This window comes from Ancylobacter lacus (genome assembly GCF_018390635.1).
GTDB lineage: Bacteria > Pseudomonadota > Alphaproteobacteria > Rhizobiales > Xanthobacteraceae > Ancylobacter > Ancylobacter lacus.
This window is the reverse complement of the sequence record NZ_JAHBGE010000013.1, coordinates 55,579-113,249: the sequence shown is the minus strand read 5'-3', so window position 1 is coordinate 113,249 and position 57,671 is coordinate 55,579. Positions and strand designations below refer to the sequence as shown.

Here is a 57,671-nt window from a genome sequence, read left to right as displayed (position 1 = left end):
TGCGTCGGCATGGGCGACGAGGCTGGCGAGCGGCTGTTTGATCTCGTGCGCCACGGACGTCGCGAAGCTGCCCATGGCGGTAAGCTGGTTGGCGCGCGCCAGATCGCTCCGCGCCTCGCGCAGCTCGAATTCCGCCCTGGCACGGCGCAGGTTCTCGTCCATCAGGTCGCCGTAAAGCCGGGCGGAATCCAGCGATATCGCCGCCTGGGGAGCAAGGATTTCCAGCATCGCCATCCGGCGGGGCGTGAAGACATCGGCGCTCAGGGCGTTTTCGAGATAGAGCATGCCGATCAGCTCCCCCCGCTTTATCAGCGGCAGGCAGGCCAGCGAGCGGATGCTGCGCCCTCCCATGGAGAGGCCGCGCTGCGCCGCCTCGATGGCGGCATCGGCCAGCGTGACGGGCTTCGCCGTGCGCAGGACCGTCTTCAGCACGGAGGCGGGCATGAGCTCTTCCGGCGGCGTGGCGGGTTGAAACGCGATCGTGAAGCCTTGTGCCGCGACGCGTGCCACCGCTTCCACCGACGGCTTGCCCCCGCGCAGAAGCAGCAGCAGGCCGAACTGGGCCCCCGCATGAACGACCATGCTTTTCATAAGCGTACGAACGACCTGTTCGAGACCGACCTCCTCCGCCAACGCTTGAGACGCCGCCGTCATGACGGTGAAGTCGAGCTGGTGCTGCGTCTTCTTCCGGGGTGCCGTCGCGGCGTCGGCATCCGCGTCGGCGTCGGCCGTCGGCGTCGGATGGCCGCCGAGCTGATCGGCCTTGCCATGCGCGCCCCACTCCCGGTAACAGGCGACAGCAACCGCCCGGCAGCCCTGCGCAGGCGCGGCAAGGTCCATGTCGCGATACAGCCGCGCCGCGAGTTCCTGTGCCAGCGCCCGATCCTGGATGAACCGGGCGGCCGCGGCCGCCTCTGCGGCGCGCTCGTAAAGCTCCATGGCACGGCGGCACTCACCCCCGAGCCGGGCCGCCTCCGCCTCGAGAATGAGATGCTTGGATGAAAACGTCTCGTGATTGAGCGCGGCCCATGACCTGAAGCGTTCGCGCGCCACCGCCATCTGTTCCAGGCGCTGCGCCGATGAACGTTGCGGGTCGGGCACATGCGCATGCGCCAGGGCCAGGAAAAAACAGTTATTGGCCGTGTCGATATGCGCTGGCGCCGCCCAAGCCAGCGCCTCCGCTTCCGCCAGATGGCCGATGGCAGCCTCCACGGCGTCCAGAAGGAAGGATTGCAGGCCGGTATAGTGCTTTACCCAGAATTGGGTGGCGACGGACGACTCCACGAGATCCGAATGCCGGACGGAAGTCTTCGCCTCCCCGGAGCGCAGGGAATCCACCATGTCCAGCTGCGCCGTGAGGATCATTTCGATATCGCTGTAGCCGATATCCCGCGTCAGCCGAATGCTGTCGACAAGTTCCGCGTGTATGCGGTCGAGCGGCACCCCGCTGACGAGCATATCGGAGGCGATGTGATTGCGGGCGTAGCACGTCATGCCGAGATCGCCCGCGGCCTGGCCGACCCGCGCGCCTTCGCGCGCATAGCCAAGCGCCGAGCGCATGGGGACCGTCCAGGCACTGACCTGGTCGAGGGCAATCAACGCCGCGGTCCGCTGCGCCTCGTAGCCGTCGCGCCTCGCCAACGTGCAGGCGGCCAAGGCGTAGTCCGCGCCTCTCTCATAGGCTCCGAAATCATGAGCACTGAGGACGCCGAGCCACGCGAGCCCATAGGCCGATTCCGGCGCGGCACCATGCTGGAGCGTCAGCTCCGTGATCCGGATGACATGCAGCAGCCGCAGCTCGCTCTTGACGAAGAAGGACGCGATGAGCGTCGACAAGAGCGACAATGCGGAGCGTGCCCGTCGATCGGTCATCTCCGGCAGCGAAAGGACGTGATCGAGACCGACCCTGTCGAGCTCACGCCGGCAGCTCACATAAGCCGCCTCCAGGGCATCGTCAGCCATGGCCGGATCGAGGTCGACATCGAGAAGCCGCAGGCCTTCGCGCGCCACCGCGATGGCATCGGCATAGGCGCCCTTGATCGTCAGTGCGGTGGCTTTCAGCCGGCAGGCATCCGCCACGCTGACGGGGTCGCGGCTGAGGTCGGAGAGGGCGTCCACCGCGGCAAGAGCCTCGTCGACCCGCCCCAGAGCCAGCAGGCAGTCGCCATACAGCCACTCGGCATCGAACATGAGCGCAGCGGCGCCGTCCGCCGGGGCGCCCAAAAGAATGCGGCGTATCAACTCGACGAAATGCAAGGCCCGGCCGGCCTCGCCGGCAGACCGGCAGGCCCGCGCCGCCAGCAGAAGCAGCCGGGCAAAATCCGGGCGCTCGCCGACGGAGAGCTGACCGAGGTCGCAATGCTCGATCTGGGCGGCGACGTCGAAGGCGATGTCCGGCTCGGACGACGGCCGCCACGTCACGAGATCACGGGCATTGCTCAGGTGATCGCGCATCCGCTGGGTCGGCGACATCGTCGCATAGGCGGCTTCCAGCACGCGGTCATGGGCTATCGCAAAAGCGGCTCCCGAGCGGCGGAGGAGACCGGCCGCAACCAGCGCGTTGGCCGCCCGGACAACGTCCTCGACACTCGCGCCGGAAAGCCGCGCCGCGAACAGCGGCGTGCAATGCCCTCCCAGACTGGCGCAGCGTTGCAGGAGAGCGCGCTGCAGCGGCGGCAGGGCATGGATGCGTTCCGACATGACATCGGCGATCTCGTGGGGATGCCCGCCCTGTGGCTCGCTCCAGCGCCATTCCTGTGTTTCGGCGTCGAACCGCAGGCCGCCCTCCTCCATCGACCTGCGCAAAAGCTGGCCGATATAGAAGGGATTGCCACGCGCCTCCCGATGAAGGCGGGCGGCGATCGGTGCGACCTCCTCCGGTTCGCTCTTCAACAGGAGGGCCACGAGCTCGCCGGTATCGCACTCCTTCAGGGGCTCGATCCGCACGTCCTCGGCGAAAGCAGGCGATGCCCTCGCCACATCGAGGAAATCCCGGACCGACCTTCGGTTCTGCGCGTCATCGCGGTAGCCGCAGACAAGGAAGACATGGGCCGGGGCTTCGCTGCAGAGCTGACGGGCAGCGTTCAGGCTTGCGTGGTCGAACCACTGGAGGTCGTCCAGAAACAGCACGAGCGGCGCACCTGCCGAAGCGATCGCGCCGAAGGTCTCGGCGATGATCCGGGCAGACCGGACTTGCGCGAGATGGGCGGGAACATCGGCGAGCACCGGCGCTTCAGGCGGCAGGAAGGCGAGGTCGGGAACCAGCTCTCCAAGGAGGCGGCGACAGCCGACCACCGCATCGAGCCGCGCCCGGGCCGCCTGCAGCACGGACTCGTCTCCCCCCATGAGGTGGGCCAGCGCGGTGCGCAGCGCCTGCGCGAGCGGGGCGAACGGCGTTCCCTGGCGCAGGTGCACGCCTTTGCCCGTGCAGCGGATGGCGCTCCCATCGGCCATATCTGCGAGAAACGTCTCGACCAGCGACGTCTTGCCCGCCCCGGGCTCCCCGCTCAGCAGCACGATGCGGCAGTGAGGAGACCGGCGAAACGCCTCATAGAGCGCCGAGAACATTGCGCGTTCGCGATGGCGCCCAACGAGATGAAGCGAAGGGTGCAGCGGCTCCGCAAGATCACCGCGGGCGAGGACGAACGCGTCGACATGGCCCGTGGCGGCGAGGGATCCGGCCACCCGCCGGAAATCGGCGTAGAGCGCCGCCGCCGTCTGGTAGCGCTGCCTGGGGTCCTTGCGGATCAGCTTGAACAGAATCTGGTCAATGATCGCCGGTACATCGGGCCGGATCTCCCGCACGGAAGGAGGCTCCATCGCGACATGGGCATGCAGCCAGCCGGAGAGATCGGACGCCGCAAACGGCAGGGTTCCTGTGAGGCGCTCATAGAGCAGCACCCCCATCGCATAGAGATCGGCACGGGCGTCGACGGGATGAGGATCGGTGCGTATCAGCTCCGGCGCCGCGTAGGCGAGATCGGCCTCTGAAACAGAGCGTTCGCCCGGCTCCCCTTCATCGGCCACCGAGTTCCAGGCGAAACCGGTAAAACGCACCTGCCCGTCCGGCTCGACCAGCAGCTTGGCCGACGAGAGGCCGCCATGGACCACGCCGGCGTCGTGCATGCGCATCAGCGTCGACGTCGCCGCGAGCGCAAAGTCCAGAAATGAGCGGATGCCGGGACCGGAGGAACGAAGATCGGCCAAGACCTGTCCCGAACGCCGGGCATAGACGAGCGAAAGCTTTTCGTCTTCTCCGACGGCTGTGGGAACCTCCGCAATGTCGCTTCCGAGTGTCAGAGCGAGCGCCGCGTCCCACTGCAGCCGGTACGCCTGCGGCGTATTCCAGTCGGCCGCACGGATCCACCACGCCTCACCGCCGGCATCGACGACATGCACATGCTCCACCCCCATCTCGCGGGTCTGGTGCAGGATGGTCAACCCGGACCACCAGTCCGAATTCTTGAGCTCCAGACGGCTCCGCAGATCGTTGCTCAAGAGATAGGACGCTCGTGGAGCCGCTGCGATGTCCTGAAGCGGGACGCCAGGAACGCGACTGCCGGAGTTCATGGGTGCCTCTCATTGAGCTTCGCTCGGCGCGTCGCCGGATCGTCCCACGGGGGTCGTGCGATGATCGGGCACCAGTCTGCCGCAGGCTCGCGCGGGCGTATGTGCCCGGATTGGCGTTGTGTTTGCCGGAATCGGCATACTTGATCGGGAACGCCTTCGGCCGCAAAATTACCAATCAGGCGAAATGCGCCCTGCGGATCGAGGAGCCGGATATGGCGGGCGTGCACGAGTTCGGCCGCAGGAAGTTTCCCAGAGGCGATGTGCTCCTGAGTTCCACGCAGCGGAACTGGAGAGGCATGGCCGCCGAAATCCGCAATCACCCTGCCGGGGAAATCCCGCCGCCCGTCCCTCAGCAGATGGAGATTACCCTCGCACTCGCGGGATCAGAGACAGGACACGTGGAACGGCGCGGAAACGGGGAGTTTCAGAGCACCGCGGCCCGGCCCGGCACGCTCTGGCTTTGCCCGATCGGCGTGGTGGAGGATTCCATCCGCATAACCCACGATCTCAGCCGCATCCTGCACATGTACATCGGACACGACGTCTTCAGTTCCATATCCGCGTCTCTGTCCCAAAACATTTCGCCCGGCAACATCGCGTATCGCGCCGGCATCGACGACGATTTTGTCCGGCAGATCGGCTACAGGCTGACGGCCGAGCTGGAGGAGGAATCCTCGGCGGGCCGGCTTCTGGCCGAGAGTTTGGCCAGCGCGATGGCGTCTCATCTGTTCATAAAGTATAGTGGGATTAACATCAGCGAAAAGAGCGATACTTCCTTCGACCATGGGAAGATTCGTCGTGCGATTGATTACATCAACGACAACATTCATTCCGACATCTCATTGGCTGATCTCGCAAATATCGCCTGTCTGAGCCGCCATCATTTTGTTCGCGCCTTTCGGTCGGCCGTTGGCGTCCCGCCGCACAAATTCATCAGCTCACTGCGGTTTCAGCGCGCCCAGGAAATGCTGCGGCACACGGAAACCAGCCTTGTGGAGATCGCCTATACCTGCCGTTTCTCGTCCCAGTCGACCTTCACGAGGGCGTTTCGCCGGCATCTCGGGGTTTCTCCCGGTGAATACAGGCGGAAAACCGGGATATAGGAACCGGAAAGTGCCGGCGAGGTGTCGAAAGGTCCCGAACGGCTCGGGAGCCATCGGAAGACGCCACCCGCAGGTTGCCACCGGATGAATGGCTTGCCCGCCCTGTATGCCGGCATGGGATATCGCGTCGTCGAGATGGACGGCACGATCTGGCGGAGCGCCGGCCGGCTGGCGCTGGTTTCCGAGCCCTCCGGTGCGGTCCACCGCGGCGCGGTGTCGGGCATCCGCGCCATGCTCCGGCGCGAGCGGCGCCTCGCCGCGATCTTCTGCACCGGCCAACCCTCCGGCAAGACCGTGGCGCATTTTTCGCTCACCGCCTCCCGGTCGGCGGCGGCGGTCGTGCAGCGGCAGTTCGCACAGAACCTGAAGCGCGCGGCCGCCCATGGCACCGTCCGGCCGCTGGACTGGCGGGAGTGGCACGCGCTGGCGCTCGGCTGCGACCGCGCCTCGCTGAGGCGGCACGGCACCATCGCCGCGCCGTGCCTCGAGGAGGAAGGACGCCGCCGGCTTGCCGAGAAGGCGGCCCGCGACCCCACCCTCGTGCTGTATGGCTATGTCACGAGAGGCGGCGAGATCGCCGCCTATCTGCTCTGCCGCATCAGCGATGGCCTCTGCCAGGGCCTGTTCATGCATTGGGACGACGCGCTGGCGGAGCTGAGGCCGACCCATCTTCTCTATCATGAAGCCCGCAAGGCGCTGCTGGCCCGGCCCGATGTCGCGCTTCTACGCATCGGCCGGCAGGCCCTTCCCGCCAATCCCGGGCTCGACCGCTTCAAGCGCCACGCCGGCTTCGAGACGACCCCCTGCCATGTCGGGGTTCTCGTCCACCCCCTCGCCGCGCCCTTGCTGGAGAGCCGCGCGACGGCATGGCTGCTGGGCCTCGTCCGCCGCCGGCTGGCGCCGCGCTTTCCCGCGCTGGCGGCGCTCGAGGTTCTGGAATGCGCGGCGCCGACCCGGCGGGCGCTGCGCAGCGCCGGGACGCTCAGGTCATGAGCTCCGCGGCCCTCTCGGCGATGAGCATGACCGCGCAACAGGTATTGGCCGCCGGCAGGCTCAGCATCACCGAGGCGTCGACGATTCTCAGGCGGGCGAGGCCGTTGACCCGCAGCCGGCCGTCGACCACGGCCGCATCGTCATCGCCCATCCGGCATGTGCCGACCGGATGGAAGGCGGTCGTGGCGGTCGCGCGCACATGTCGGGCCAGCGCCTCGCGGGAAACAGCGGCCGGACCCGGCAGCCTTTCTCCGCCGATGCCGAAGGCGGCAAGGGCAGGCCGGCGGGCGATCTCGCGCACCATGCCGATCCCCTCCACCAGCCGTTCGAGATCGGGCGGCGCGGAGAGATAGGCGGGATCGATCAAGGCACGGCCGTCCGGCGCCGCCGGGTCGATCGACACGCGGCCGCGGCTGAGCGGGCGCACCAGCGTAAGCTCGATATCGACCGCCGCCCCGTCGGCGACGGACTGGAAATGGGTGATGAGCTGCAGATCCGGCCGCCCCGCGCCTCCCGATGAGAGATAGGCCCCGGCCTCGCAGCAATTGGAGGCGAGCACGCTGGCTCGCCCCGCCATCCGCCGCAGCAGCGCCCCCGGCAGCCGCCACAGCCGCGCGGGCGACGTCTGGCCCGAATGGAAAAGAAGAGGAAGGCGGACGTGATCGGCGAGCCGCTCGCCGACATCCGGCAGGTCGCGGACAACGCCGATCCCGGCCCTGCGCAGCAGGTCCGCCGGGCCGATGCCGGAGGCCATCAGCACCCGGGGGCTCTCCAGCGCCCCGAGAGCCAGGATCACCTCTCGTTCCGCGGCGATGACGCGGCGCGTGCCGCCGTGGGCCACGACGACGCCGCGCGCTTCGCCCTGCGCCAGTGTCAGGCGGACGACCTTGCCCGTGATGACGGTCAGGCGGGGGTGGCCGCGCATCGGCGCGAGATAGGCCTGAAAGGCCGAGAAGCGGCGCCCGTTCCGCTGCAGCAGCGGATAATAGCCGCAGCGCACCGAATCCGGCCCGTCCAGCAGGCCCTCGTTCGGAAGGCCGCCCTCCCCGCAGGCGGCGAGGAAGGCCTCCGAGAAGGCCGAGCGGAAGGCAGGAGCCGCGAGGGGAAGCTGCGCAACGCCGGCCACTCCCGCCATGCCGAAGGCGCGGGCACGGGCGGGCGCGAGCGCCGCGGGCGACCAGCCCTCGACCGCCGCGCCCCATTCGGCGATATCGGCATCGAGGGCGGGCTGGGCGATCATGGCGTTGATCGAGGCGCTGCCGCCGAGCACGCGCCCCATCGGCAGCGCGATCCGGCGCCCGTGCAGGGCCTGCTGCGGCACGGTCTCGAACGGCCAGCTGTGCCACCAGCGGCCAAGGCGCACGCTGGTCAGCGGCGTGCCGAGCCAGCGGTTGGGCAGGGCGGAGCCCGCCTCGATCAGCGCAATACGCCCGTCGGTCCGCTCCAGCAGACGGCGCGCCAGCACGCACCCCGCGGCGCCGCCCCCGGCGATGACATAATCGAACGTATCATCGCCGCCCGGCATGGCAGGCATCCCGGATGCGCCGCAGCGCCACCTCCGCCGTGACATAGCCGAAGCCGATGGCACCGCTCGCCAGATGCACGGGCAGGAGCAGACTGCCCGCCGCGAGCAGCCGCCAGCCGCCGCAGCGCCGGAGCAGCGCCAGGAAAGACCGCTGCCAGAGGAGCAGCATCAGAAAGGCCGCCGCCGCCACCAGCCAGCAAAGCGGCCAGAGCAGGCCGAGGACGAGACATGCGCCCAGAACCGCGGTCAGCGCCAGCGCGACGCGGCCGCGCCTGTCCGCGTTCATCACCGCGACGCTGTCGCCATCGGCATAGATCAGCCGCGACCACGGGATCGCGCGATCGCGAATGTCCGTGACGATCATCGAACGCAGGGTCCAGCGCTTCAGATGCGTGCACAGCAGCGTCGGTTCGAGGCGGACCTCGCCGCCGGCCCGCGCGAGGCGGGCGCCCAGCTCGACATCCTCCATCGCCGGGCGATCATAGCGCACCGAGAAGCCGCCCAGCGCCTCGAACACGCTGCGCCGGATCGCGCCGCAGCCGGTCCAGAAGCTGCGCACCGGTCCGGCATGGCTCTGGTGCTGGAAATGGTGCAGCAGGTTGCGGAAGCGGGAGACCGCGCCCGGCGCGCTCGGTGCGTCGTCATAGGACCCGAAGACGGCGGAGATGGCGCTTTGGCTGAACTGCGCCCGCACGATCTCCACCGCATTTGCGGCCAGCAGGACATCGGCATCGACGAAGAAAAGCACATCGCCCCCGGCCACGCGCGCCCCGGCATTGCGCGCGACGGCCGGGCCGCCATGCGTGGCGAGGGGCACGAGGCGGCACGGCGCCGGCAGATCAGCGACCAGCGGAAAGCCATCCGGCACGAGGATGCATTCATCGCCGGGGCGAAGCAGCCGGCACATCCGCTCGACACAGCGCCGCGCCTCGTCATTCCAGGCCCTGAGCGGCACGACGATCGAGATCCGCAGCGCCATACTCGTTGCGGTCGACGCCGCTGCGACCCGGGCGGGACACTCCATCAGCATGGCTGCGGCGCCATGCTCTTGCCGGAGCCTTCGGCCACGACGAAGACGGCGGCTCCGATCCATGTGGCGAACAAGGTCAGCACGAGACCGGGTGGGGCCGGGTGCAGCCATCGTCCGGGAAGCTGCAGCGAGACGAGCGTCGCCAGCGCGACCGCCGCCGACGGCCAGCACGGGGCGGCAATCCAGCGCCGCAGGCAGGCAAGGGCGAGGAAGATGAGCAGCACGTCGTCATAGCCGCGATGATAGAAGCTGATCCGCGCCGCCAAACCCGCAAGGGCCAGAACGGCCAGCGGATCGCGCGGCGCGTCAAGGAAACGCAGCGCCGCGAACAGCCCGGTCAGCCCCGCCCCCGCGCACAGGAGGCTCGCGAACTGGGGCGGGATACCCGTCGCGGCGAGGAGGCTGACAAGGGAGTACCCCTGCCCGGTAAAGCGCATGCCGCCGACGGGATAGGTCGCCGCCACCAGCGCCAGCGGCCCATGCCCGCTCCACAGGCAGACGCCGGCAAGGCTCGCGGCCACCACCAGCCCGGCGACCGCGAGGCCGGCATAGCGACGCTCGCGAAGAAAGACCACCGACATGGTCGCGGCATAGGTGGGCTTGAAGAGGGCGATCCCCATGAGAAAACCCGCCTGGCACGCGCGGCCGCGAGAGAGCAGAAGCGTCGAGCCGAGCATCAGCGCCAGCAGGATCAGCCCATATTGGCCGGCCCTGAAGGTGGCGAAGACCGCCGGCATCGACAGCACGGCGGCAAGGCAGGCAACAGCCGCCGCGCCGGAGAAGGCGGCCCCCACCGCGAAGGCATAGCCCAGCACGACGCCCAGCGCCGCCAGCGACCACGCGCCATGCCAAAGCTGGTTCAGGCGGAACGACTCGAAGGGGGAGAGCAGCCAGAGCCACGGGAAGGCATTGGGGGGATAGACGGTGTTCGCCGTCGACCCGACACCCTCGGCGCGCAGGATATCGGCGCGGGGATAGTGACCGCCGGCGAGGAGCCGCACTTCTTCATGGCGCTCATACAGATCGGTCGACATCCTTTGGCCATCGGCGGGCGGGACCGCCACCAGCAGCGCGAGGCGAAGGCAGGCCAGAAGCAGGTTCGCGAGCGCGAAAAGCCACAAAAGCCGCTCCATAGCCGACCGGCCCCGCATCATGCCGGCAGAACCTGTTCCTCGTGGTAGGACCGCTCGATATCGACATCCCAGGCCGAAGCGTTCGGAACGCCGCCGAGGAAGTCCACGGCGGCCATGCCGGACAGCATCGCATGATCCTGGTTGTTGTAGCGGTGCAGCCCGCTGCGCCCGGCCGGACTGAGATTGCCGAACCGCTCGAGAAAGGTGCGGATGATGTCGAGATTGGCGCGGTAGGTTTCGTCATACACCGGATAGGCGTTGAGCTGGCGGATGACGTGGCCGTCGGTGATCTCATGGCGGGCGGCGAAACCGAGACCCTCCAGTTCGCCGCTGGCGAGCTGGATGAGCGCGTCGTCCGTCTGCGCCCAGAGCGGATCGCCGCGCGAGCAGAAATATTCCATCAGGATCAACGAGGTTCCCGCCTCACCCACCAGCTCGGGCGACCAGTTGCCGGCGTTCTGGACGCGGCCGACCTTGTAGCCCTCATCGTGGATGTAGAGCCAGTTGTCGCGGAAAAGCTGGTGCCGCGAAACGGCAAGCGCGACGACCAGGAAATCGCGATGACGCAGCGCCGCCGCCGCCGCCCCAACCGCGGGCGGCGCCGGCGGATCGAGGGCCGCAACCAGCGCGCCGAGCGGCATGGTGGAGACCAGCCGCCTCACCGGATAGAGGTGGCGGGTCCCGTCGGGCGCAACCGTCTCCACCTCCTCGATCGCGAAGTTGCGATGGGAGACGCGCACCACGTCTTCCTCGAACCGCAGCACCCCGCCATCGGCGACGACCTGCTCCGCCACCGTCTCCCACATGCTGCCGGGCCCGAGCGCGGGATAAAGGAACCGGTCGGCGAGACTGCGCGCGCCGCGACCGCGGCCGAGCGCGTTCATCACCGCGACCGGCAAGCTCATGCCCGAAATGCGCTGCGCCGCCCAGTCGGCGCGCAGCCTGTCGCAGGATATGCCCCAGACCTTCTCGGTGTAGGACTTGAAGAAGCAGCGGAACAGGAAGCGGCCGAACCGGTTCGAGACCCAGTCGGCAAAGCTCCGTTCCGGCCGGATCGGGCGAACGACGCTGAGGAGATAGCTGGCGGCGGCACGCACGAGGTCGGCCGGCTCGAAATTCCTCAGGACGTCGACGAGGTTCAGCGGATAAGCGTAGAATTTGCGCCGGTACAGGATGCGCGACAGACGCGACACCTCCGTCATCCGCCCGCCCATCCATTCCTGCCAACGCTGGACGACGCGGCTGTTGCTGCTCAGGAAGCGGTGGCCGCCAATATCGACATGGTTGCCCTTCCAGCGCACGGTGCGCGAGAGGCCGCCCACCTGCCGTCCCGCCTCGATCACCAGCGGGCGCCAGCCCCTCCGCTGTGCCTCCTCCGCGGCCGTCAGGCCGGCGGGCCCCGCCCCGATCACCAGCACATCGAAGGCCTCGCCGGATAGGTCGGTAGCAGTGGCGAACATCGGACTCCGGCGGTTGATCGGAAAGTTGAACCTTCTTACCGTGGCCCCGCGTCAGGACGGCCACCAAGCACATGCGGCGGGATGTCGCACCCCGTCTATGCGGCAGGAGGCCGCATCGGTCATGCCGGTGGCCGTGCAGGCCCCCTTGGGCGCCATGTCACCACCCGGCGAAGAGACGGAGGCACCGCCGCCCGCGGGAAGCTCCCTTGCTGCATGCCCTCGCATTGAAGACGAAAATGCGCGTGCGCAGAGGTATATCGTTAGGGAAATCGCAATAATCCTAAAATGATGGCCCTGCTTCGCAAGATTTCATCGGCGTCGTCCAGTGCCTCGGGCGACGCGCATACCTTGGTATTGCCCGAATAACCCAAACTGCGACGCGAGAAGCCCCCCGTAGAATGGAATCCGCTGCTCTCCGTCGCCATCGTTGGCGTGTGGCCGCCTCGACATCGCCGCTGCGGACCTCGGCATCGAGGCTGGCGCCACACCCGGCTCTTCCCGAGCCGGCCCTCGGTTGACCATCGTCGGAGAGCGCCAATGGGTATCGTGAAGACCGTTCGACCTTATCATGAGCCCGCCGGTGGCTGGCGCGCGCTCAGGGCCATGGGCACGGCACTGCTGGAACAGCACGTCGCCCTCGCGGGCATGGCAACGCTGTCCCGGATGAACCAGCCCGGCGGCTTTGACTGCCCGGGTTGCGGCTGGGCCGACCCGAAGCATCCCTCTCCGTTCGAGTATTGCGAGAATGGCGGCAAGGCCGTGGCGTGGGAGATGACCACGAAGCGCTGCACGCCCGACTTCTTCGCCAGCTTTTCCGTGAGCGAACTCGAGGCGTTCACCGATTTCGAGCTGGAGATGCGGGGTCGGCTCACCCACCCCATGCGCTATGAAGCGTTTTCCGACCGATATGTGCCGGTGAGCTGGGCGGACGCCTTTGCCCTGGTCGGGCACCATCTCAACGCCCTGCCCGATCCCGACAGGGCGGAATTCTACACCTCGGGCCGCGCCTCCAACGAGGCCGCGTTCCTCTACCAGCTCTTCGCCCGCGCCTTCGGCACCAACAATTTTCCCGATTGCTCGAACATGTGCCACGAGGCGACGAGCGTCGGGCTGCCGCAATCGATCGGCGTCGGCAAGGGAACGGTGCTGCTGGAGGATTTCGAGAAGGCCGACGCCATCCTGATCTTCGGCCAGAACCCCGGCACCAATTCGCCGCGCATGATGACCGAACTGCGCAACGCCTCGCGCCGGGGCGCAACCATCCTCTCCTTCAACCCGTTCCGCGAGCGCGCGCTGGAGCGGTTTCAGGCACCGCAGAACCCGGTGGAGATGGCGACGCTGACCTCGACGCCGATTTCCTCCCGGCTGTTCCAGGTGAAGGTCGGCGGCGACGTCGCCGTGCTCAAGGGCATGATGAAGCATCTCGTCGCCGCCGACCGCGCGGCACAGGCGGCGGGGCAGGCCCCGGTGCTCGACTGGGACTTCATCCGCGGCCACAGCGTCGGCATCGAGGCGCTGATCGCCGATCTCGATGCCACCTCATGGGACGACATCGTCCGCAGGAGCGGCCTTTCCCGCGACGACATCGAGGGCGCGGGCGCCGCCTATGCGCGGGCGGAGCGCGCCATCCTCGTCTACGGCATGGGCATCACCCAGCACCGCCACGGCACGCAGAACGTTCAGCAGATCGCCAACCTCGCCCTGCTGCGCGGGAATATCGGGCGGGAGGGCACCGGCATCTGCCCGGTGCGGGGCCATTCCAACGTGCAGGGAGACCGCACGGTCGGCATCACCGAAATCCCCACGACGGAATTCCTCGACCGGCTGGCGGCCCGCTACGGCTTCGCGCCGCCGCGCGCCCACGGCCACAACGTCGTCACCGCGCTGGAGGCGATGCTGCGGGGCGAGACGAAGGTGTTCATCGGCCTCGGCGGCAATTTCGCCGCCGCCATTCCCGATCTGGCCCGCACGCAGGAAGCGATGCGCCGGCTCGACCTCACCGTCCACATCGCGACCAAGCTGAACCGCAGCCACCTCGTGCACGGCCGGGACGCGCTGATCCTGCCGTGCCTGGGCCGCACCGAGACGGACGTGCAGGCGAGCGGCCCCCAGTCGGTGACGGTGGAGGATTCGATGTCGATGGTGCATGCCTCGACCGGCCACAACCCGCCCGCCTCCGAACATCTGATGAGCGAGCCGGCCATCATCGCCGGCATGGCGCGGGCGACGCTTGGCGCCGGCTCCCCGATCCCCTGGGAGAGGCTCGTCGGCGACTACGCCCTCATCCGCGAGGAGATCGAGGCGATCTTCCCGATCTTCCAGGGCTACAACGCCCGGATCGAGGTGCCCGGCGGCTTCCATCTCACCTCGCTGGCACGCGAGCGCATCTGGGCCACGCCGACCGGCAAGGCCAACCTGCTGGTCTGCGAAGGGCTCTGCGAAGACCCGGCCGTCACCGAGGCGGAGGCGCTGTGGCTGACGACGGTGCGCAGCCACGACCAGTACAACACCACGCTCTATTCGCTCTCCGACCGCTATCGCGGTGTCTATGGCCAGCGCGACGTGCTGTTTCTGAACCGCGACGAGATCGCCCGCCGTGGCCTCGCCGATGGCGAGCGCGTCGACATCACCACCATCACCGCGGACGGGGTGGAGCGCGCGGTGCGCGGCTTCCGCCTTGTTGCCTGTGATTTTCCCGCGGGTAGCTGCGCCGCTTACTACCCCGAGGCCAACGCCCTCGTGCCGCTCGACGCGCACGATCCCCAGAGCTTCACCCCGGCCTCCAAGGGCGTGCCCGTCCGGATCGTGAAATCCCCCCTTCAGCCGGGAGCCCGTTGATCCCATGGACGCCGTCGCCCTCGCCCGCCTCCAGTTCGCCTTCACCGTCGGATTCCACATTCTCTGGCCGACCATGACCATCGGGCTCGCCTGGTTCGTCACCTGGCTGAGCGTGCTCTGGTGGCGTACCGGCAACCCCGTCTATCGCCAGCTCATGCGCTTCTGGATGCGCATCTTCGCGCTCGGCTTCGGCATGGGTGTCGTGACCGGCATCGTGCTGAGCTACGAGATCGGCACCAACTGGGCCGGTTTCTCGCGCTCCGCCGCCCATGTGCTGGGCCCGCTGTTCCTTTACGAAACGCTGACCGCGTTTTTCCTCGAAGCCGGCTTCATCGGCATCATGCTGTTCGGCGAGGGACGCGTCTCCAGAGGCGCCCATGTCTTCGCCTGCGCCATGGTCTCGGTCGGCGCGCTGCTCAGCGCCACCTGGATCGTCGCCGCCAACAGCTGGATGCAGACCCCGGCCGGCGCGGTGGCCGATGCGCACGGCATCTATCACGTGGTGAGCTGGTGGGATGTGGTGTTCACCGCCTCCTTTCCCTACCGGCTGGCGCATATGGTCTGCGCGAGCTTCCTCACCGTCTCCTTCGTGGTCGCCGGCGTCTCGGCCTTCCACATCTGGCGCCAGCGCCACGTCGCCGCCTCCCGCACCGCCTTTTCGATGGCGCTGTGGATGGCGCTGATCCTCGCGCCGACCCAGATCGCGCTGGGCGACCTGCATGGCCGCAACACGCTGGAGCACCAGCCGACCAAGCTCGCCGCGATGGAGGGGCTGTGGGAGACCACCCGGGGACCGGCCATGACCGTGATCGCCTGGCCGGACATGGCGACGCAGAGCAACCTCTACGCGCTCGACATCCCCCATCTCGCGAGCCTCTACCTTACCCATAGCTGGAAGGGCGAGGTCGAGGGGCTGAAGGCGGTGTCCCCGGCCGACCAGCCCAATGTGCCCGTCGTCTTCTTCGCCTTCCGCATCATGGCGGGCATCGGCATGGTCCTGCTCGCCACCGCGATCACCGGGCTGGTACTGCGGCTGAGGCGGCGCCTGTTCGAGGCGCGCTGGTTCCTGTGGCTCGCCATGGCGACGACGCCGCTCGGCTTCATCGCCGTCATCGCCGGCTGGACCGTGACCGAAGCCGGCCGCCAGCCCTGGCTCATCTACGGGCAGCTCCGCACCGTGGACGCGGTCGCCCCGGTCGCCGCGGGCGCGGTCGGCGCCAGCCTCCTCGGCTTCTTCCTGCTCTACAACGTGCTGATGCTCGCCTTCGCCTGGTTCGCCGGCCGGCTCGCCCTTGCCGGACCCGCCGACCTGCCGGTGACGGCCCCGGAGCATCCCGGCCTCGACGGCACCAATCTCGGCCGCCGCAGCGCCTCCTCCCCCTCAACCTCTCTTGCGCCGGCCACGCCGCGCAACCCTCAAGCCGCGGGAGCCTGAGCCATGTTCACCCTGCTGAGCGAGCACGCCGCGCTCGTCTTCGCCGCCGTCGCCGTGTTCTGCGTCGTGGTCTATGTGCTGGCCGACGGCCTCGATCTCGGGGTCGGCATCCTCTTCCTCGCCGCCCCCCGCGATGCCGACCGCGACGTGATGATGGCCAGCATCGAGCCGGTGTGGGACGGCAACGAAACCTGGCTGGTGGCGGGCGGCACGCTGCTGTTCGCCGCCTTTCCCGCCGGCTACTACATCCTGCTGCCGGCCTTCTATCTGCCCATCGTGACCATGCTGTTCGCGCTGATCCTGCGCGGGGTGGCCTTCGGCTTCCGCCTGCAGGCGACCCGCTTCCGGCTGGTCTGGGACATCGCCTTCGCCGGCGGCTCCATGCTGGCGGCGCTGTGCCAGGGCCTGATCCTCGGCGGCCTGATCGACGGTGTTCCCGTCGCGGACGGCATGTTCGCCGGTGGCCCGTTCAGCTTCCTCAGCCTGCTCGGGCTGATGTGCGGGGTCGGCCTCATCGGCGGCTACGGGCTGATCGGGGCGGGCTGGCTGATCATGAAGACGCAGGGCGCCACCCAGATCTTCGCCCGCGAAATCGCCCGCGCCGCGCTCATCCTCGTGGCGGCGGCGATGCTGATCGTCAGCGTCTGGAGCGCCTGGAGCGTGCCGGAGGTGGCGGCACGCTGGTTCAGCCTGCCGAACCTCGTCCTCCTCGCCCCGGTGCCGCTGGTCACGGTCGCGGTCGTCGTGACGATGTGGCGGGGAATCTGGACGGGCCCGGAGAGCCGGACCTTCCTGCTCTCGCTCGGCCTTTTCGTCCTCGGTCTCATCGGCCTTGTCGTCAGCCTGTGGCCCTATGTGGTGCCTCGCAGCGTCACCGTCTGGCAGGGGCTCGCCGATCCGCAGTCCCTCGCCTTCATCGGCGTCGGTCTCGCCATCGTCCTGCCCATCGTGCTGGCCTATCAGGCGCACGCCTACTGGGTGTTCCGCGGCAAGACCGGCTCGGGACACGGCGCCTACGGAACCGATCCGACCCCTGCGGGCCGCCGCCGGAAGCTGCCATGAGCCCGGCCGCGGCGCGCCGCGGCTACCGAAACGGAAGGGGGCGCGGCGGGTCTCGTCGCGCCGCTCGCGATGTCGGGCTGCGGCCAGCGCCACGGCAAGGCCGGCGCCGCGGAGCGGCCCGCCGGCTCTCGCCGCCCCCCGATTTCCCGCTCTATCCTCCCGGCCGACGCCCGCCGCCCTCGTGGCGGCCACCGGCGTCCTGTTCCATGACCTCCCCAAGGGGTTCCTTCCGAAGGACACCGGGCTGATCGCCGGCTCGGCGGCTCGGCATGGACCCCTCGCCGCGGGCGAGCCCTCCCCTGGTCGCGGCAGCTCTCCTGGCGGTCCAGCCGTTCCCCGGCGTGCCGCATGACAGCCGTGTCCCTCCTCTCGCCGTGCCGGTCGCGCGCCAGAAGCTCGCCCTCCGAGGCATGCCGGCGATCTCCCTCCATCTCGACCGGCTGAGATGCGCGAGGCCCCGCCCCGCCGGCCCGCGCCGGGCTGCGGCTCGCATGGGTTCCGCCCGGCGATGCGCCGGCCGGAGAAACGTGCGACCCCTCGCCGGCGGCAGAGGCCGGCGAGGGGTGGCCGCTCGCTCCACGCCCCCTCCACCTTCCGCACGGAACGCGAGCGCCCGCCCCTGCCGGTAGGCACGGGTCGGGCGGCAGCTCCGGCGTGGCAGGATCGGGGGTGGCGGGATCGGGGGCGGCGGGATCGGGACTGGAGAGCCGCCGCGTTGTCCGATCGGGCGGCCCGGCGTTTCAGCGGGGCGCGGAGGTGTCGACCGGCGACGGGGCGGAACCGGGGACGATGGAAATGCTCGCCGTGAGGCCGGCCGACAGGACCACGGAGGGCGGGACATCGTCGAGAACGACCCGCACCGGCACGCGCTGCGCGAGGCGCACCCAGGTGAAGACGGGATTGACGGTCGCGAGGCCGGAACCGTCGGGCTCCGCGTTGGAAACCGCGATCCCGCGCCCGATGCCCGTCACATGGCCGGCCAGCCGCCCGGGATAGGCCATCAGCGACACCTCGGCGCGATCGCCGACGTGGATGTTGCTCAGCAGGTTTTCCTCGAAATAGCCGTCCACCCAGAAGCTGCCGCTGTCGACGACGGAGAGCGCCCGTTGGCCGGCGGTGGCGAAATCGCCGGCCTGGGTCAGCAGATTGGTGACATAGCCGCTCACGGGAGAGACGATCCGGGTACGGCTGAGATCGAGCTTCGCCTTGTCGCGCTCGGCGAGCGCCCGCTGATACGCCGCGGCCGCCATGTCCGCCGCCGCCGCGAAGCTCTGCTTCTCCTCGTCCGACACGGCAATGGAGCTGAGGCGGGAACGGCGCTCGGCCTCGGCCTGCTTGTTGTCGACATCCGCCCTGGCCTCGGCGACGGCGGCCTCGGCATTGGCCAGTGCGATCTGGAAGTCGTCGGGCTCGATCACCATCAGCAGGTCGCCCTTGTGGACGAACTGGTCGGCCTTGACCGGAAGGTCGACGATCCGCCCGGAGATCTGCGGCGCGACCGTGACGACATAGGCCCGCACGGTGCCGTCCCGGGTCCAGGGCGTCGTCATGTAGGCGAGCCACATGCGCCACCCCAGCGCCCCGGCAACGCACACCGCGGCGAGGGTGAGGAGCACGCGGATCGCGGGCATGAGGTCCGGCATCCGCCTGCCGGCAGGCGTATCGAGGCTGTTCATGAATGGGCTCCCATGGCGGGCAGGCGTGGGGGATGGACGGGTGTCGTGGCGGGCGCCGCCCGCCGGCGCGTCCGCGGCGGTGTCACGGCAGGGCTCCGCAGCCGAGCACGATGAGCGACAGGACGATGACGTAGACGCTGAGCTCGAACAGCCCGGCATGCCACACCCGGCGGGCGAGGCCGACGCGCTCGCCGATCATGCGCAGCGGCACCATCGCCACCGAAGCCGCGAGCAGCATCACCGCGAACGGAGCGACATAGACGCCGAGAATGTTGACCTCCGAAAACATGCCCTTCTCCTAGGATTCCGCAGGCTGGATCGGCTCGGGACCGAACAGGGCGGCGTGGGCCGCGACGGCATCCGCCAGCACCGCGACCTGCACCTCGACATGGGCGGAGCCGGACGGCTCGACGATCGCGCCGCCGGCGGCAAGGCGCCCCAGCGTCGCGAGATGCCCGAGGGCGACCGGCAGATCGCCGGCCGCCAGCGCGGCCAGCGCGTCGGCCAGCGGCTTCGCGCCGGGCCCGCCCTCCACCGCCGGGCGCAGGCGCGTGACGGCGAGGCCGACCGCCAGCAGGGCCAGCAGGGCGCCGTGCTGCTCGGGCGTGGCCTGCGGGGGAATGCTCTCCAGCCGCCGCGTGAGAAGGGCCGTCCATCGCGAACGGTCCCACCCTGCCCGCTTGCGCAGCAGGCGGCCAAGGTCGCGCACCGACAGGCGGATCAGGCGGCGGGCGCGCTGCTCCGGCCCGGGCCCCGGCAGGATCACGAAGAACAGCGCTCCCGCGGCGCTGCCCGCCGTGACGGCGAGCGCCACGTTGACATACCCCACGGGATCGTAGGCGATGGGATTGCCGATCCCGAGAAGCGGCAGGGCCGCGATCGACATGGCGAGAAAGGCGGCGCTGTGCCAGCTGCCCACCTGCATCGCGCCGAGCGGCACATAAAGCAGGAACAGCACCCCCATGAGCGCCGGGAAGCTCGACAGCGCCGGCAGAACCCAGAAATAAAGCCCGCCGCCCAGCGCCGCCATCACGGCGATGCCCGTGGTGTAATCCGCCGCGCGCTGGCGGGCCTCGTCGGCGAAGGACGCGAAGACCAGCGTCGAGATGGCGGTGAAGGCGATCGCATAAGCGCCGCTGGGCCACGCGGTCACGATCCAGAACAGGGTGACGGCGAGCACCGAGAGGACGGCGCGCACCCCCGCGATCCACGCCGGCCGGGCATCGGCCATGACGAAGGGCTGCCGGCCCGCCCGCAGGCGCGGGCCCTCGCGGCGGCGAAGCAGGATCACGGCGTCGATCAGGGCGGCGAGGCAGGTCGCCACGTCCCGGGCGGCATCGGCCGCGATGCGCCCGGACACCGCGTCGTCCGCCGTCGCGGCACGCAGGGCCTCGATGTCGGCGAGGGTCCGCTCGACCTCCGCCCTCACCCCCGGCGGGTCGCGCTCCGGCCCCACCGGGTCGATCCGGGCGAGGCGCCGCGCCAATTCCCGCTGGATCGGGCGTGCATCGCCCGCCATGCCGAAGGGATGGCGGCTGACCGTCCGCCACGCCACGAGCGCATCGACCAGGCGGGCGCAGGCGATGCGGAAATACGCCCGGCGGCTGTACAGAAAGGCGGTCTCGCCGATGGCGGCGTCGATGGCGGCGTTCAGCGGCGTGAGAGCCTTCACGACATTGCGCCGCGCCGCCTGCATGGAAGGGGTTTCGCTGTCGCCGGCGAGCGTCTCGAGAAAGCCGTCGCGAAGCTGCAGCGCGGTGCGCTCCATCAGGCCGGCGAGGGCAAGCCGGGCCGCACCGGGCTCGGTGAGCCGCATGACGACGGCCGCCGCCGCGATGCCGATGCAGATCTCGCTGACCCGGGTGAGGGCGAGGAAAAATGCGGCCGTCGGATCGGCGACGCTGTCGGCGAAGAGAATGGCCGCGGTGATGCCGGCCAGTCCGGCGGCATAGGCGCCGGAGTTCCGCAGCAGCACGACCGCCCACCCGCACAGACCGCACCACAGCGACAGGCTCAGGATCATGGCGACGCGCTGCTGGGGAAACAGCGACAACAGCGCCACCAGCACCAGCGCGCCAATGATGGTGCCCAGCGCGCGGAACCGGCCCTTCTGCAGCGAGGCGCCGAGATTCGGCTGGCAGACGATGGCCGCGGTGGTGGCGGCCCAGAACGGGTTTGGCAGCTCCAGATAATAGGTCGTGAACAGGGCGAGGCAGACCGAGGAAGCAAGGCGCAGCCCGAACAGCAGCCGGGGAAGAAAGGGGGTGCGGGCCGCCGCCATGATCCGGTCCACCCGGATCGCGGGGCCTCTTGCCGCTCTGTGCGTTTCGCCGTCCGGGCTCATCTGCTCGTCGCCAGTTCCACCGCTGGGAGAGCCCGAACATCAAGCACGCCGGGGACGGGGGAAATTATACGTCACATCGCCGGACCTGAACCTTGGTTTAGCCCCCCGCCGCAGCCCGCGCCGGTGGCCGCGGCGGCGGGCGGACCGCCGCCGGCGCGCGGGGCATATCCCCGGAGGATGCGGACATACCTTGATATGACAGCAACGCGCGATCCCGCCTGCCATAGTGCCGGGCAGAGGCGCGGTTCCGGCCGGTCGCCGGCAACCACGCCCCGCCACCGACGCAGAGCGGAGGACACCACCCGGAAGACGCGCTGGCGAAGGCCGAATCCGGCAGCGACCGGCTTCCCGGGGGGGCCTCCGCCGGGCGCCTCGGGCGACCGTCACACCGCAGAGGGACCAACGACATCATGCCCCGCCTCAGCGGCATCGCATCGGCAACGCAATCCCGGCCGGGTTGGCTCGGTCATGCTCTCGTGGCGACGCTGTGCCTGGCCATTTTTCTCGTCGACACCCTCTCGCCGCTCGATATGGCCATCGCGGTCCTCTATGGCGTCGTCGTCCTCGTCTCCTCCTCCTGGTTCGGGACAAGGGGGCTGATCGCCATCGGGGCGGGATGCGCCGGCCTCGCCGTCGGCAGTTTCCTCATCATCCACGCGCAGGACTACAACCTCGCCTCGGTGATGCGCTGCCTGGTCAGCATCGCCGCCATCGGGGTGACGACCCTGTTGTGCCTGCGCAACGAGGCCACGACCGCCTCGCTGCGCGACCAGGCCGCGCTGCTCGACCTGTCCCACGACGCGATCTTCGTCCGCGCCCCCTCGGACGCTATCGTCTACTGGAACGGCGGGGCGGAGCGGCTCTATGGCTGGTCGCGCGAGGAAGCGCTGGGGCATGCCGCCGGCACGCTGCTGCGAACCGTGCTGCCGGCGCCGCGCAGCCAGATCATGGCCAGCCTCCACGCCACCGGCTTCTGGGAAGGCGAGGTGCGGCACACCACGCGCGACGGCCGGGAGGTCACCTGCCTCAGCCGGTGGTCGGCGCAGCGCGATGCGCGGGGCCGCAGCCTTGGGACGCTGGAAACGAACCACGACATCACGGCCCGCAAGACGGCCGAGCACGACCTGCGGCAGGCAGAGGCCGCCCTGGCCGAGGTGACGCGCGTGAGCACGCTCGGCGCCCTCACCGCCTCCATCGCCCATGAGGTGAACCAGCCGCTGGCGGCCGTCATCACCAGCGGCGAGGCATGCCTGCGCTGGTTGCGCCGGCCGGTGCCGGACATCGCCGAAGCGGAGGAAACGGTGCAGCGGATGATCGCCAACGGACGCCGCGCGAGCGAGGTCATCGCGCGGCTGCGCGCCCTGGCCCGGCGCGACCCGCCCGATCACCGGCCGATCGACCTGAGCGAACTGGTGGAGGACAGCCTGCCGCTGCTGGAGTGGGAGCTCGCCAGCCATCGGGTTCGTCTCGCGCTCCGGCTCGCCCCCGCCCTCCCCCGCATCGGCGGGGACCGCGGCCAGCTTCAGCAGGTCCTCATCAATCTGGCGCTCAACGCCCTGCACGCGATGGATGCGGTGCCGGAGGCGGACCGCACGCTCACGATCCGCACCGCCCTCCGGCAGGCCGGCGCGGGGCCCGGGAACGGAGGCGAGGTCGCCGTGACGGTGGAAGATGCCGGTCCCGGCGCGCCGCCGGAGACGCTGGAGTCCCTGTTCGCGCCATTCTTCTCCACCCGGGACGACGGAATGGGGCTCGGCCTCTCGGTCGCCCGCTCCATTGTCGAGGCGCATGGCGGCCGGCTCGTCGCACAGCCCGGCGCGGCAGCGGGGCTGTGCCTCACCTTCACCCTTCCGGTCCTCAGCGAGCCCTCGCTGGCTCCTGCCGAGGGCGTCGGGCTGTGAACCGCACGGCAGGCGCGACCGCCCCCGCGCCCCGCCCTGCCCGCGCGCCGCTCCGCGGCCGGCAGCGCATCGACCGACCCGCCAGCCGGTCGAAGAGATCAAGCCGCATATCGAACCCGATGCCGATGGTGGTGCGGCAGCAGAGCCATCCGGTGAGGCGCCACAGGACGCTTTCCATCGCGATCAGGCCGAGAAAGCCGGCCACCGCGCAGGCGGCCGCGAGCGCCACCAGCGCGGTGAGCGCGACCACGGGGCCGCGCCAGCGCCGGAGATGGCGCCGGGGGAACGGCCCCGCCGACAGCAACTCCGTCGCCTGCGTCCGCGCGCGGTCCTTCGCGCCGGCGAGCGCTATGGCGCCGGCCTCGTCGCAGCGTGCGGTCATGGGGCCGCCAGCATCCCGGTGCCCGTGCGACTGCCGCAGGAGGGCGCGGGAAAGCCGGCGAACAGCGCCTGCTGGCGCGCAAGCTCGGCGGCGAAGGCAGGGTGGACGGAACGCGCGCCCCACGGATCGAGCGGCGAGAGCAGGCCGGTCGCGCAGATCCGGTCATTGTCCCAGCCGGGATAGTCGAGGACGGGATAGAGGCACAGGCCGACGAGCGGCACCCCGGCCTGCAGCGCCACGCGCGCCTCGTCGCACACATAATGCAGCCAGGCCGCCCGCGCGCTGCCCTCGGCCCCGGTCTCGGAGACGAGCAGCGGGCGCCCGTAGCGCCGGTGCACCTCCCCGAGCAGATCGGCCAGCGGCCGGTACGCATGATGGCCGAGCGGTAGGATGCTGCCGCCCAGCGCCCACTGGTTGGAGGGGTAGAAATTGACACCGACCATGTCGAGCAGGTCCTCCCGCCCCCCGAGTTCCGGCGCGAGCCGGCCGCAGATCATGTCGCAGGCTTCGAACTGGGAGAGGTGATAGGCCTCGGCCGCCTGCCGCGCTTCCGCGTCCGTGCCGGAAGGGGCGACGTGGATGAGGGGCTCCGCGGTGATGAACCGGGCGGCCGGCGCTTCCGCCCGCACCGCCCTGGTGGCGGCAATGGCGGCGCGGGCGAGCTGGCGCTTCAGTTTGGAACCGCGGCGCTGCGCGAAGGGCGCGATATGCCCGAGCTCGCCTCCGGCCCAGGACCAGAACGAGATTTCATTGATCGGGCAGACGAACGGTGCCGTTTCGCCTTCTTCGCGCAACACCCGCGCGGCGGCGGCGGCGAAATCGGCAAAGCGCTCGACGAAGCCGACCGACCAGATGTCGATGCGGTCCGGCCAGCCATAATGGCAGAGGTCCCACACCACCTGCACGTCGGCGCGCCGGGCGGCCGCGGCCATGCCCCTCAGGCTCGACCAGTCGTAAAGCCCCGGGCCGCGCTCGATGAGGTGCCAGCGCAGGCCGTCGCGCATGGCCTCGATACCGAGCGCCTTGAGCTGGCGGTAATCGGCTTCCGCGTGGCGGTCATGTCCCGTCGCCGCGATCAGGTCGAGGCGCTCCCCATCCCCGCGCCGGTGGGTCGAGCATTCGAACCCGCCCAGGAAGAGGCTGCGGAACGGCGAGGCTGGGGTCACGGGCTTCCCTCCCGATGGCGGGTGACGGCGGCACCGCGGCGATGCCCCGGCCCGTCAGGCGGACCGGACGGCCTCGATGCGTGGCCCGCGCGGACGCCCGCCTTGGGCCCTCCCCGGCCGAGCGTGCCGCGCGGACCGCTCAGAGGTTCGGGCCGGCGGCAACGGCGGCGGGCGTTCCCGCGCCGGCGCGAACCGTGACCGGCTGCCGCGAGCGCAGGATGAGCCGGTTCATGTCGGCCCAGGTGCGATCCCACGACATGGTGGCGAGATGGCCATCGACCGCCGCGATCCAGTCGCGCCGCGGCCGCTCCAGCACGTCGGAAAGACGGGCCTCCGCCTCGGCGGCGTCCTCCGCCAGCTGCACCAGCCCGCGCCGGCCATAGGGGTCGACCACGTCGGCGATGGGTGTCGAGACGACGGGAAGGCCGGCGGCAAGGAACTCGGGCGTCTTGGTCGGGCTGATGAAGCGGGTGGACTCGTTGCGGGCGAACGGCATGAAGCCGGCGTCCCATCCGGCGAGATAGTCCGGCAGCGCCTCATAGCGGCGCCCGCCCAGCCAGTGCAGGTTCGACGATCGCGGGAGAATGGCGGGGTCGATCTTCACCACCGGCCCGATGAGGACGAAATGCCAGTCCGGCCGGCGCCGCGCCAGCGCGCCGACGAGATCGACGTCCATCCGTTCGTCGATCACCCCGAAGAAGCCGATGCGGGGATGGGCGATCCCCGCCTGATCCACCGGGTCCGGCTGCGCAGGCCGGCGGGCCCGGGCGAAATGCGCGGCATCGACGCTGGAGGGAAAGGCATGGACGCTGCGGTGCCGGCCCCGCTTGGCCGCATAGAGGCTGTGTCCGCCGGTGAAGACCAGATCGGCGCGCCGGAACAACGCCTCCTCCTGCGCGAGAAGATGGGCGGGCGCGCCGAGAAAGGCGGAAAGCTCGTCCATATTGTCATAGACCACCGCGTCCGCCCGGATGCCCTGACTGAAGGCCATCGCCATCGGCGTGTAGTACCACAGCACCCGCCCGCCGCCCGGCGCGCCGAGATGGGGGCGGAGCAGCGCCTGAACCAGCGCCGGAACCCGCTGTTCGGCAACGCTCTCCGGCAAGACGGGCACCAGAACGGTGACCGCACCGCGCCGGTGCATCTCCATGGCGGGCTCGGCACCCGGCCGCCGCACCGGCTCCTCGACGAACAGCACATCGTACTGCGCCGCCGCCCGGGACATCAGGTGCTGCGGGCGCTGATAGACGAAATCCCAACGGAGATGAGAGAAGCACACGAGTTGCGGGCGCGAAAAGCCGGTCGGCATCGCAGTCATCGGCATCTCCAGAGTTTTGCGGCAGGAAGCGACACCGAACGATGCGCGGTGATAAGTATCTTGTAAAAAAAGACCCACGTTCAACAGAACGGAATAAGTTTTGTTCCTGTCGGCCTCGTTTTGATAGGCAAAAATATATACGGAATCTCGTAGTAATAATTCGCCGACGTTTACCAAAATGTACGTCGGCACATCAGTGGAATCCCGGGAATTTACCGCCGGGTCGACGGCCTCGATATGCCGTGCAGGGCGCTTCCGCGAGGGGACATCGCCCCACGCGGAAGAAGCGGCGGCAGATGCCGGCACGCCGCCGGCATCGCGTCGATGTGGCCTTGGACCGGGCGCCCTGACGCCGGGCGCCCGGTGAGGTGACCGGACAGGCGCGGCGGTGCCGCGGCTTTACAGCGCCGGCGCGCCGGCGGGCTGCCGCGTGGCGGGCGGCGCGAGGGCGGCGCCCGGCGCCGCTTCCATGCGGGTGCCCGCCCCGTAGCGGCGGATCATGCGGCCGCAGAACTCGGCGAATTCCTCCGCCACCGCGGGCGGGCTGCTGTGGTGGGGCGCAAGGCCGCGATGCTCCGGGGTGAAGCAGAACGTCACCGTGACGTCGAAGCCGTCGAGCGCCGTCATCAGCCGGTCGAACCAGCGGTCGGCCTCCGGGCGGAAGCTGTCGGCCCAGGACAGACCGGTGCGGAGATAGCCGACGCCGAGCCGCTTCATCCAGGCCACCGCGTCGTCGAGCCGGGGGTCTTCGAAATGAAACCACTGCACCAGCCCCATCGCGGGGGTGTAGCGGGCGAACTCCTTCAGCGCCGGCTTGGGGGTGCCGTCGGCGCGCAGCAGACCCATGTGGAAATGGCGGTAATAGGAGGAGCCTTCCGCCTCCTTGTGGCGGGTGGTGGCGCCCCATGCCATCGGCAGGTCGTAGAGGCTGTACCAGTGCACCCGCGGCGCCCGGCCCAGCAGCAGCTCGGCGGTGCGGTTCAGCCCCCAGCGCTGCACCTCGTCCGCGCCGAAGGTGGAGATGCCGACCTCGCTGACCCAGATCGGCAGCTCGGTGACGCCGCGGATCTCGGCGATCTTGGCGGGCCACTCGTCGATCTGCCACAGGTTCCAGTCGAGCGGAAACCCGTGCACCGCCACCGCCTCGACGTGATCGAGCACCCCCCTCGCCTTCATGTTCGCCATGAAGCCGGGGTCGATCGGCGAGATGCCGCCCAGCACCCGGGGCAGGCGCGGGTTCTCGCGGGCGATGGCCTGTCCCGCCAGCACCGCCATCCGCGCGAACAGCGCCCAGTCGGGATCGAGTTCCGGGTCCCAGTGCGACTTGTTGTTGGGCTCGTTCCAGATCATCGCGGCTTCGATCATGCGTCGTCTCTCCGTGCTGCGCCCCGCCTGGGATAGACCGCCCCTCCACCCGCCGGCGCCGCCGCGGCCCGGCACAGATAGACCTCCTCCTCGGGATGGCCGGTAATCTCGAAGCCGGAGGAGCGCAGCATGGCCTCCACCCCGGCGCGGTTCGGCACCCACCAGTTGGTGGGATCGTCGGCGTAGCGGTGCTCGATGAAATGCAGCCGGGGAAAGCCGGGCTCGTGGAAGGGCTCGGTGTCGGCGAAGGCGGCGTTCTCCGGCGCCTCGCAGACGGCGCGGCTGCCGCGCAGCATCGACTGGAACACCATGAGATCGCCCACCACATGCTCGCGGACGAGATCGAGCGCCAGCAGCGGGTGGCGCAGATGGTAGAGCACGCCCATGAACAGCACGACGTCGAACCGTTCGCCGAGGGCGGCGACGTCGTAGACGGAGAGCTTCTCAAAGGCGATGTCGAGCTCGGCAACCTCCGCGGCGAAGCGTGCCTGCGCGAGATAAGCCTCGTCGAAATCGATGCCCAGCACCCGGTCGGCGCCGCGCCGCTTCATCTCCAGCGCGTAGAAGCCGGCATTGCAGCCGATGTCGAGCACGGACCTGCCGGTGAGGTCGGCCGGCAGCGCGGCGGCGAAGCGCTTCCACTTGGTGCGGGGATAGTCGCCGAGGAAATGGCCCGGCGCGGTCGCCACGCCGCCGAGGTCGAGATTGTGGAACCACGGTCCCAGCGCGGTCACGCGCTGCTCGATTTGCGTTCGCGTCAGCTTCATGGGCCCTCCCCTGCGCCGTCAGTCCACCGGCTCGTTGAGCCCGGCCAGCCGCGCGCCCTGGGCGTCGATCACCAGCCGGGTGAGCGAGGCGGGCGCGATCTCCAGCCGCCACCAGTCGTCGAGCCGAAGCCCGAGGTGGTACATCACCACCGCCTTGATCACGTCGGCATGGCTGACCACCGCCAGCGTTCCGGCCTCGCCATGTTCCGCGGCGAGCGTCGCCAGCGCCGCCACCGCCCGCGCCTGCACATCGACCATCGCCTCGCCATTCGGCGTGCGGGCGAGGCTGCGGCGCTCGTTCCACAACCTCCAGCCGGCATCGGCATCGAGTTCCGCGAAGCGGCGGCCGGACCATGCGCCGAAGTCGATCTCGTCCAGCGCCGGCACCACGCGCGGCCCCGCCAGCCCGCAGACGAGGGCGATTGCCTCTGCCGTCTCGACCGCCCGCTCGCGGGGGCTGGAATAGAGCCCGGCGATGGCCATGCCGCGCAGCCGCTCGCCCAGCCGCCGCGCCTGCGCCTGCCCGGCGGGGCCGAGCCGCACGCCGGGCAGGCGCCCGGAAAGAACCTCGCCCACCGTGTCGTGGGCGGCGTGGCGCAGCAGCAGGAAGGTCGTCACATGTCCGCGCCCTTGGCCGCGCCCTTGCCGGCCCCGGTCGCCGCACCGTCGATCCCGTCGATGAAGCGGCGGGTGAGTTCGCGGGCCTCGTCGTCGGTGAACTGCTGGGGCGGCGACTTCATGAAGTAGCTGGAGGGGCCGATCAGCGGGCCGCACTGGCCGCGGTCCATCGCGAGCTTGGCGCAGCGCACCGCGTCGATCACCACGCCGGCGGAATTGGGCGAATCCCACACCTCCAGCTTGACCTCGGCGTTCAGCGGCACGCCGCCGAAGCTGGTGCCCTCCAGCCGGATATAGGCCCATTTGCGGTCCGCGAGCCACGGCACATAGTCGCTGGGCCCGACATGGACATCGTCGGCCGGCAGCGGCACGTCGAGCTGGCTGGTGACGGACTGGGTCTTGGAGACTTTCTTCGACGACAGCCGCTCGCGCTCCAGCATGTTCTGGAAATCGGTGTTGCCGCCGAAATTGAGCTGGTAGGTGTGGTCGAGCCGCACGCCGCGCTCACGGAACAGATTGGCGAGCACGCGGTGCACGATGGTGGCGCCGACCTGGCTCTTGATGTCGTCGCCGATGATCGGCAGCCCCCGCGCGGCGAAGCGCTCCGCCCAGTCGCGGCGCGAGGCGATGAAGACCGGCAGGCAGTTCACCACGCCGCACCCCGCCTCCAGCGCCCGCTCCATGTACCATTCGCTGGCGCGCTGCGAGCCGACCGGCAGATAGGACACCAGGACATCGGTGCCGGTGTCGGCGAGCACCTGCGCGACATCCACCGGCGGGGCCGGGGATTCCGGCATCGCCTCGGCGACATAGCGGCCGATGCCGTCCAGCGTCACGCCGCGCCGCACCTCGACGCCCAGGAAGGGAACATCGGCGAAGCGGCGGGTGTTGTTGGGGGGCGCGAGGATCGCCTCGGACAGGTCGAGCCCGACCTTGGTGGTGGTGACGTCGAACGCCGCGGAAATCTCGATGTCGGAGACATGGTAGCCGCCGAGCGTGACGTGCATCAGGCCGGGAATGGGCTCGTTGCCGTCCGCGTCGCGGTAATAGGTCAGCCCCTGCACCAGCGCGGAGGCGCAATTGCCCACCCCGACGATCGCGACACGGAGTTTTCCGTCAGCCACCCTGCACCTCCGCGCGTGAACCCGGGGGTAAATGACTCGGCAGCTTCTTTGTTCCTTGCATCCAGCGGATGCACCACCGCCGTCGCCTCTGTGTGCGGGCCGGGCGGCGTGTGGCGCTGCCGTGCGATGGGGGAAGACGGCGTGTGCCGGCGCGGCGGCGCCATGGCGAAGGTGGCGGCCGAGCCGGCGACGGCGGGCTACGGCTCGGGAAACACGGCGAGCACGGCGAAGCGGTCGCACCCCTCGGTGCCGATGACGTCCTGGGTGCCGGCCCTCACCCAGGCATGGGCGAGGAAAGCCTCGCCCTGCGGCTTGCCGACCCCGTAATGCAGCGTGGCCGCGATGCCGCGACGCCGCAGCATGGCCTGCGCGGCGAGCCCCTGCTCAAGGCACAGCGCCCGGAACGGCACGCGCCGCGCCACGGCGCGGATGGCCCAGCGCAAACGGGCGATCTCCTCCGCCGAAGCCTCCCGCACCGGCCCGTTCGGCCGGCGCGACGCCAACCGCGCCACCCGGCGGAACGGCAGCAGGAGAACCGCCAGCCGCGCCGCCAGCAGGGCGAACAGGGCCTCCAGCAGCAGGGCGCGCCCGCCCGAATCGAGCCGGAGCCAGCGCGCCGGCAGGGAGACGCCGCGTATCAACTGAACACCGCCTGATAGATGAAGTGGTCGTCCTCCTGAGCGATCGGGACGAGGAAGATGTCCATCTCGCCCAGCGCGTCGTTGCGGAGCCGGTGGATCCACTGTTTCAGACAATAGGGCCCCCGGCCGCGAAATCTCAGCTCGAACGGGTCGCTGCGGCCGACAGGCTTCCTCGCGGGCATCGGGTTCGCCGCGAACAGAACGATCTCCAGCGGCTCCGGCAGCCCGACCTCCACCGAAAAGGCTTGCCCGACCCGCGTTGCGAAATGTGCCAGTTCCGTCACCACCGCCTCCAGTAGACGCTTCCGCAGATGGATACATCCACGGTAGTGTCTCATCCTACAATCAAACACTCGGAATGCAAGCTATGAGTGTAGATATTCTATCTGAAGTTGTACGCAAGAAGGGCTATCTCGGCGCCGCGGTCGGCGAGGAGCAGGTGCTGCTGGACATGGAGCACGGCGTCTATATCGGCCTCAACCCGGTGGGATCGGACATCTGGCGGCGGATCGAGCAGCCCAAGGTGGTTGCCGCCCTGTGCGAGGAGCTGCGGGCCGCCTACGACGCCGAGGCCGGGGTGCTCGAAGCCGACGTCCTCGGCTTCCTCGACCGTCTCCTCCGGCAGGACATGATCGAGCTGCGGGCGGCGGCGGATTCATGACGAGCGACAGCTATCTGTGCGGGTGGCGGGTTCGCTCGGAGCTGCCGCTGCCCGAGCTTGCCCCGTGGGTCGGCGACGACCGCGCCCCCGATATCCACGTGCGTCGCGGCGCCGTGCCGGACCGGCTGGAGGGCGCCGTTCAGGATTCGCCCTATCTCCAGGTCGACCCGCGCGGTGCCTGCCGCCTCGACCTGCCGGCGGTCGCGACCTTCCATGTCGACGGGCCGGACCGCGTGGTGGTGGCGCCGCACCCCGAGGCCGACCCGGTCGAGATCCGGCTGTTCCTGCTGGGCTCGGTGCTCGGCTATCTCTGCCATCTGCGCGGGCTGCTGCCGCTGCACGCCTCCTGCGTCGCGATCGAGGGACGGGCGCTCGCCTTCTGCGGCGTCTCCGGGGCGGGGAAATCCACCACCGCGCTGCATCTCGCCCGGCGCGGCCACCTGCTGCTGGCCGACGACGTCTGCGTGGTGGATACCCGTGCCACGCCGATGGCGCTGCCGGCCTTTCCCCGGCTCAAGCTCTGGCAGGACAGCCTGCGCTCGGCGGGGATCGCTGAGTCCGGCCTCGAGCGCAACCGGCCCGGGCAGAACAAGTATCACTACCGCCGGCCGGAGGACTTCGCGACCACGCCGCTTCCCCTCGCCGCGGTCTTCCTGCTCGGGCGGGCGGGGCCCGGGGTTCCGCCGGGCATCGTGCGGCTGAGCAGCCCGATCGAGATCGTGCCGGCGCTGGACCGCGAAGTGTTCCGGCGCGAGACCGCGCAGCAGCTCGGCCGCGCGGCTTCGCTCTTCCTCGCCCAGTCCGCCATCGCCGCCGCCACGCCGGTCTACCGGCTGACCCGGCGCTTCGACCTCGGCGGGATGGACGAATGGCTGGACGCGGTCGAGGCCGTGGCGCGGGGATGACCGGGCTCGTCCTCATCGCCTCCTACCCCAAATCCGGCAACACCTGGATGCGCGCCTTCCTCGCCAGCCTGACGCTCGGCGGCCGCACCCCGGATCTGCATGGGGACATGGAGGCCATTCCCACGCTGGCCGCGCGCGGGCTGCAGGATGCGTTCGCCGGGCTGGAATGCTCTGATCTCACCCCGGCCGAGGTGGCGCGGCTGCGCCCTTATGTCAGCCGCCGCATCGCCGCCGCCCGGCCCGGCCTCTACAAGGTGCACGACGCCAATCTGGCGCCGCCCGGCGCGGCCGAGCCGGCCATTCCGGCGGAGACGATCGACCGCGTGGTCTATGTCGTGCGCGACCCGCGCGACGTCGCCCTCTCCGCCGCGCATCACTTCGGCCAGACGGTGGAGGCCGTGGTGGCGGACCTCGGCGACGAGGCCCACATGATCGGCCGCTCGGCCGCGGGGCTGAACGCCAATGTCGAGCAATGGCTGTCGAGCTGGAGCCGCCATGTGGAAAGCTGGCTCGACGCGCCGGGGCTGCGGCGGCTCTGCGTGCGCTACGAGGATCTGACGGCCCGGCCGGAGGAGACCTTCGCCCAGGTGTGCCGCTTCCTGGAACTGGAGGCTACAGTGGCGGACATTGCCGGCGCCATCGCGGCGACGCGGTTCGAGCGGCTGGCCGCGCGGGAGCAGGAAGACGGTTTCCCCGGCGCGCTCACCGTCTCCGGCAAAGCCTTCTTCCGCAAGGGGCGGGCCGGCGGCTGGCGCGAGGCGCTGGCCCCCGCGCTTGCGGAAAGCATCGCCCGCGACCACGCCGCGACCATGGCCCGCTTCGGCTATCGCTGAGAGGGTTTCGCGCGCGCCGGAAGACGATTCGCCCTAAGGTTGTGCCCGGGTGTGTTCCCTGCCGCGGCAGGGCGCCGCGACCCTTTGGTGATTCGCCTAGCCGTTGCCGCCCTCGACGCGGCGGATGAAGCGACCGGCGGTCAGGCCCCGGCTGAAGGCGCAGAGATAGGCCAGTTCGTCACCGCCCGCCGTGCTCTCCGGCCCCGGCCAGGCGTCGATCAACCGCTCCATCCGCTCGATATCCAGGCATTCGCGGGCGAAGGGGCTGTTGCGCAGCCGGGCCACTTCCTCGCGCAGCGCCGGAATCGCGGCGTCGAAGCCGCGCCGCCAGTCCGCCGCCTGCCGCCCCCGGCGGACCTCCCGCAGCACGGTGTCCGGCACGATGCCCCGCATCGCCCGGCGGATGAGCGAGCGCGGCACCCCGTCCTTGAGATATTGCGAGTCGGGAATCGACAGGCACAGCTCCACCAGCCGACGGTCCAGGGTGGGATCGCGCAGCTCGATGCCGAACAGCCGGCGGGTGCCCATGGCCCACTGGCCGCGATGGTCGGTACGGTCGAGCCCGGCGAGGCGCAGGGCGCGGCTGTCATAGCCCGCCACATTGCGCAGGTTGCAGGCGACATGCTCGGCCCGCTCGGCGACGCCGGCGCGGCCGAGGAAGTCCGGCCGCACGGCGGAATAGTCGTAGAGCCCGCGCTCGGGCTTGCCCGCCAGCGCCCGCAGCCGGCGGCGCAGCCTCACCGGCAGCACCGCATCCGCCGCTATGCCGGCGATGCCGAGCCAGGACCGGCCGGTGCCGCGCCGCAGCTCGGACAGGGTGCGCAGGGCGCCCGGCAGGTCGCCGCGCCGCACCTGACCCGCCACCATATCCCCGCCATTGCCGCCATTATAGCTCATGGTGAAGTTGCCCATGCTGGCCGTCAGCATCACCCCGATGCGGCGCTCCCGCGCCGCGCGGTCGATGCCGTTGATCCAGACCGTGTTGCTGGCATTGAGGACCGGCCAGTCATTGCCGGCCTCGCGCTGCGCCAGCGCATCCAGCAGCGGGGTGCCGTCATTGTCGACCCGGACATGATGGATATTGGGGTAGGCGGCGGCGAGCGCGGCGGCGAACGGCCATTCGTCGGTGAAGCGGTTTGGCTGCTCGCCCGGCGGCAGGCGCGGGGCGGCGGTGAAGGCGGTGAGGCCGCGCCCCTGCGCGGCGAGCTGCCGCGCGGCGAGCGCGGTGACCGAGGAACTGTCCAGCCCTCCGGAAAGCTGGCTGCCGATGCTCTCGCCCTCGCGGATGCGGCAGGCGACGGCCCGCTCCAGCGCCTCCCGCAGCGCCTCCTCATAGTCGGCGTCGCGGGCGAAACGCAGCTCCGGCACCTCCTCCGGCCGCCACCACCGCACGAGGTGCACCTCGCCGCCGCTCCACTCCACCCGGTGGCCCGGCGGCACGCGCTGCACGCCGCGAAAGAAGGTGCGCATCGGCTCGCGCGGCAGCATGGCGAGCCAGGCCGCCATCTGCTGCTCGTCGAACTCGCGGGTCACGTCGGCATAGACCCAGAGGCCGCGCTGCTCGGTGGCGAAGAGCAGGCAGCCGCCCCGCCGCCAGAAGAAGAGGGTGCGCAGCGCGCCCGGGTCGGTCGCCATCAGCAGCCGGCGCGCCCGGCGGTCCCAGACCACGGCGGCGTAATCGCCGATGATGCGCTCGAAACAGTCGGCGCCCCAGCGGCGCCATGCGGCAAGCAGGAGGCCGGCACCGTCCCGCGCTTCGCCGGGCCGGAGGGCCAGCGCCCGCCGCAGCTCCTCCTCATTGTCGATGCGGCCGTCGAACAGGGCGACCACGTCGTCCCGAAGCTGCACCGAGCCGTCGTCGCAGGCGCCGAAGGAGCCGTCCTCCTCGTCCCGCAGCACCTCGCCGCGGGCCCGGCCCAGCTTCAGCGCCGAGAGGCTGCGCACGACGGAGCGGACGGGCATGCCGACGCTACCGCAGATACCCATCGCACCTTCCGCTTAGCCAAACCGACGGCTCAGGACGCGATTCCACACGCCGCGTCGCCCAGAAAATCGCCCGCGGGGGTGCGAACTGGCACCACCCCACGGCTTGGCGGCTGCCACGGGCTCCGCGCCGCGGCAACCAACTGCTCCAGCCCGCAGACTCCGCGGGGTGCTCTACGACTTCTGCCCGGCCGGGAAACGCCGCTTTCCGGCAGATGCGGCGTCGCGCCCGCGGCCAGCCTGTCGCTTCAGGACGAAAAGCCGCTGTCAGCGCTGCCTGCATTGTCCGTTTCCGCGCTGCGCGCGGGGACGACATCCATGGTGGGCGCCTGCCACGCCTTCCGCGTTGCCGCCGCAGCGACCTCCGCCGGCGCAGCAACCTCGACCTGCTCGAACTCTTTCATGGCAGCCCCCTGCTCAAGTTGAACCGTCGCCATGGTGCAACCTTTGCCGGGCGGTTGCAAGCCTAACGGCACTTTCAACCAGACCGGGCCTCCCAGGAATGCGGCGCCGCAACACAATCTGCTACTTGAAATTGCAGAAGCTGCATGCAACAAAAAGTTGTGTCTGCGATAAATTCATCTCTTGGGTGCAGACACCAATGCAGTCCCAGCCAGGGAGGGAATATCCGTGTCCGATTTCTTTATCGGCGAAATCCGCATGTTCAGCTTCGCCTTTGCGCCGACAGGCTGGGCGCTGGCCGATGGCGCGATCCTGCCGATCCAGCAGAACCAAGCGCTTTTCACCCTGATCCGAAACTTTTACGGCGGGGATGGAACCAAGACCTTCGCGCTCCCCGATCTGCGGGGCCGCACGCCGGTCGGCAACGTTCCCCAGGCCTCCCAGGGCTCCAGCTATGCCATCGGTACCGCGGCCGGCCTCGAGACCGTCACGCTGACGACGGCGCAGATGCCCATGCATAGCCATGACCTGCGGGCAAGCACCACAGCCGGCACCACCGGAAATGCAGCCGGTGGTTTCATTGCCACTGTCGCGCTGGATGACCTCACCCCGAAGAATCAGCGCACGCTTTACGCCGAGGCGGCGTCCGGCTCGCTGATCGGCATGGCGCCCGATGCCATCAGCAAGACGGGCGGCGGAGAAGCCCACTACAACATGCAGCCCTTCGCCGTAGCGAATTTCTGCATCTCGCTCACCGGCCTTTACCCTACCCGCCCCTGATCTTCTCAAAGTGGAAAATCTGCCATGGTTGACAGCTATGTCGGCGAAATCCGTCTGTTCGGGGGTAAGTTCGCCCCATTTGACTGGGCCGTCTGCGACGGCCGCCTCATAAGAATAAGCGAAAACCAGGCCCTGTATTCGCTTCTTGGAACAACCTGGGGAGGCGATGGTCGCGACACCTTCGCATTGCCCGATCTGCGCGGCCGGCTGCCGGTCTGCCAGGGCCAGGGCCCGGGGCTGAGTCGGCACACCCTCGGGGAGAAGGGCGGCTCGGAATACGTGACTCTCACGATCGCCCAGATTCCCGCCCATGACCACACCCTGACGGGAACCACCCGGGACGCGACCACCCAGACCCCGGGACCGTCGCGAATCCACGCCAAGGTTGCCGGCGCGACGGGAGGCCTCGCCGCCGCGGCCTATGTCGTCAATAAGACGACAACCGAGCGAACCCTGAACGCTCAAGCCATCGCGCTGCGCGGAAACGGCAACGCCCACAACAACCAGATGCCAGCCCTCGCCCTCACCTACATCATCAGCCTCCGGGGCATCTATCCCACGCAGAATTGAGGAGTTTCCGACATGGATGCCTTCATCGGCGAGATTCGCCCCTTTGCCTTCAACTTCGCCCCTGTGAACTGGGCCTTCTGCAATGGCAGCCAGCTTCCAACGATGCAGAATCAGGCCCTGTACAGCGTCATCGCCGGCATTTACGGCCCCGTCACCAACTCAACCTTCACCCTGCCGAACCTGCAGGGTCGCGCGGCGCTGGGGGCGGGCAGCGGGCCGGGTCTGACGTCGCACAATCTCGGTAGCGTTAGCGGCACTGAAACCGTGAGGCTGGACATCCCGCATCTGCCGACACACCAGCACCTGCTGAACACCCGGGTGAGCGGCGACGCCGACATGGCGTCATCGCCCTCCAATGTCGCCTGGCTCTCACGCGTCAAGGTCGTGGGGAACACCTCGGTGGCGGAGAACTTCGTTCCCACAGGCGCGTCGGTCGATACAACGCTGTCGCCGCTGGCGATCGGCAACGCCGGCAGCTCCACAACCCACGAGAACCGTCAACCCTATCTCGCGCTGAACTACTGCATCTGCCTCGACGGCGCGTACCCGGCTCACGACTGAGCGATGGTCCCCGCCATGATGCCAGAGCTGCCGTCGCGGCTGGCATCGGTCGGCCTCCGGCTTCGGCCGGAGGTTGCGGCCGACGCCGCCTTCCTGCATCACCTCTACGCCGCGATCCGCTGGCCGGAGCTGGACGCCAGCGGCTGGCCGGACGCGACCCGGCACGCCTTCCTCGCCGATCAGTTCCGGCTCCAGTCGCGGCACTACGCGGCGTTCTATCACGATGCGCTCTTCCTCATCGTGGAGCGGGCGGGGGAGCCGATCGGCCGGCTTTATCTCCACCGCGGCACCCGTGACCATCGCATCGTCGACATCAGCCTCGTTCCCGCCAGCCGTGGTCACGGCATCGGTGGCGGGCTGCTCGACATGGTGTGCGCGGAGGCCGCCGGCGTCGGCCGGACGGTGAGCATCCATGTCGAGAGCTTCAATCCGGCCCGCAACCTCTACACCCGCAAGGGTTTCCGCCAGATCGGCGAGAACGGGCCCTATCTGCTGATGGAGTGGCGGCCCGGCTCCGCCGCCTCCCCGGAGCCCGGCGCCGAGCGTTCCGCTGCGGCGCCCGCCCCGGCGGTGCCGGCCCTGCCGTCCTAGGGGAACGTCATCGGGCGGGCGGGGTCGCCGCGAGAAGAGCTGGCCGCGCGACGGCATCGCCCACGGGCGGCGGCCGCGATGCCGGGCACGCGGCGCGTGCAGGCCACCCCTTCTGCCACCGGACGCAAGGTGATAGCCTCGCGGCGCGGGTCACGTCCGGCCCGTCCTTGCGCGAGTCGACCGCTGGACCGCCCTCCACCGCCGCCGTCCCTCGAATTCCGCCTCGTCGTGGCCTGCTGCGGCTGGCCGGCGAGCGAGGCGCGCGACGCGGAAATCCGCGCCCTGGCCGCGCAGGCGCCCGTCTGGCCGGCGGTGCTGGCGCTGGTGGCGCGCCATCGGGTGGCCGGGCTGGTGCGGGCGGCGCTCGCCGCCGCCGGCGTCGCCCCGCCGCGCGAGGCGGAGCGGCGCCTCGCCATGGAAACGCTCGACATCCGCCGGCAGAACCTGCGCAACGCCGCCGAGACGGTGCGCCTGCAGGCCCGCTTCGACGCCGCCGGCATCCCCGCCGTGTTCTTCAAGGGCACCACGCTCGGCCAGCAGGCCTACGCCTCGCAGGACCTCAAGCACAGCAAGGACATCGACGTCATCGTGCCGCCGGAGCACCTGCGCCGCGCCGCCGCGCTGCTGGAGGAGGACGGCTACCTCCTGTGGCAGCCGCGCGAGCGGCTCGACGACGCCCAGTGGCGCCAGACCCTGCTGCTCGGCAAGGAAGTGGCGCTGTGCGCGCCGGACAGCGATCTTCAGGTCGAGCTGCACTGGCGGCTCGCCCGGCACCCCCGCCTGCTCGCCGGGCTCGATGCCAACGCCGCCACGGTGGAGGTCGATCTGCCCGGCTTCGGCCGGGCCCGCGCCTTCGCGCCCGAGGACCTGTTCGCCTGCCTCTGCGTCCACGGCACCAGCCATGCCTGGGCCCGGCTGAAATGGCTGGCGGACCTGCAGGCGCTGGTCGCCGGCCACGATGCCGAGGCGCTGCGCGCGCTGCACCGCCATGCCGGGGGGCTGGGCGTCGGCGCCTTCGCGACCGTCGCGCTGGAGCTGTGCCGGCGGCTCTGGGGGCTCGACCTGCCCGACGAGCTGACGGCGGAGATCGCCGCCCGGCCCCGGCTGCGGCGGCTGGTGGAGCTGTCGCTCCAGGGCCTGCAGTGCGAGGAGCCGCATCTCGGCTGGGTCGGCCGGCTGGAGCTCAAGCTGCTGGTCGCGCGCGAGCACGGCTATCTCGGCTCGCAGCTCTGGCGCGCCTCGATCGGCCATGTCGAGCCGATCGCCTGGCCGCTGCCCCGGCCGCTGCACGGGCTCTATATCCTGACGCGGCTGCCGCTCTTCCTGTGGCGGCGGGCGACCCGGACGCCCTTCGCCCCGCCGCCGCCGACCCGGCGAAGCGCCCAAAGCGGGCGGCACGGGAGCGCGGCTCAGCCGGCGGAGCCTTCGCGCACCACGCCGCCGGCGATGTGAACCACCCGGTCGCAGAAGGCGAGGCTCTCGGCCCGGTGGGTGATCATCACGATGGTCGGGCGCGGAGAACACACCGCGAGCGCCCCGAGCACCGCCGCCTCGCTGGCCCGGTCGAGCGCGTTGGTCGCCTCGTCGAGCACCAGCAGGGCGGGCCGGCGCAGCAGCGCGCGGGCGAGGGAGAGGCGCTGGCGCTCGCCGCCGGAGAGCAGCGCCCCGCGCTCGCCGATCACCGTCTCCAGCCCCTGCGGAAGCCGGGCGACCAGTCCGTCCGCACCGACCGTGGCCAGCGCCGCGGCGATGGTGGCGTCGTCGATGCCGTCCGCGTCCCACAGCAGGTTGCGCCGGACCGTGTCGTGGAACAGGAAGCCGTCCTGCGCGACATAGGCCACCCCGCGCCGCCATGCCGCCGCCCGCGCCCCCGCCAGCGGCGCGCCGCCGAGGCGGATCTCGCCGGACTGCGGCGCCAGCAGCCCCACCAGCAGGTCGACCAGCGTGGTCTTGCCCGCGCCGGACGGACCGGCGATGCCGAGAAACGTGCCGGGCGCGATCGCCAGATCGACCGACTGCAGCCCGCCGCCCCCGGGATGCAGAAAGCGCACGCCCCGGAACGCGATCGCCCCGGCCGGCACGCCCGCGCCGTCATCCGGCGGGGCCGCCGCGGTGGCGGTGCCGGCGGCCGGAGGAGCGGGCGCGGCGAGATCGGCGACCAGCGCGTCCAGCGCCTCGAAGCTGGCGACGCCGTGGAAGAAGCTCTGCACCGCCTGCTGGATCAGCAGCGCCGGCCCGCTCATCCGCGCGAACACCAGCACCAGCGTGATCAGCACCGCCGCCTCCACCCGGAAGACGGCGAAGCCGACCAGCACCACCGCCCCGCCCAGCACGGCGACCGCGGTGCCGAGCACCAGCCGGCTGCGGGCGCGGTGGGCGGCGAAGCGGAGCTGGCTCTCCCGCAGCCGCGCCTGCAGGCCGGCGAACTCGTCGGCGAAGAAGCCCTGCGCGTCCTGCGCCGCCGCCGTCTTCAGCCCGCCGAGAAAGGCCCCGGCGCTGCTCATCAGGCTCTGGCTGAACTGCACCGTCTCGGTGCCAAAGCCATGCGGGCGGCCCTGCGCCAGCAGCAGCACGCCGCCGCCCAGCAGCAGCGCCGCGCCGGCCGCCGCCGCCAGCGCCGGCGCCAGCCAGAACGCGGTCGCGATCTGGATCGCCAGCATCGCCGCCGCCACGCCGGCCTGCAGGAGGAAATGCACGCTCACCCCGACCCGCTGCATCTCCGCGCTCATGATGTTCATGACCCGGGCGTGGCGAAGCGACGCCACCCGCTCCCACGGCGCCGCGGCGAGCGCCCGCATCACCCGGTTGCGCTGCGCCTCGATGAAGCCGGTCTGCAGCCGCGCCAGCGCCATCTCGCGGGCGTGCAGGACGAGGGCGCGCAGCACCATCACCCCGGCGAACACCGCCAGCAGCGCCAGCAGCCGGGCGGTGGGGGTGAGAAGGCCGACGGCGCGCAACCCGCTCTCCACCACTCCCGGCGCCGCCGCAGCCGGCGCGGTGACGATGCCGAGGATCGGCACCAGGAGCAGCAGCCCGGCGCTTTCCAGCACCGCGCCCGCCGCCACCAGCGCCGCCGCGGCGATGCCCGTGCGGCCGGCGTGGTCGCGGAAGGCGCGAACCAGCGGCCCGGCGGCCCGCCAGGGCCGCAGCCTTCGGGCGAGAGCCCGTCCCATCGAATCCGCCGTCACCCGCCCACCCCGATGCTTCGCCGCGCAGCATAGGCCATCGCCGGCGCCGGCGCTCCAGCGCGGCAAGCGGTCCCCGGTACGGCGAAGCCGCATTCCGGTGCCGTTTCCGGCCCGATCGGGCCCGCAAAAACCGGCGCAATCAAAGCGTGCTGGTCAGCGATGGCGTCTTGCGCGATCCTCAAGGCCGTCGTTCGATCCATGAAGGCCTCCGTCCGCCGCCCGCACCACGGGAATCGGCCCCATCCCGAACGCCGTGCACGCCACGATTGCATCGGGCGCGCCGGCGGCCGGCCCACCCACATCTGACCCGGAAGAAAACCAGACGATGCCGTCCAACTCGCTCCATAGCCTCGATATCGCCCACCACATCCACGCCGCGACCAATATGCGCCGGCACGAGCAGGTGGGGCCGGTCGTCATCGACCGCGGCTCCGGCATCTATGTCTATGACGACGAGGGCCGCGAATATATCGAGGCGCTGGCCGGGCTGTGGAGCGTGGGCGTCGGCTTCGGCGAGCAGCGGCTGGTGGAGGCGGCGGCGCGGCAGATGGCCAAGCTGCCCTATTACCCCACCTACACCCACAAGGCGCACGAACCCTCCACCCTGCTGGCCGCCAAGCTGGCGGAACTGGGGCCGGAGGGGCTGAGCCACGTCTTCTTCACCAATTCCGGCGCCGAGGCGAACGACAGCGTCATCAAGTTCGTCTGGTACTACAACAACGCGCTGGGCCGGCCGGAGAAGAAGAAGTTCATCGCCCGCGAGGGCGGCTATCACGGCATCACCATCGCCGCCGGCAGCCTCACCGGCCTTCAGGTGAACCAGAAGGGCTTCGACCTGCCGCTGCCCTTCTCCCGCCATCTCTCGCGCCCGCATCTCTACCGCAACGGCCTGCCGGGCGAGACCGAGGAGGCCTTCACCGAGCGGCTTGCCGCCGAGCTGGAGGCGCTGATCCTGGCGGAAGGGCCGGAGACCGTGGCCGCCTTCATCGGCGAGCCGGTGATGGGCGCCGGCGGCGTCATCGTCCCGCCCAAGGGCTACTGGCCGGCGATGCAGGCGGTCTGCCGCAAATATGACGTGCTGGTCATCGCCGACGAGGTCATCAACGGCTTCGGCCGGCTCGGCACCATGTTCGGCTGCTTCGCCCTCGACATCCAGCCCGACATCCTGGTGTGCTCGAAGCAGATCACCTCCTCCTACCAGCCGCTGGCGGCGGTGCTGGTCAGCGACGCGATCTACCAGGTGATGGCGGACCAGTCCGCCGCGCTCGGCACCTTCGGCCATGGCTTCACCACCAGCGCCCATCCGGTGGCGACGGCGGTGGCGCTGGAAAACCTCGCCATCATCGAGGAGCGCGGACTGGTGGAGCGCGCCGCCGAGATGGGCGCCTATATGCGCGAGGGCCTCGCCCGCTTCGCCGATCATCCCCTCGTCGGCGAGGTGCGCGGCATGGGCCTGATCGCCGCGGTGGAGCTGGTGGCGAACAAGGAGACCAAGGCCCGGTTCGACCCCCCCGGCAAGGTCGGCATGCGCTTCTTCGACCAGGCCCACAAGCACGGGCTGATCATCCGGGCGATCGGCGACTCCATCGCCTTCTGCCCGCCGATGATCATCACCCGCGAGCAGATCGACGAGATGCTGCGCCGCTTCGAGGCGACGCTGGCGGACATCACCGCCTGGGTCGAGGCCGGCATGCCGGCCTGAGCCGCCATCCGCGCCGCGCCATCTGAACGGCGCAACGTTCCTCCCGATGCCCGGCCCCGCGCCGGGCATCGGCTCCCACGGCCAGCGCCGCCGCCCCCTCCCGCCTCGCCGCCCCTGTTCAGTCCGCGCCCGCCGATTCCCGCGCGCGCGCCGTGAACACGGCACGAGCCAGCTCCAGCGGCTGAGGGCGGCCGAGATAGTAGCCCTGCGCCTGGGTGCAGCCGGCGCGGCGGACCCGCTCGTGCTGGTCCATGGTCTCGATGCCTTCCGCCGTGGTCGCCATGCCGAGCCGCTGCGCCAGCGCCACCGTCGCCTCGACGATGGCGGCGCTGTCCGCCCGCACCGCCATCTCGCTGACGAAGGAGCGGTCGATCTTGATCTTGCTGAACGGAAACAGCCGGAGGTGGCTGAGGCTGGAATAGCCGGTGCCGAAATCGTCCAGCACGATCGCCATGCCCAGGGCCTTGAGCCGCCGGAGCGTGTCGATATTGCGCTGGTCGTTGGCGAACAGCGCGGTTTCGGTGATCTCCAGCTCCAGCCGGCCGGGGGCGACGCCGGTTTCCGCCACGGCGGCGGCCACGGTGGCGACGATGTCGCCCACCGCGAGCTGCACCGGCGAGAGATTGACCGCCACCGTCACGTCTGGCGGCAGCCGGCAGGCATCGGCGCAGGCCCGGCGCAGCACCCAGGCGCCGATATCCACGATCAGCCGGGTATCCTCCGCCAGCGGCACGAACACCGCCGGGCTGATGAGCCCCCGCGTCGGGTGGCGCCAGCGCAGCAGCGCCTCGACGCCGAGCGCCCGGTTCGAGGCGAGATCGAAGATCGGCTGGTAGGCCAGCTCGAACGGCTCGGTCACCACCGCCTCGCGCAGATCGGCCTCGAGCTGCAGCCGGTCGTGCAGCTTCTCGTCCATCCCGGGCTCGAACAGGCAGGCCGTGCCGCCGCCCTGCGCCTTGGCACGGTAGAGCGCGAGGTCGGCCTGCCGCAGCAGCACGTCGGCGTCCGCCCCCTCCCCCCGCGCCACCGCGATGCCGATGCTCACGGTGACCGACAGGGTGTGGCCGCGCAGGTAATAGGGTTCCGAGAGGGCGGCGATGATCTCGTCCGCCAGCGCCTGCCCCACGGTGGCCGGGCCGGGCCCGGTGCAGATGACGGCGAATTCGTCGCCGCCGAGCCGGGCGACCCGGCTACCGTCGCCGACGCAGCCGTCGAGCCGCTGCGCCGCCGCCCGCAGCAGGGCATCGCCGACCGGATGGCCCAGCGTGTCGTTGATGTCCTTGAAGCGGTCGAGATCGAGGAACAGCAGCGCGAGCACCTCGCCCGCCGCGAACGGGCCGCGCAGCATGGCGCCGATCCGCTCACGGAAGAACGCCCGGTTGGGCAGCGTGGTGAGGTCGTCATGCTCGGCGAGGTAGCGGATCTGCTTTTCCCGCTCCACCAGCACGGCGTTCTGCCGCCGGGTCTCGGCCGCCGCCTCGCCGGCGCGCTCATTGGCGAGGGCCAGCTCCGCCAGCGCCGTCTTCAGCGCGGTGATGTCGGTGCGGATGCCGACGATGCCGCCATCGGCGGTGCGGCGCTCCTTGATGAGGACCCAGCGCCCGCCCGGCAGCAGCCGCTCCACCGACCCGGCCACGTCGCGGTGCAGGTCGAGCATGGCGCGCACGAAACCCTCGGGGTCGCCCTCCGCCTGCGGGTACTGCCCCAGCGCCACGCCCCGCCGCACCACCTCCTCAAACCGGATGCCCGGCTTCAGGAACGGCGAGGACAGGGCGTAGAGCTCGCGGAAGCGCTGGTTGCAGGTGACGAAGCGGTCCTGCTCGTCCCACATGACGAAACCGTCGGACATCGCCTCGATGGCGTTGAACAGCACGTCGGCGGCGCGGGCCCGCTCCGCCTCCACCCGCTCGCGCTGATGCACCGCCACCGCGAGCGCGGCGGCGAAGGCCACGATCATGAAGGCGCCGCCGGCGGCGATCATGAGAATGCCGTCGCGCTCGCCGTGCCAGCTTGCCAGCACCTGGTCGAGCCCCTGATAGAGCACGATCCGCACGTCGCCATAGAGCGAGGCGCGCACCACGGCGAGCTGCGGCGGCCCGTCGGGCGGGTCGCTGCGAAAGACCGCGCCGTCCGGGGTGTGGCCGCCCAGCGCGCCGGGCACGACCCGCCCGGTCATCGTCTCGTCGTGGGGCTGCGAGGCGATGAGCACGCCGCCCGGCCGCTCAAGCGCGATCCGCACCCCCGGCGGCACCCCGGACTCCTCCAGCAGCCCCATCAGCGTGCGCAGCGGCACCTCCGCGACCGGGGTGACGCCGCTCCAGCCCGGCACCCGGCGCCCGACATAGACCGACCAGTCCCCCGTCACATTGTTGCGCACCGGCCCGGCGAGCGCGGTCGGCTGCTGGGTCAGCGCCCGAACCTCGGCCGGCAGCACGCGGCGGCCGGCGGTGGCGCGGGCCGAGGCGAGGATGGCGCCGTCCGGCCCGACCAGCAGCAGGTCGCGATAGGCCAGCGTCTGGAAATTGAGGGTCCGCAGCAGGGCGACCGCCAGCGGCGACGCGCCGGGGGCGGCCTGGGCGGCGTCGAACAGCGCGGGCAGGCTGGCGAGCGCGCCGTGGACCTGGAGCAGCTGCCGGTCCAGCGCATTCTCCACCGCCAGCGCGGCGCGGGCGAGGCCGGCCCGGGCCACCGCCAGCGCCGCGCGTTCCCCGCGCGCCAGCAGGCTCGCCGTCGCGGCGCCCACCAGCAGCAGCAGCAGTCCGGCTCCCAGCGCGATGGCGAGCTTCGGTCGCTGCCAGATCATGGCCGGGTGCCGCGTGCCATGGCCTCACTCATGTTGCGGCTCGACGCCCTGCGCGGCGGCGCGCAGGTCGTCCCACAGCCGGGTGCAGGCCGGGCCGCAGCGCTCGATCCAGCGGGGCAGCACCGCCTGCGCGAGAAGCTGGCGGCGCCGGGCCTGATCCGCGGCGGAGGTGGGCACCAGCGTCATCCGGCCGGGCGGCCCGCCGCAGGAGGAGGCCCGCCCGGTGTTGCAGGCGATGCCCCGCTCGGTGTCGCGCTCCACCCCGGCCCAGATGCGCTTTTCGAGATCGGCCACGCCGCTGCGGATGATGGCCCGGAGATCGGGCGGCAGCGCCTCCCACGCCTGCTCATTGGCGCCGAACACCGACACGCCCCAGCTGATCGCCATGGCATGGACATGGCTGGCGACGCCCGGCAGGCCGATCTCGTAGCCGCTGAGCGTGCCGGTGATGGCGCAGTCCGCCACGCCCGCCCGCAGCGCCGGCAGGATGTCGGCGAAGGGCACCTGCACGGGGACGGCGCCGAGCGCGCCGACGAAATCCGACTGGCCGACGGACGAGGTGCGGATCTTGCGCCCGGCGAGATCGTCCAGCCCGCGGAAGGCGCGGGTGCAGAACAGCACCTGCGCGGGGTAGGCATAGACCCCCAGCAGCTCGATGCCGTAGCGGGTGCGCAGCATGTCGCCCAGCGGCTGGCGCAGCAGCCCGACCGAGCGGCGCAGCGCGTCGATGTCGGGGTTGAGCACCGGCAGGTCGATGGCGTTCAGCTCCGGCTCGTCGCCGGCGACCACGGTGACGATGGCGGTGCCGAAGGGCACCACGCCGAGCCGCATGAGCTGCAGCATCTCCTCGGCGCGCAGGCTGCCGCCGTCGAGCGGGCGGATGGTGGCGCGGATGCGCCCCTGCGAGCGCTGCTCGATCTCCTCGGTCCAGAAGGGCTGCTCGAACCGGGTGTACTGCGTCACCCCGGCGAGGCCACCGACGACCTGCAGCTCGACCGTGGCGGCCGGCGCCTCGCCGGCGCGGGCGGCACCGGCGGTGGCGAAAAACGCCAGCGCCATAAGCCCATACCGGCGCCATGCCACAGCTTCCCGGCGCCTCGCAGGACGAGGTCGATTCCGTGCCGGATCAGCCTGCCACGGCCAGCCCATGACCTCCGCGCAACCCCACTCACCGGCCGCCATCATAGGCGCGGAGAGCCGGCGGCGAAAAGCGCCATTCGCGGGCGCGGCCGACGGAACCGTGGGAAACCGCAGCGCCGCCACGGCCGCCATGGCCCCGGCGCGGCGGGCGCGCCGGCCGCCGCCGCGGCGCCGGGCTCACTCCGCCGCGAGGGCGAAGGAACGGTCGAAACCGGCGGTCCGCTCGGCGATGTAGTGCATGAAATCGTAGATCGGGCGTTCGAGATAGGAGAGGTGGCCGCCGCGCGCCCGGCCGGCCTTCATGCCGCGGAACACCTTCTCGGTGCAGCCCCGATCCTCCTCGTTCACCTCGTCGAGCAGGCCCTTGAGGGTGGCGATGTAGTCCGGCGCCCGCGGGTCGGCCATGAACTCCGGCGAGAGCCCGCCGCCGAACAGCAGCCCCACCTTGTCCGGCCCCTGCGGGTGGAGCGAGAGATACCAGAAATAGCCCGGCGTCAGGGTGATGAGGTGGCTGGGGTAGAGCGCCAGCAGCGCCGTGGTCTTGCGCCAGCGCCCTTCCAGCCGGGTGTTGGTGGGGTGGGCGTTGCCGATCGGCAGCGAGGCTTCCTTGGTGATCCAGTGGTAGTTGAAGGCCGCCAGCCCCGGCGGGCACTCCATCTCCTCCAGCTTGGAATGGCCGCCCACGGTGGCGGCGTGGCACACCGGCAGGTGGTAGCTCTCCATGAAGTTCTCGGCGAGCACCTTCCAGTTGGTGTCCCACACATGGGTCTCGCGGAAGCACTCGACATAGTTCTCCATGCCGTAGTCCGCGATCATCGGCGTGAGCGGGGCGAGCGTCTCGGCGACGGCGGGGGCGTCGTCGTTCAGCGTGATGTAGATCCAGCCCAGCCACTCCTCGCAGCGTATGGCCGGCAGGGCGTAGTCCTCCTTGCAGAAGCCGGTGGTCTCCGCCATGAACGGCGCCCCGCGCAGCCGCCCGTCCAGCCCATAGGTCCAGGCGTGGTAGGGGCACACGATGCTGCGGCGGTTGCCCCGCCCTTCCAGCAGGGTCGACATGCGGTGCAGGCACACATTGGAGAAGGCCCGCACCCCGCCCTCGCGGTCGCGCAGCACCATCACCGGCTGGCCGGCCAGCTCATAGGTGAGGTAGTCGCCCGGCTCGGCCAGCGCGCTCGCCCGGCCGACGCACATCCATTCGCGGGCGAAGATGGTGTCCAGCTCGCGCTGGAGGAAGTCGGCGCTGGTGTAGACGCTCGGCGGCATGGCGCGGGCGTCCTCGAAGGGGCGGGCGGCGGTGGCCAGAAGTTCGGCGGCGGGCGGGAGCGGCGGCATGGCGGGGCCTTGTGCGAAAAGGGGGGCGGGCGAAACGCGGTGCGGACTGGCCTCCAGAGTGGCGCCGTTCTAACCTCCATAAAACCTCGAATAACCGAGGTCTGGCGAAGGAAGAATATGGTTCGTTTCACGCTCCGCCAGCTCGGCTATTTCCGCGCCGTGGCCGAACAGGGTGGCATCGCGGCGGCGGCGCGGGCGCTCAACATCTCGCAGCCCTCGGTGGCGCAGGCGCTGGAAAAGCTGGAAGCGGTGACCGGGCTCACCCTGTTCGAGCGCCACCATGCCCGCGGCCTCACCCTCACGCTGGAAGGGCGCGCCTTCCTCGGCCATGCCGGCGCCCTGCTGGACGGCGCGGCGCAGGTGGAACGCGAGGCGCGGGCGCTGGCGGCGGAGGCGGCGGGCGAGATACGGCTCGGCGTGTTCCGCACCCTCGCCCCGTTCTACGCCGCCGACATCATCCGCGGCTTCGCCGGGGCGGCGCCGGGCGTCATCGTCCGCCCGGAGGAGATGGCGCTGACCGAGCTGGCGGAGGCGGTGCGGGCCGGCACCATCGACGCCGCCCTGACCTATGACCGTGGCGCCGACCTCTCCGGCCTCGCCCGGGTCGAGCTGGCGGCGCTGAAGCCGATGGTGGTGCTGGCGGAGGACCACCGCCTCGCCGGGCGGGCCGCGCTCGCCATGGAGGAGCTGGCGCAGGAGCCCTATGTCATGCTCGACGGGCCGGGAAGCCGGGCCTATTTCGAGGAGCTGCTGGCGGAGGGCGGCATCAGCCCGCCCATTGCCTATGTCTCGACCTCGATCGAGGGGGTGCGCTGCGCGGTGGCGGCGGGGTTCGGCTTCACCCTGCTGGTGATGCGCCCGCACGGCGCCGACACCTATGACGGGCGCCGGGTGCGGACGCTACCGCTCACCGGCCCGGTGCGCCCGCTCGGCATCGTCCTCGCCACCCGGCCGGGGCCGTCGCGCGGCCTCCTCTCCCGCTTCGCCGCCCATGTCGCGGCCTATTTCGCCGCGCAGCCCGGGCGTGAGGCGTGAAGGGCGGGGTGCGGCGCCGAAGCGGCGGATTGGAAAGACGCCGCGCCCGCGCCGCGGCACCTTCCCGCCATGACGTGTCGCTTCACGTTCCTCCCCCCGACTTGGGGCGGCGTCGCCCGGGCGACGCCGCCCTCTTTCATCGGGCGGCCGGCCCCGCTCAGCCGGCGACCGGCGCCGGCCCCGCGCCGAGAACCGCCGGCCGGCGCTGGCCATACACCTCGATCGTCACCTCGGCGCCGGGCAGCCCCTGCCCCGCCGCGACGGAGGTGAGGCCGAGGCTGGCGCCCCGCGTGTAGCTCCACCCGCCGGAGGTCACCACGCCGATGCAGGCATCCCCAGCGAACACCGGGGCCCCCGCCGGGGCGTCGGCCTCGCCCGGCTCGGCCAGCGTAAAGGTCACCAGCCGCCGCGCCACCGGCGCGCCCTCCCCCGGCCGCGCGTCGCGGCCGACGAAGCCCGCCTTCCCCACCTCCACCGCGCCGCCGAGGCCGGCGTCGAACGGGGTTTCGCCGAAGCCGATATCCACCTTCCAGGCCGGCTCCCCGGCCTCCAGCCGCAGGCACTCCAGCGCATAGGCGCCGAACGGCCGCAGCCCCAGCGGCGCCCCGGCGGCGAGCAGCGCAGCGTAAAGCCCGGGCGCCGCCGCCATCGCCACATGAAGCTGCCAGCCCGGCTCCCCGCCGCAGCCCGCGCGCACCGCCAGCACTTCGACCCCGGCCACGACGAGCGGCCGTGCAGCCCGCGGCGGGAAGTCGCCTGTCGAGAGATCGGCCGCCGTGAGCGCGCCGAGGATGGCGTCCGCCTGCGGGCCGGCCAGCAGCAGCACCGTCTCCTCCGCGCCGGCCTCGCGGATCGTCACCGTGCCGTCCGCCGGCAGGCCGCGCCGCAGCACGTCGTCATCGTGCCACTCCGCCGCCGCCGGGGCGGTCGCGAGGAAGGCCTCGGGCCCGGTGCGGATGAGGAAGAGGTCGCTGGCAAGGCCGCCATCGGGCGCCAGCGCCAAAGCGCGGGCGGCATGGCCGGGCGCCGGCAGGGCCGAGGCCAGCACCCGGTCGAGATGGGCCGCCGCCCTGGGCCCCTCGATGCGGAAGCGGGCGAGGCCCGGCAGCTCGATCAGCCCGGCGGCGCCGCGCACCGCCGCCACCTCCGCGCCGACGAGGTCGAACCAGTTGCGCACCCGGCCGAAGGTGAGCGAGGGCTGCGGCGCCACCCCCTCCGGGTCGACATAGACCACCTGCTCCCAGCCGCTGCGCAGGCCGAACACCGCGCCGGCGGCGGCCTGCGCGGGGTAGAGCGCGGAGCGCCGCTGCGGCCGCCCGGCCGGGCGCTCCTCATGGGGAAAGGCCGGGGCATATTCGTTCTGGTAGATCTCGACCGCGCGCGCCACGGTGAAGGCGTCGTCGGCGTAGCCGGTGTAGCGGCGGCGGTCGAGCGACCACAGGTCCCATTCCGGCCGGCCCTCCACCACCCATTCCGCCAGCGACTTGCCGGCGCCGCCGGCCTGGGCGATGCCGAAGCTGAAGGTGTTGCAGTGGAAGAAATTCGGCAGGCCGTGCTCCGGCCCGATATAGGGGTTGCCGTCCGGCGAATAGGGGATCGGCCCGTTGACGACGCGGCGGATGCCGGCGGCGGCGAGCACCGGCACCCGCTCCATCGCCGCCTCTATGCCGCTCTCCAGCCGGTCGAGGTCCTGGTCCCAGAGCTGGAAGGAGAAATCGTCGGGGATGCCCTCCAGCCACATCGGCCGCGGGTCGCGCTCATAGGGGCCGAGGATGAAGCCGCCGCGCTCCTGCCGGAGATAATAGCCGACATCGGGGTCGCGCATCAGCGGCAGCCGGGCGCTGTGGGCCAGCACCTCGGGCACGTCCTCGGTCACGAGATACTGGTGCTGCAGCGAGACGATGGGCAGATGCCGGCCGAGCAGCGCCATGATCTCGCCGGCGCGGTAGCCGGCCGCGTTCACCACCACCTCGGCGATCACCTCGCCCTGGTCGGTGGTGACCTTCCATTCCCCGCCGGGGGTGCGGGCCAGCGCGGTGACGCGGGTGAAGCGGCGGATGCGGGCGCCGAGGTCGCGCGCGCCCTTGGCCAGCGCCTGGGTGAGCTGGGCGGGGTCGATGTCGCCGTCATAGGGGTCCCACAGCGCGCCGACGAGGTCGTCCAGCCCGATGAAGGGGTGGCGCTCGGGAATCGCCTCCGGCGGCAGCACCTCGAAGTCCATCCCGTTCATCCGCGCCATGGCGGCGATATGGTGGAACTCGGCCATGCGCTCGGCGGTGTGGGCGAGGCGCAGCGCGCCGACCACGTGGTAGTTGATGGGGTAGTCCACCTCGTCGCCGAGCCGGCGGTACAGCGCGGCGGAGTAGTTCTGCAGCTTCAGCAGGGTCGGGCTGGCGGCGAAGGTCGGCACGTTGCCGGCGGCGTGCCAGGTGGAGCCGGAGGTCAGCTCGTTGCGCTCGATCAGCAGCGCGTCGGTCCAGCCGAGCTTCGCCAGATGGTAGAGGCAGCTCGCCCCCACCGCCCCGCCGCCGATCACCACGACCCGGACATGCTCGCTCATCATCCCTCCCGCACACGCCGGCCGCCACGGACGCGCGGCGGAATCGGTCCGGCGCGCCGACTATGGCAGGCGAATGCGGCGGTGGGCCACGGTAAAACCGTCCGGCATCCACCGCGATCGCTCACCCCCGCCCCCCGGCCGGGCCCGCCCCGCCGGCCGGTGAACCGCGCGCACTCCCAACATCGCCCGCCGCGCCGCGAGGCCCCGCGCCGCTGCATGGCGCCTCTGCGCGAAGATGCGCCGCCGGCCGTGGTGTCGGCGCGCCGGCTCGATTAAAGAGAGCGTTCACGACATCCGATGGCTCCGTTCGACGCCTGACGACAAGACGAGATAGGCCGGACCCGCCATGCCCTTCATGACCTCCAATCCCGCCCTTGCCCGCGCCCTGGCGGAGCGGGACTACACCAACCCCACCCCGGTGCAGCTCGCGGTGCTCGCCCCCGAGTCCGCCGGGCGCGACCTGCTGGTCTCGGCGCAGACCGGCTCCGGCAAGACGGTGGCCTATGGCCTCGCCGCCGCCGAGACCCTGCTCGGCACCGACGAGCAGTTCGGCCCGGCGACCATTCCGCTGGCGCTGGTGGTGGCGCCCACCCGCGAGCTGGCGCTGCAGGTGCAGCGCGAATTCGTCTGGCTCTACGCCGCGACGGGCGCGCGCATCGTCTCCTGCGTCGGCGGCATGGACCCGCGCCAGGAGCAGCGGCTGCTGGCGCAGGGCGCCCATATCGTGGTGGGCACCCCCGGCCGGCTGCGCGACCACATCGAACGCGGCCGGCTCGACGTCTCGGCGCTGCGCGTCGCGGTGCTGGACGAGGCCGACGAGATGCTGGACCTCGGCTTCCGCGAGGACCTGGAATTCATCCTCGACGCCACCCCGCCGGAGCGGCGCAGCCTGCTGTTCTCCGCGACGCTGCCGCGCGGCATCACCGCGCTGGCCAAGCGCTACCAGAACGAGGCGCTGCGCATCGAGGTGGCGAGCGCCGAGGGCGGCCATGCCGACATCGAATACCGCGCCATCCGCGTCGCCCCCAAGGAGCTGGAGCACGCCGTCGTCAACGTGCTGCGCTTCTACGACACCCCCACCGCCATCGTGTTCTGCAACACCCGCGAGGCGGTGCGCCACCTCCACGCCACGCTGCAGGAACGGCAGTTCTCCGCCGTGGCGCTGTCGGGCGAGCTGAGCCAGAACGAGCGCAACCACGCGCTGCAGGCGCTGCGCGACGGCCGCGCCCGGGTCTGCGTCGCCACCGACGTCGCCGCCCGCGGCATCGACCTGCCCAATCTCGGCCTCGTCATCCACGCCGACCTGCCCAATGACGCGGAGAGCCTGCAGCACCGCAGCGGCCGCACCGGCCGCGCCGGCCGCAAGGGCGTGAGCGTGCTGATGGTGCCGCCGTTCCGCCGCCGCCGCGCCGAGGACCTGCTGGCCGGGCTCGGCATCGCGCCGGAATGGTCCGGCCCGCCCACCGCCGAGGATGTGCGCAAGCTCGACCATGACCGCATGCTGCGCGACCCGCTGCTGCTGGAGGAGCCGGGCGAGGAAGACGCCGCCGCCGCCAGCGCGCTGCTGGCGAGCCGCGACGCCGCCCATCTGGTCGCCGCGCTGGTGCGGCTCTACCGCGCCGGCCTGCCCGCGCCGGAGGAGGTGAGCGATCCCGGCGAGCCCCGCGCCCGCGAGCGCCGGCCGCGCGGCTTCGACGACGCCGCCGGCCCGGGCGGCAGCGCGTGGTTCCGGCTCAATGTCGGCCGCCGCAGCAATGCCGACCCGAAATGGCTGCTGCCGCTGATCTGCCGGCGCGGCAACGTCACCCGGCAGGACATCGGCGCCATCCGCATCTTCGATACCGAGACCGCGTTCGAGGTCGGGCTCGCGGCGGCGGAACGCTTCGCCAAGGCGGCGCGCAAGCCGGACGGCACGGATGTGGTGATCGAGGAACTGCCGGGCGGCCCGCCCGCCGGGCGGACCGAGCCGCCGGCCCGCGCCCGCGCGCCCTACCGCGCCCGCGGCGAGGAGGCCCGCGAACGGCCCTCGCGCGGGCGCCCGGCGCGGGACGTCGCCTCCGGCGAGGCGGCGGAAGGCGAGCGCCCGGCCCGGCCCCGCCCCGCCCATGGCAAGCCGGCCTATGACCCCATCGCTTCCGACCGGGCGGCTTACGGCAAGCCCCCGCGCGAGAAGGCGGCCGAGGACCGGCCGGCCTATGACAAGCCTTCTTATGCCAAGCCGGCCTATGACAAGCCTTCTTATGCCAAGGCCGGCTACGACAAGCCGGCCCGTGGCAAGCCCGCTTACGAGAAGCCGGCGCGCGAAAAGCCGGGGTTCGACAAGCCGGGTTTTGACAAGCCCGGCTTCGACACGCCGCGCCCGGGCAAGCGCCCGGCCCGGTCCAACGACGCCGCGCCGGGCCGGGAACGGCCGGGCGGCTTTGCCGGCAAGCCCAAGAGCGGCCCCGCCGGCGGCAAGGGCCGCAAGCCGCCGCGGCCCTGACACCGTCGCCAAGGCGCGGCGCGGGGCGCGGCAACCCGTTTCCTCCAGCCGGCCCGGCGCCGCAATCCCGCCGCGGCCGGGCCGCCGGGCCTGCCAGAACGGCAACGCCCGCCCGGCCCCTTGCGGGACCGGACGGGCGCGCCAGCCTCGGGCGAGGCTCGGGCCGGTTTCCGGCGAGGCTCAGTTCTTCACGGTGTCCTCGAGGAAGAAGCGGCCGAGCGGGTTCTGGTAGAAGCCCTCGATGTTCTTGCGCGTCACGTTCACGTAGGGGCTGTAATAGAGGTCGATCCAGTTGACGTCGCCCTTGGCCATCTTCTGGAGCTGCACATACATCGCCTCGCGCTTGGCCGGGTCGGTCTCCAGCCGGGCGGCCTCCACCAGCGCCTTCACCTCCTCGTTCTTGTAGCGGGTCATGTAGTTGAGGTTGGTGTCGTGGCCGAGCACGAAGGTGGTCTTCTGGTCGGGGTCGAGAATGTCGTTGGTCCAGTACATCACCGAGATGTCGTAGTCGCCGTTCACCAGCATGTCCCAGCTCTGGCTGGGATCGACCTTCTGCAGGTCGACCTTGACGCCGGCCTGGGCGAGCTGCTGCTGGATCAGCACCGCGATCTGCTCGTCGGTCTCCTTGCCGGCATTGACGATGTATTTCAGCGTGAGGTCGGACGCCCCGGCCGCCTTCAGCATCTCCCTGGCCTTGGCGGGGTCATAGGGCCGCTGCAGGTTCTGGGCGTAGTGGTAAAGCGCGCCCTTGGGGATGTAGGAATAGGCCACCTCGCCGATGCCGAAGGTGGCGGCGTCGACGATCGCCTTCTTGTCGATCGCGAGATCGAGGGCCTCGCGAACCTCCTTCTTGGCGAGCGCGCCGTGCTCGTGGTTGATGAGCAGGTGGTCCTCGCGGGTCGAGGGGTCCATCTCCACCACGAGGTTCGGGTCCTTCTTCAGCTCCGACACCCGCGAGAACGGCACGGTGATGGCGGCGTCGATCTGCCCGGTCTGCACGTTCAGCATGCGGGTGTTGTCGTCGGGAATGACGATCCACTCGACACCGTCGAGGCTCACATGCCCGGCGTCCCAGTAGCGCGGGTTCTTCTTCAGGATGATGCGGTCGCCGCGGCGCCATTCCGCCACGCTGAAGGCGCCCGAGCCCACCGGCTTCTGGGCGAAGCCGTCGGGGTCGGCCTCCACCGCCTTCTTCGGCAGCACCGAGACGTTGGGCAGCGCCATCATGGCGAGGAAGGGCACCGACTTGCTCTTCAGCTTCACCACCAGCGTCTTCGGGTCGGCGGCGGTCGCGGTGTCGACGATCTTGAAGCTGTCGGACCAGAGCGAGCCCTTGTCGTCACGGATGCGCAGCAGCGAGAAGGCGGCGTCCTCCGCCGTCACCGGCGAACCGTCGGAGAAGGTCGCGTCGCGCAGCTTGAAGGTGTAGGTCAGGCCGTCCTCGGAGATCGTCCAGCTCTCGGCGAGGCCGGGCACCAGCTTGGAGCCGCTGCGGTCCACCCGCACCAGCACGTCGAACACGTTCGAGAACACCCAGTTGTCGACGTTCTGCGCCGACTTGATGGGGTCGAAGGTGGTGGAATCCTCGTTGCGGCCGATGGTGAGCACGCCGGCGGCGAAGGCGGCGTGGCTGGCGGACAGCGACAGCAGGGCGGCGAAGGCGGCGAGGCCGGCCTTCTTCAGGTGCCTTTTCATGGGTTCGTTCCTTGGCGGGAGGTTCCGGGGACGGGGGAGACGGTGAGGCGGGGGTCGGGCCCGAACAGGCTCTGCCCGGGGTCGATGCTGGGCACGGCGGCGAGAAGGTTCGCGGTGTAGGCCTGCCGCGGCCGGGCGAAGACGGCCTCGGTCGGCCCCTCCTCCACCACCCGGCCGTGGTGCATCACCACCACCCGCGCGCAGAGGTGGCGCACCACCGCGAGGTCGTGGGCGATGAAGACCAGCGTCAGCTCCATGCTCCGCACCAGCCGGCGGAACAGCGCGACGATCTGGGCCTGGATGGTGACGTCGAGCGCGGCGATGCATTCGTCGGCGACGATGAGGCGCGGTTCCACCGCCAGCGCCCGGGCGATGCCGGCGCGCTGGCACTGGCCGCCGCTGAGCGAGCGGGGCCGGCGGGTCGCGAAGCTGCGGTCCAGCTCCACGAGGTCGAGCAGCTCCCCGACCCGGTCGGCAATCCGCGCCGCCGGCACCTTGCCCTGCACCCGCAGCACCTCCGCCAGCGTCTCGCCGATGGTGAAGCGGGGGTTCAGCGCGTTGAACGGGTCCTGAAACACCATCGCGGCGTGGCGGTGCAGCCGCTCGCGGGTGGCGCGCGGCTTCAGCGCCAGGCTCTCCCCCTCGAAGGCGACATGGCCGGAGGTGAGCGGGGTCAGCCCCAGCATGGCGCGGGCCAGCGTCGACTTGCCCGAGCCGCTCTCCCCCACCACCCCCACCGTCTCGCCCGGCAGGATGCTCAGCGACACCCCGTCGACGGCGGCGAAGCTGCGGCGGCGGGAGAACAGGCCCCCGCCGGCGGGAAAGCAGACCCGGAGGTCGTCGATCTCGACCAGCGGCCGTGGCCTTCCCGGCGTCGCGGGAGCGGCGGCCGGCGCCGGCGTCCCGGCCACGCCGGCCACATCGGTCGCCGCGACAGGGTGATCGGACACATCGTCCACCTCACCGCACTCATCCTCCACCGGCATGGAGGGGTGGCTGGCGATCAGGCTGCGGGTATAGGCGGCCTGCGGCGCCCGCAGCAGCGCCCGCTTCTCCCCCACCTCCACCACCCGGCCCTGCCGCATCACCGCGATGCGGTCGCAGGTCTGCGCCACCACCCCGAGATCGTGGGTTATGAGGATGATGGAAAGCCCCCGCTTCGCCCGCAACTCCATGAGAAGTCTCAGGATCTGGGCCTGGATCGTGACATCGAGCGCGGTGGTGGGCTCATCCGCGATCAGCAGCTCGGGGTCGCAGCCGAGCGCGATGGCGATCATCGCCCGCTGCCGCATTCCGCCTGAGAACTCATGGGGATAGCTGGAAAACTGGCGCGGCGGGTCGGTGAAGCCCACCTGCGCCATGATCTCCAGCGCCGCCTCCCGCGCCGCCGCCCGGCCGAGGCCGCGATAGAACGCGATCCCCTCCACGATCTGGTCGCCGATCCGCATCACCGGGTCGAGATGGCTGGAGGGGTTCTGGAAGATCATGCCGATCTCGGCGCCCCGCAGCCGGCGCAGGCTGGCAGGATCGGCACCGGCAATGTCCTGATCTTTCAGCAGAATTTTTCCACCCGTCCGCACCAGCGCGGGCGACGGCATCAGCCCGACGATGGTGCGGCACAGCAGGCTCTTGCCCGAGCCGCTCTCCCCGACGAGGCCCAGCACCTCGCCGCGGGCGAGGTCGAGCGAGATGCCTTCCAGCAAGGGGCGGTCGCCTTCCCGGCTGCGGGCGACGACGTCGAGGTCGCGGATCGAGAGCAGCGGGGCGCTCATTCGTGCACCCCCATCAGCTCGCCCAGCGCATCGCCGAGCATGGAAAAACCGAACGCCAGCAAGACGATGGCAAGGCCGGGGAACAGCGTGATCCACCACGCCTGGGTGACGAAGGGCTGGCCCTCCGCAACCATCACACCCCACTCCGCAACCGGAGGCTGCACGCCGAGCCCGAGATAGCTGATCGCCGCGCCCGACAGCAGCACCAGCACCGCATCCGACATCG

44 protein-coding genes (2 of these 44 only partly in view) are annotated in these 57,671 nt (G+C 70.8%); 17 read left to right on the top strand and 27 right to left on the bottom strand.

Annotation, left to right across the window (positions count from 1 at the left end):
- Positions 1 to 4,497, bottom strand: the 5' portion of a protein-coding gene (locus KHC27_RS04400; protein ID WP_213335520.1) for a trifunctional serine/threonine-protein kinase/ATP-binding protein/sensor histidine kinase. 597 nt of this gene lie to the left of the window's left edge; only the first 4,497 of its 5,094 coding nucleotides appear in the window; it begins with the start codon at positions 4,495 to 4,497; the stop codon falls past the left edge of the window.
- A gap of 212 nt (positions 4,498 to 4,709) precedes the next feature.
- Here KHC27_RS04400 and KHC27_RS04395 point away from each other — a divergent pair, with 212 nt between their 5' ends.
- Both KHC27_RS04395 and KHC27_RS04390 read left to right on the top strand, forming a co-directional pair.
- A complete protein-coding gene (locus tag KHC27_RS04395; protein WP_246518863.1) occupies positions 4,710 to 5,672 on the top strand; it encodes an AraC family transcriptional regulator in 963 nt (320 codons plus the stop codon).
- Between the two features lie 93 nt (positions 5,673 to 5,765).
- Positions 5,766 to 6,665 carry a GNAT family N-acetyltransferase gene (locus KHC27_RS04390; RefSeq protein WP_213335517.1) on the top strand — a complete coding sequence of 300 codons (900 nt, stop codon included), beginning with the start codon at positions 5,766 to 5,768 and terminating at the stop codon, positions 6,663 to 6,665.
- Here the strand turns inward: KHC27_RS04390 and KHC27_RS04385 are convergent.
- The 4 genes from KHC27_RS04385 to KHC27_RS04370 all read right to left on the bottom strand — a co-directional run bounded on the left by KHC27_RS04385 (position 6,655) and on the right by KHC27_RS04370 (position 11,813).
- Positions 6,655 to 8,190: a GMC family oxidoreductase gene (locus KHC27_RS04385; protein WP_213335514.1), complete on the bottom strand. Its 1,536-nt coding sequence runs from the start codon at positions 8,188 to 8,190 to the stop codon at positions 6,655 to 6,657. The two genes, KHC27_RS04390 and KHC27_RS04385, sit on opposite strands and share 11 nt — an antisense overlap.
- On the bottom strand, positions 8,174 to 9,331 hold the full coding sequence (locus tag KHC27_RS04380) for a glycosyltransferase family 2 protein (RefSeq protein ID WP_213335511.1): 1,158 nt from the start codon (positions 9,329 to 9,331) through the stop codon (positions 8,174 to 8,176). Before KHC27_RS04380 ends, KHC27_RS04385 begins: the two co-directional genes overlap by 17 nt.
- Positions 9,214 to 10,254 carry a glycosyltransferase family 87 protein gene (locus KHC27_RS04375; RefSeq protein ID WP_213335508.1) on the bottom strand — a complete coding sequence of 347 codons (1,041 nt, stop codon included), beginning with the start codon at positions 10,252 to 10,254 and terminating at the stop codon, positions 9,214 to 9,216. The genes KHC27_RS04380 and KHC27_RS04375 overlap by 118 nt, the downstream gene beginning before the upstream one ends.
- A gap of 116 nt (positions 10,255 to 10,370) precedes the next feature.
- A complete protein-coding gene (locus tag KHC27_RS04370; RefSeq protein ID WP_213335505.1) occupies positions 10,371 to 11,813 on the bottom strand; it encodes an NAD(P)/FAD-dependent oxidoreductase in 1,443 nt (480 codons plus the stop codon).
- Between the two features lie 537 nt (positions 11,814 to 12,350).
- On the opposite strand from KHC27_RS04370, the gene KHC27_RS04365 reads away from it, so the two are divergent.
- Genes KHC27_RS04365 through cydB form a run of 3 tightly spaced genes read left to right on the top strand, consistent with a single transcriptional unit; the run spans position 12,351 to position 17,148 of the window.
- A complete protein-coding gene (locus KHC27_RS04365; RefSeq protein WP_213335502.1) occupies positions 12,351 to 14,651 on the top strand; it encodes an FdhF/YdeP family oxidoreductase in 2,301 nt (766 codons plus the stop codon).
- A 4-nt stretch (positions 14,652 to 14,655) separates the two neighbouring features.
- Complete coding sequence (locus KHC27_RS04360) at positions 14,656 to 16,086, top strand: cytochrome ubiquinol oxidase subunit I (RefSeq protein ID WP_213335499.1); 1,431 nt, start codon at positions 14,656 to 14,658, stop codon at positions 16,084 to 16,086.
- Positions 16,087 to 16,089: 3 nt separating this feature from the next.
- On the top strand, positions 16,090 to 17,148 hold the full coding sequence (gene cydB / locus KHC27_RS04355; RefSeq protein WP_213335497.1) for a cytochrome d ubiquinol oxidase subunit II: 1,059 nt from the start codon (positions 16,090 to 16,092) through the stop codon (positions 17,146 to 17,148).
- 740 nt (positions 17,149 to 17,888) lie between these two features.
- On the opposite strand, the gene KHC27_RS04350 is transcribed toward cydB, so the two are convergent.
- From KHC27_RS04350 to KHC27_RS04340, 3 genes are all read right to left on the bottom strand, one after another.
- Complete coding sequence (locus KHC27_RS04350; RefSeq protein WP_213335494.1) at positions 17,889 to 18,824, bottom strand: efflux RND transporter periplasmic adaptor subunit; 936 nt, start codon at positions 18,822 to 18,824, stop codon at positions 17,889 to 17,891.
- Positions 18,825 to 18,906: 82 nt separating this feature from the next.
- On the bottom strand, positions 18,907 to 19,113 hold the full coding sequence (locus tag KHC27_RS04345; protein WP_213335491.1) for a DUF1656 domain-containing protein: 207 nt from the start codon (positions 19,111 to 19,113) through the stop codon (positions 18,907 to 18,909).
- 9 nt (positions 19,114 to 19,122) lie between these two features.
- Complete coding sequence (locus tag KHC27_RS04340) at positions 19,123 to 21,105, bottom strand: FUSC family protein (RefSeq protein ID WP_246518861.1); 1,983 nt, start codon at positions 21,103 to 21,105, stop codon at positions 19,123 to 19,125.
- Between the two features lie 539 nt (positions 21,106 to 21,644).
- On the opposite strand from KHC27_RS04340, the gene KHC27_RS04335 reads away from it, so the two are divergent.
- Positions 21,645 to 23,069, top strand: a complete 1,425-nt coding sequence (locus KHC27_RS04335) for a two-component system sensor histidine kinase NtrB (RefSeq protein ID WP_213335490.1) — start codon at positions 21,645 to 21,647, stop codon at positions 23,067 to 23,069.
- Here the strand turns inward: KHC27_RS04335 and KHC27_RS04330 are convergent.
- From KHC27_RS04330 to KHC27_RS21515, 9 genes are all read right to left on the bottom strand, one after another.
- The gene (locus KHC27_RS04330; RefSeq protein ID WP_213335488.1) at positions 23,026 to 23,451 is read right to left on the bottom strand and encodes a hypothetical protein; all 426 of its coding nucleotides are present in this window, start codon (positions 23,449 to 23,451) and stop codon (positions 23,026 to 23,028) included. The two genes, KHC27_RS04335 and KHC27_RS04330, sit on opposite strands and share 44 nt — an antisense overlap.
- The gene (locus KHC27_RS04325; RefSeq protein WP_213335486.1) at positions 23,448 to 24,617 is read right to left on the bottom strand and encodes a beta-glucosidase; all 1,170 of its coding nucleotides are present in this window, start codon (positions 24,615 to 24,617) and stop codon (positions 23,448 to 23,450) included. The genes KHC27_RS04330 and KHC27_RS04325 overlap by 4 nt, the downstream gene beginning before the upstream one ends.
- 139 nt (positions 24,618 to 24,756) lie before the next feature.
- The gene (locus tag KHC27_RS04320; RefSeq protein WP_246518859.1) at positions 24,757 to 25,935 is read right to left on the bottom strand and encodes a glycosyltransferase; all 1,179 of its coding nucleotides are present in this window, start codon (positions 25,933 to 25,935) and stop codon (positions 24,757 to 24,759) included.
- Positions 25,936 to 26,334: 399 nt separating this feature from the next.
- Positions 26,335 to 27,300 carry a glycoside hydrolase 5 family protein gene (locus tag KHC27_RS04315; protein WP_213335482.1) on the bottom strand — a complete coding sequence of 322 codons (966 nt, stop codon included), beginning with the start codon at positions 27,298 to 27,300 and terminating at the stop codon, positions 26,335 to 26,337.
- Positions 27,297 to 28,067: a TIGR04290 family methyltransferase gene (locus KHC27_RS04310; protein ID WP_213335480.1), complete on the bottom strand. Its 771-nt coding sequence runs from the start codon at positions 28,065 to 28,067 to the stop codon at positions 27,297 to 27,299. The genes KHC27_RS04315 and KHC27_RS04310 overlap by 4 nt, the downstream gene beginning before the upstream one ends.
- 18 nt (positions 28,068 to 28,085) lie before the next feature.
- On the bottom strand, positions 28,086 to 28,685 hold the full coding sequence (locus KHC27_RS04305) for a histidine phosphatase family protein (protein WP_213335477.1): 600 nt from the start codon (positions 28,683 to 28,685) through the stop codon (positions 28,086 to 28,088).
- The gene (locus KHC27_RS04300; RefSeq protein WP_213335476.1) at positions 28,682 to 29,809 is read right to left on the bottom strand and encodes an inositol-3-phosphate synthase; all 1,128 of its coding nucleotides are present in this window, start codon (positions 29,807 to 29,809) and stop codon (positions 28,682 to 28,684) included. Before KHC27_RS04300 ends, KHC27_RS04305 begins: the two co-directional genes overlap by 4 nt.
- A 197-nt stretch (positions 29,810 to 30,006) precedes the next feature.
- Positions 30,007 to 30,450: a lasso peptide biosynthesis B2 protein gene (locus KHC27_RS21520; RefSeq protein WP_246518857.1), complete on the bottom strand. Its 444-nt coding sequence runs from the start codon at positions 30,448 to 30,450 to the stop codon at positions 30,007 to 30,009.
- Positions 30,447 to 30,734: a DUF6916 family protein gene (locus KHC27_RS21515; protein ID WP_246518854.1), complete on the bottom strand. Its 288-nt coding sequence runs from the start codon at positions 30,732 to 30,734 to the stop codon at positions 30,447 to 30,449. The genes KHC27_RS21520 and KHC27_RS21515 overlap by 4 nt, the downstream gene beginning before the upstream one ends.
- An 83-nt stretch (positions 30,735 to 30,817) precedes the next feature.
- On the opposite strand from KHC27_RS21515, the gene KHC27_RS04290 reads away from it, so the two are divergent.
- From KHC27_RS04290 to KHC27_RS04280, 3 genes are read left to right on the top strand one after another with little or no spacing between them, the layout of a single operon-like run.
- The gene (locus tag KHC27_RS04290; RefSeq protein WP_213335472.1) at positions 30,818 to 31,111 is read left to right on the top strand and encodes a PqqD family protein; all 294 of its coding nucleotides are present in this window, start codon (positions 30,818 to 30,820) and stop codon (positions 31,109 to 31,111) included.
- Complete coding sequence (locus KHC27_RS04285) at positions 31,108 to 32,016, top strand: HPr kinase/phosphorylase (RefSeq protein ID WP_213335470.1); 909 nt, start codon at positions 31,108 to 31,110, stop codon at positions 32,014 to 32,016. The genes KHC27_RS04290 and KHC27_RS04285 overlap by 4 nt, the downstream gene beginning before the upstream one ends.
- On the top strand, positions 32,013 to 32,849 hold the full coding sequence (locus KHC27_RS04280; protein ID WP_213335468.1) for a sulfotransferase domain-containing protein: 837 nt from the start codon (positions 32,013 to 32,015) through the stop codon (positions 32,847 to 32,849). Before KHC27_RS04285 ends, KHC27_RS04280 begins: the two co-directional genes overlap by 4 nt.
- Positions 32,850 to 32,945: 96 nt before the next feature.
- On the opposite strand, the gene KHC27_RS04275 is transcribed toward KHC27_RS04280, so the two are convergent.
- Together KHC27_RS04275 and KHC27_RS04270 are read right to left on the bottom strand one after the other, a co-directional pair.
- Positions 32,946 to 34,835, bottom strand: coding sequence for an asparagine synthetase B family protein (locus tag KHC27_RS04275; RefSeq protein WP_213335466.1), 1,890 nt, complete (start codon positions 34,833 to 34,835; stop codon positions 32,946 to 32,948).
- A gap of 245 nt (positions 34,836 to 35,080) precedes the next feature.
- On the bottom strand, positions 35,081 to 35,236 hold the full coding sequence (locus tag KHC27_RS04270) for a hypothetical protein (RefSeq protein ID WP_213335464.1): 156 nt from the start codon (positions 35,234 to 35,236) through the stop codon (positions 35,081 to 35,083).
- Positions 35,237 to 35,462: 226 nt separating this feature from the next.
- On the opposite strand from KHC27_RS04270, the gene KHC27_RS04265 reads away from it, so the two are divergent.
- From KHC27_RS04265 to KHC27_RS04245, 5 genes are all read left to right on the top strand, one after another.
- Entirely contained in the window at positions 35,463 to 36,014 is a 552-nt protein-coding gene (locus KHC27_RS04265; RefSeq protein WP_213335462.1) for a phage tail protein, read from the top strand.
- 24 nt (positions 36,015 to 36,038) lie between these two features.
- Positions 36,039 to 36,584: a phage tail protein gene (locus KHC27_RS04260; protein ID WP_213335460.1), complete on the top strand. Its 546-nt coding sequence runs from the start codon at positions 36,039 to 36,041 to the stop codon at positions 36,582 to 36,584.
- 12 nt (positions 36,585 to 36,596) lie between these two features.
- Complete coding sequence (locus KHC27_RS04255; RefSeq protein WP_213335458.1) at positions 36,597 to 37,145, top strand: phage tail protein; 549 nt, start codon at positions 36,597 to 36,599, stop codon at positions 37,143 to 37,145.
- A gap of 15 nt (positions 37,146 to 37,160) precedes the next feature.
- Positions 37,161 to 37,736 (top strand): GNAT family N-acetyltransferase, encoded by a 576-nt coding sequence (locus KHC27_RS04250; protein ID WP_213335456.1) that lies wholly within the window; start codon positions 37,161 to 37,163, stop codon positions 37,734 to 37,736.
- Positions 37,737 to 37,964: 228 nt separating this feature from the next.
- Entirely contained in the window at positions 37,965 to 39,188 is a 1,224-nt protein-coding gene (locus KHC27_RS04245) for a nucleotidyltransferase family protein (RefSeq protein WP_213335454.1), read from the top strand.
- Here the strand turns inward: KHC27_RS04245 and KHC27_RS04240 are convergent.
- Positions 39,146 to 40,909 carry an ATP-binding cassette domain-containing protein gene (locus tag KHC27_RS04240; protein ID WP_213335452.1) on the bottom strand — a complete coding sequence of 588 codons (1,764 nt, stop codon included), beginning with the start codon at positions 40,907 to 40,909 and terminating at the stop codon, positions 39,146 to 39,148. The two genes, KHC27_RS04245 and KHC27_RS04240, sit on opposite strands and share 43 nt — an antisense overlap.
- Positions 40,910 to 41,249: 340 nt before the next feature.
- On the opposite strand from KHC27_RS04240, the gene KHC27_RS04235 reads away from it, so the two are divergent.
- Positions 41,250 to 42,626: an aspartate aminotransferase family protein gene (locus tag KHC27_RS04235; RefSeq protein WP_213335449.1), complete on the top strand. Its 1,377-nt coding sequence runs from the start codon at positions 41,250 to 41,252 to the stop codon at positions 42,624 to 42,626.
- A gap of 118 nt (positions 42,627 to 42,744) precedes the next feature.
- Here the strand turns inward: KHC27_RS04235 and KHC27_RS04230 are convergent, their stop codons facing one another.
- From KHC27_RS04230 to KHC27_RS04220, 3 genes are all read right to left on the bottom strand, one after another.
- A complete protein-coding gene (locus KHC27_RS04230; RefSeq protein ID WP_213335446.1) occupies positions 42,745 to 45,429 on the bottom strand; it encodes a putative bifunctional diguanylate cyclase/phosphodiesterase in 2,685 nt (894 codons plus the stop codon).
- A 24-nt stretch (positions 45,430 to 45,453) separates the two neighbouring features.
- A complete protein-coding gene (locus KHC27_RS04225; protein ID WP_213335444.1) occupies positions 45,454 to 46,488 on the bottom strand; it encodes a TRAP transporter substrate-binding protein in 1,035 nt (344 codons plus the stop codon).
- 258 nt (positions 46,489 to 46,746) lie between these two features.
- Positions 46,747 to 47,901, bottom strand: a complete 1,155-nt coding sequence (locus KHC27_RS04220; RefSeq protein WP_213335441.1) for an aromatic ring-hydroxylating oxygenase subunit alpha — start codon at positions 47,899 to 47,901, stop codon at positions 46,747 to 46,749.
- Positions 47,902 to 48,018: 117 nt separating this feature from the next.
- Between KHC27_RS04220 and KHC27_RS04215 the strand changes: the two genes are divergently transcribed.
- Positions 48,019 to 48,936 (top strand): LysR family transcriptional regulator, encoded by a 918-nt coding sequence (locus KHC27_RS04215; protein WP_213335438.1) that lies wholly within the window; start codon positions 48,019 to 48,021, stop codon positions 48,934 to 48,936.
- 157 nt (positions 48,937 to 49,093) lie between these two features.
- On the opposite strand, the gene KHC27_RS04210 is transcribed toward KHC27_RS04215, so the two are convergent.
- The gene (locus KHC27_RS04210; RefSeq protein ID WP_213335434.1) at positions 49,094 to 51,496 is read right to left on the bottom strand and encodes a GcvT family protein; all 2,403 of its coding nucleotides are present in this window, start codon (positions 51,494 to 51,496) and stop codon (positions 49,094 to 49,096) included.
- 346 nt (positions 51,497 to 51,842) lie between these two features.
- Here KHC27_RS04210 and KHC27_RS04205 point away from each other — a divergent pair, with 346 nt between their 5' ends.
- Positions 51,843 to 53,978: a DEAD/DEAH box helicase gene (locus tag KHC27_RS04205; protein ID WP_213335431.1), complete on the top strand. Its 2,136-nt coding sequence runs from the start codon at positions 51,843 to 51,845 to the stop codon at positions 53,976 to 53,978.
- 180 nt (positions 53,979 to 54,158) lie between these two features.
- Here KHC27_RS04205 and KHC27_RS04200 read toward each other — a convergent pair whose 3' ends face one another.
- The 3 genes in view from KHC27_RS04200 to KHC27_RS04190 are tightly spaced (each overlapping or abutting the next) and all read right to left on the bottom strand, a layout consistent with a single transcriptional unit that may run on beyond the window.
- Positions 54,159 to 55,673 (bottom strand): ABC transporter substrate-binding protein, encoded by a 1,515-nt coding sequence (locus tag KHC27_RS04200; protein WP_213335428.1) that lies wholly within the window; start codon positions 55,671 to 55,673, stop codon positions 54,159 to 54,161.
- The gene (locus tag KHC27_RS04195; protein WP_213335427.1) at positions 55,670 to 57,445 is read right to left on the bottom strand and encodes a dipeptide ABC transporter ATP-binding protein; all 1,776 of its coding nucleotides are present in this window, start codon (positions 57,443 to 57,445) and stop codon (positions 55,670 to 55,672) included. The genes KHC27_RS04200 and KHC27_RS04195 overlap by 4 nt, the downstream gene beginning before the upstream one ends.
- On the bottom strand, positions 57,442 to 57,671 hold the final stretch of the coding sequence (locus tag KHC27_RS04190) for an ABC transporter permease (protein ID WP_213335425.1). 583 nt of this gene lie beyond the right edge of the window; 230 of the gene's 813 nt are visible here — the last part of the coding sequence; its start codon lies off the right edge, out of view; the stop codon is at positions 57,442 to 57,444. Before KHC27_RS04190 ends, KHC27_RS04195 begins: the two co-directional genes overlap by 4 nt.

Coding starts and splice junctions, on each gene's coding strand:
- KHC27_RS04385 (WP_213335514.1), bottom strand. CDS start 8,190: ATGCCGGGCGGCGATGATACGTTCGATTATGTCATCGCCGGGGGCGGC.
- KHC27_RS04380 (WP_213335511.1), bottom strand. CDS start 9,331: ATGGCTGCACCCGGCCCCACCCGGTCTCGTGCTGACCTTGTTCGCCAC.
- KHC27_RS04375 (WP_213335508.1), bottom strand. CDS start 10,254: ATGTCGACCGATCTGTATGAGCGCCATGAAGAAGTGCGGCTCCTCGCC.
- KHC27_RS04370 (WP_213335505.1), bottom strand. CDS start 11,813: ATGTTCGCCACTGCTACCGACCTATCCGGCGAGGCCTTCGATGTGCTG.
- KHC27_RS04365 (WP_213335502.1), top strand. CDS start 12,351: ATGGGTATCGTGAAGACCGTTCGACCTTATCATGAGCCCGCCGGTGGC.
- KHC27_RS04360 (WP_213335499.1), top strand. CDS start 14,656: ATGGACGCCGTCGCCCTCGCCCGCCTCCAGTTCGCCTTCACCGTCGGA.
- cydB (WP_213335497.1), top strand. CDS start 16,090: ATGTTCACCCTGCTGAGCGAGCACGCCGCGCTCGTCTTCGCCGCCGTC.
- KHC27_RS04350 (WP_213335494.1), bottom strand. CDS start 18,824: ATGAACAGCCTCGATACGCCTGCCGGCAGGCGGATGCCGGACCTCATG.
- KHC27_RS04345 (WP_213335491.1), bottom strand. CDS start 19,113: ATGTTTTCGGAGGTCAACATTCTCGGCGTCTATGTCGCTCCGTTCGCG.
- KHC27_RS04340 (WP_246518861.1), bottom strand. CDS start 21,105: ATGGCGGCGGCCCGCACCCCCTTTCTTCCCCGGCTGCTGTTCGGGCTG.
- KHC27_RS04330 (WP_213335488.1), bottom strand. CDS start 23,451: ATGACCGCACGCTGCGACGAGGCCGGCGCCATAGCGCTCGCCGGCGCG.
- KHC27_RS04320 (WP_246518859.1), bottom strand. CDS start 25,935: ATGACTGCGATGCCGACCGGCTTTTCGCGCCCGCAACTCGTGTGCTTC.
- KHC27_RS04315 (WP_213335482.1), bottom strand. CDS start 27,300: ATGATCGAAGCCGCGATGATCTGGAACGAGCCCAACAACAAGTCGCAC.
- KHC27_RS04310 (WP_213335480.1), bottom strand. CDS start 28,067: ATGAAGCTGACGCGAACGCAAATCGAGCAGCGCGTGACCGCGCTGGGA.
- KHC27_RS04290 (WP_213335472.1), top strand. CDS start 30,818: ATGAGTGTAGATATTCTATCTGAAGTTGTACGCAAGAAGGGCTATCTC.
- KHC27_RS04285 (WP_213335470.1), top strand. CDS start 31,108: ATGACGAGCGACAGCTATCTGTGCGGGTGGCGGGTTCGCTCGGAGCTG.
- KHC27_RS04280 (WP_213335468.1), top strand. CDS start 32,013: ATGACCGGGCTCGTCCTCATCGCCTCCTACCCCAAATCCGGCAACACC.
- KHC27_RS04275 (WP_213335466.1), bottom strand. CDS start 34,835: ATGGGTATCTGCGGTAGCGTCGGCATGCCCGTCCGCTCCGTCGTGCGC.
- KHC27_RS04270 (WP_213335464.1), bottom strand. CDS start 35,236: ATGAAAGAGTTCGAGCAGGTCGAGGTTGCTGCGCCGGCGGAGGTCGCT.
- KHC27_RS04260 (WP_213335460.1), top strand. CDS start 36,039: ATGGTTGACAGCTATGTCGGCGAAATCCGTCTGTTCGGGGGTAAGTTC.
- KHC27_RS04255 (WP_213335458.1), top strand. CDS start 36,597: ATGGATGCCTTCATCGGCGAGATTCGCCCCTTTGCCTTCAACTTCGCC.
- KHC27_RS04250 (WP_213335456.1), top strand. CDS start 37,161: ATGATGCCAGAGCTGCCGTCGCGGCTGGCATCGGTCGGCCTCCGGCTT.
- KHC27_RS04240 (WP_213335452.1), bottom strand. CDS start 40,909: ATGGGACGGGCTCTCGCCCGAAGGCTGCGGCCCTGGCGGGCCGCCGGG.
- KHC27_RS04235 (WP_213335449.1), top strand. CDS start 41,250: ATGCCGTCCAACTCGCTCCATAGCCTCGATATCGCCCACCACATCCAC.
- KHC27_RS04230 (WP_213335446.1), bottom strand. CDS start 45,429: ATGATCTGGCAGCGACCGAAGCTCGCCATCGCGCTGGGAGCCGGACTG.
- KHC27_RS04225 (WP_213335444.1), bottom strand. CDS start 46,488: ATGGCGCTGGCGTTTTTCGCCACCGCCGGTGCCGCCCGCGCCGGCGAG.
- KHC27_RS04220 (WP_213335441.1), bottom strand. CDS start 47,901: ATGCCGCCGCTCCCGCCCGCCGCCGAACTTCTGGCCACCGCCGCCCGC.
- KHC27_RS04215 (WP_213335438.1), top strand. CDS start 48,019: ATGGTTCGTTTCACGCTCCGCCAGCTCGGCTATTTCCGCGCCGTGGCC.
- KHC27_RS04210 (WP_213335434.1), bottom strand. CDS start 51,496: ATGAGCGAGCATGTCCGGGTCGTGGTGATCGGCGGCGGGGCGGTGGGG.
- KHC27_RS04205 (WP_213335431.1), top strand. CDS start 51,843: ATGCCCTTCATGACCTCCAATCCCGCCCTTGCCCGCGCCCTGGCGGAG.
- KHC27_RS04200 (WP_213335428.1), bottom strand. CDS start 55,673: ATGAAAAGGCACCTGAAGAAGGCCGGCCTCGCCGCCTTCGCCGCCCTG.
- KHC27_RS04195 (WP_213335427.1), bottom strand. CDS start 57,445: ATGAGCGCCCCGCTGCTCTCGATCCGCGACCTCGACGTCGTCGCCCGC.